The sequence below is a fragment of the Celerinatantimonas diazotrophica genome (assembly GCF_004339545.1).
In the GTDB taxonomy this organism is placed as follows: Bacteria; Pseudomonadota; Gammaproteobacteria; order Enterobacterales; family Celerinatantimonadaceae; genus Celerinatantimonas; species Celerinatantimonas diazotrophica.
The window spans coordinates 1-57,671 of record NZ_SMGD01000001.1 but is presented as its reverse complement, the minus strand read 5'-3'; the positions used below and the strand labels follow the sequence as shown (position 1 = coordinate 57,671).

General features: G+C 41.8%; 47 protein-coding genes, 1 other RNA gene and 3 pseudogenes (1 of these 51 running past the window's edge). 27 read left to right on the top strand and 24 right to left on the bottom strand.

Features of this window, described 5'->3' with window-relative positions:
* A protein-coding gene (locus tag EV690_RS00255) for a pseudouridine synthase (protein ID WP_131910941.1) crosses the window boundary here: on the bottom strand, positions 1-45 show its 5' portion. Its footprint begins 681 nt before the window's first position; only the first 45 of its 726 coding nucleotides appear in the window; it begins with the start codon at positions 43-45; the stop codon falls past the left edge of the window.
* A 495-nt stretch (positions 46-540) separates the two neighbouring features.
* On the opposite strand from EV690_RS00255, the gene EV690_RS00250 reads away from it, so the two are divergent.
* The 3 genes from EV690_RS00250 to EV690_RS00240 all read left to right on the top strand — a co-directional run bounded on the left by EV690_RS00250 (position 541) and on the right by EV690_RS00240 (position 3,489).
* Positions 541-1,593 (top strand): aldose epimerase family protein, encoded by a 1,053-nt coding sequence (locus EV690_RS00250; RefSeq protein ID WP_131910940.1) that lies wholly within the window; start codon positions 541-543, stop codon positions 1,591-1,593.
* Positions 1,594-1,678: 85 nt separating this feature from the next.
* Positions 1,679-2,119: a hypothetical protein gene (locus tag EV690_RS00245; protein ID WP_131910939.1), complete on the top strand. Its 441-nt coding sequence runs from the start codon at positions 1,679-1,681 to the stop codon at positions 2,117-2,119.
* Between the two features lie 191 nt (positions 2,120-2,310).
* A complete protein-coding gene (locus EV690_RS00240) occupies positions 2,311-3,489 on the top strand; it encodes a cystathionine beta-lyase (RefSeq protein WP_131910938.1) in 1,179 nt (392 codons plus the stop codon).
* A 294-nt stretch (positions 3,490-3,783) separates the two neighbouring features.
* On the opposite strand, the gene leuD is transcribed toward EV690_RS00240, so the two are convergent.
* Entirely contained in the window at positions 3,784-4,401 is a 618-nt protein-coding gene (gene leuD / locus EV690_RS00235; RefSeq protein WP_131910937.1) for a 3-isopropylmalate dehydratase small subunit, read from the bottom strand.
* 28 nt (positions 4,402-4,429) lie between these two features.
* Positions 4,430-5,827 (bottom strand): 3-isopropylmalate dehydratase large subunit, encoded by a 1,398-nt coding sequence (leuC, locus tag EV690_RS00230; protein ID WP_131910936.1) that lies wholly within the window; start codon positions 5,825-5,827, stop codon positions 4,430-4,432.
* A 624-nt stretch (positions 5,828-6,451) separates the two neighbouring features.
* Between leuC and tig the strand changes: the two genes are divergently transcribed.
* The 7 genes from tig (at position 6,452) to EV690_RS00195 (ending at position 15,177) form a co-directional block, all read left to right on the top strand.
* Complete coding sequence (gene tig / locus EV690_RS00225; RefSeq protein WP_131910935.1) at positions 6,452-7,750, top strand: trigger factor; 1,299 nt, start codon at positions 6,452-6,454, stop codon at positions 7,748-7,750.
* A gap of 105 nt (positions 7,751-7,855) precedes the next feature.
* A complete protein-coding gene (clpP, locus tag EV690_RS00220) occupies positions 7,856-8,476 on the top strand; it encodes an ATP-dependent Clp endopeptidase proteolytic subunit ClpP (protein ID WP_131910934.1) in 621 nt (206 codons plus the stop codon).
* 76 nt (positions 8,477-8,552) lie between these two features.
* The gene (clpX, locus tag EV690_RS00215) at positions 8,553-9,836 is read left to right on the top strand and encodes an ATP-dependent protease ATP-binding subunit ClpX (RefSeq protein WP_131910933.1); all 1,284 of its coding nucleotides are present in this window, start codon (positions 8,553-8,555) and stop codon (positions 9,834-9,836) included.
* Between the two features lie 204 nt (positions 9,837-10,040).
* A complete protein-coding gene (gene lon / locus EV690_RS00210; RefSeq protein WP_131910932.1) occupies positions 10,041-12,407 on the top strand; it encodes an endopeptidase La in 2,367 nt (788 codons plus the stop codon).
* A 129-nt stretch (positions 12,408-12,536) separates the two neighbouring features.
* Entirely contained in the window at positions 12,537-12,812 is a 276-nt protein-coding gene (locus tag EV690_RS00205; protein ID WP_165872609.1) for an HU family DNA-binding protein, read from the top strand.
* A gap of 78 nt (positions 12,813-12,890) precedes the next feature.
* Positions 12,891-14,777, top strand: a complete 1,887-nt coding sequence (locus tag EV690_RS00200; RefSeq protein ID WP_131910931.1) for a SurA N-terminal domain-containing protein — start codon at positions 12,891-12,893, stop codon at positions 14,775-14,777.
* A complete protein-coding gene (locus EV690_RS00195; RefSeq protein ID WP_131910930.1) occupies positions 14,770-15,177 on the top strand; it encodes a DUF2850 domain-containing protein in 408 nt (135 codons plus the stop codon). Before EV690_RS00200 ends, EV690_RS00195 begins: the two co-directional genes overlap by 8 nt.
* Positions 15,178-15,231: 54 nt before the next feature.
* Here EV690_RS00195 and fabV read toward each other — a convergent pair whose 3' ends face one another.
* From fabV to EV690_RS00170, 5 genes and pseudogenes are all read right to left on the bottom strand, one after another.
* Positions 15,232-16,431 (bottom strand): enoyl-ACP reductase FabV, encoded by a 1,200-nt coding sequence (gene fabV, locus EV690_RS00190; protein WP_131910929.1) that lies wholly within the window; start codon positions 16,429-16,431, stop codon positions 15,232-15,234.
* A 106-nt stretch (positions 16,432-16,537) separates the two neighbouring features.
* A pseudogene (locus EV690_RS00185) lies at positions 16,538-17,203 on the bottom strand (ATP-binding cassette domain-containing protein); the annotation flags it as partial.
* Positions 17,204-17,313: 110 nt separating this feature from the next.
* Complete coding sequence (locus EV690_RS00180) at positions 17,314-18,312, bottom strand: peptide ABC transporter ATP-binding protein (RefSeq protein WP_131910927.1); 999 nt, start codon at positions 18,310-18,312, stop codon at positions 17,314-17,316.
* Positions 18,312-19,202, bottom strand: coding sequence for an ABC transporter permease subunit (locus EV690_RS00175; RefSeq protein ID WP_131910926.1), 891 nt, complete (start codon positions 19,200-19,202; stop codon positions 18,312-18,314). Before EV690_RS00175 ends, EV690_RS00180 begins: the two co-directional genes overlap by 1 nt.
* Positions 19,186-20,157, bottom strand: a complete 972-nt coding sequence (locus tag EV690_RS00170) for an ABC transporter permease (protein ID WP_131910925.1) — start codon at positions 20,155-20,157, stop codon at positions 19,186-19,188. The genes EV690_RS00175 and EV690_RS00170 overlap by 17 nt, the downstream gene beginning before the upstream one ends.
* A 351-nt stretch (positions 20,158-20,508) precedes the next feature.
* Between EV690_RS00170 and EV690_RS00165 the strand changes: the two genes are divergently transcribed.
* The 5 genes from EV690_RS00165 to leuB all read left to right on the top strand — a co-directional run bounded on the left by EV690_RS00165 (position 20,509) and on the right by leuB (position 25,946).
* Positions 20,509-21,873, top strand: coding sequence for a YcjX family GTP-binding protein (locus EV690_RS00165; RefSeq protein ID WP_131910924.1), 1,365 nt, complete (start codon positions 20,509-20,511; stop codon positions 21,871-21,873).
* A gap of 32 nt (positions 21,874-21,905) precedes the next feature.
* Positions 21,906-22,916 carry a TIGR01620 family protein gene (locus EV690_RS00160; RefSeq protein ID WP_131910923.1) on the top strand — a complete coding sequence of 337 codons (1,011 nt, stop codon included), beginning with the start codon at positions 21,906-21,908 and terminating at the stop codon, positions 22,914-22,916.
* Between the two features lie 56 nt (positions 22,917-22,972).
* On the top strand, positions 22,973-23,302 hold the full coding sequence (locus EV690_RS00155) for a 4a-hydroxytetrahydrobiopterin dehydratase (protein WP_131910922.1): 330 nt from the start codon (positions 22,973-22,975) through the stop codon (positions 23,300-23,302).
* A gap of 2 nt (positions 23,303-23,304) precedes the next feature.
* Entirely contained in the window at positions 23,305-24,747 is a 1,443-nt protein-coding gene (locus tag EV690_RS00150; protein WP_131910921.1) for a TyrR/PhhR family helix-turn-helix DNA-binding protein, read from the top strand.
* A 95-nt stretch (positions 24,748-24,842) separates the two neighbouring features.
* Positions 24,843-25,946, top strand: coding sequence for a 3-isopropylmalate dehydrogenase (gene leuB, locus EV690_RS00145; protein WP_131910920.1), 1,104 nt, complete (start codon positions 24,843-24,845; stop codon positions 25,944-25,946).
* A gap of 87 nt (positions 25,947-26,033) precedes the next feature.
* Here the strand turns inward: leuB and EV690_RS00140 are convergent, their stop codons facing one another.
* The 3 genes from EV690_RS00140 to EV690_RS00130 all read right to left on the bottom strand — a co-directional run bounded on the left by EV690_RS00140 (position 26,034) and on the right by EV690_RS00130 (position 28,100).
* On the bottom strand, positions 26,034-26,243 hold the full coding sequence (locus EV690_RS00140) for a cold-shock protein (protein ID WP_131910919.1): 210 nt from the start codon (positions 26,241-26,243) through the stop codon (positions 26,034-26,036).
* A gap of 235 nt (positions 26,244-26,478) precedes the next feature.
* Positions 26,479-26,892 (bottom strand): SufE family protein, encoded by a 414-nt coding sequence (locus EV690_RS00135; RefSeq protein ID WP_131910918.1) that lies wholly within the window; start codon positions 26,890-26,892, stop codon positions 26,479-26,481.
* Positions 26,889-28,100 carry an aminotransferase class V-fold PLP-dependent enzyme gene (locus tag EV690_RS00130; RefSeq protein ID WP_131910917.1) on the bottom strand — a complete coding sequence of 404 codons (1,212 nt, stop codon included), beginning with the start codon at positions 28,098-28,100 and terminating at the stop codon, positions 26,889-26,891. The genes EV690_RS00135 and EV690_RS00130 overlap by 4 nt, the downstream gene beginning before the upstream one ends.
* A 436-nt stretch (positions 28,101-28,536) precedes the next feature.
* On the opposite strand from EV690_RS00130, the gene nhaD reads away from it, so the two are divergent.
* Positions 28,537-29,970: a sodium:proton antiporter NhaD gene (gene nhaD / locus EV690_RS00125; RefSeq protein ID WP_165872608.1), complete on the top strand. Its 1,434-nt coding sequence runs from the start codon at positions 28,537-28,539 to the stop codon at positions 29,968-29,970.
* 128 nt (positions 29,971-30,098) lie between these two features.
* Here nhaD and EV690_RS00120 read toward each other — a convergent pair whose 3' ends face one another.
* The 6 genes from EV690_RS00120 to EV690_RS00095 form a co-directional block, all read right to left on the bottom strand.
* A complete protein-coding gene (locus tag EV690_RS00120; RefSeq protein ID WP_131910916.1) occupies positions 30,099-30,434 on the bottom strand; it encodes an SUI1 family translation initiation factor in 336 nt (111 codons plus the stop codon).
* A 57-nt stretch (positions 30,435-30,491) separates the two neighbouring features.
* Entirely contained in the window at positions 30,492-30,737 is a 246-nt protein-coding gene (locus EV690_RS00115) for a FeoC-like transcriptional regulator (RefSeq protein WP_131910915.1), read from the bottom strand.
* Entirely contained in the window at positions 30,737-33,076 is a 2,340-nt protein-coding gene (feoB, locus tag EV690_RS00110; RefSeq protein ID WP_131910914.1) for a Fe(2+) transporter permease subunit FeoB, read from the bottom strand. The genes EV690_RS00115 and feoB (EV690_RS00110) overlap by 1 nt, the downstream gene beginning before the upstream one ends.
* Positions 33,073-33,351, bottom strand: a complete 279-nt coding sequence (locus EV690_RS00105; protein ID WP_224054881.1) for a FeoA family protein — start codon at positions 33,349-33,351, stop codon at positions 33,073-33,075. The genes feoB (EV690_RS00110) and EV690_RS00105 overlap by 4 nt, the downstream gene beginning before the upstream one ends.
* 240 nt (positions 33,352-33,591) lie before the next feature.
* Positions 33,592-34,482 (bottom strand): LysR family transcriptional regulator, encoded by an 891-nt coding sequence (locus EV690_RS00100; RefSeq protein ID WP_131910913.1) that lies wholly within the window; start codon positions 34,480-34,482, stop codon positions 33,592-33,594.
* Positions 34,479-35,243, bottom strand: a complete 765-nt coding sequence (locus EV690_RS00095) for a YciK family oxidoreductase (protein ID WP_131910912.1) — start codon at positions 35,241-35,243, stop codon at positions 34,479-34,481. Before EV690_RS00095 ends, EV690_RS00100 begins: the two co-directional genes overlap by 4 nt.
* 137 nt (positions 35,244-35,380) lie before the next feature.
* Between EV690_RS00095 and sohB the strand changes: the two genes are divergently transcribed.
* On the top strand, positions 35,381-36,403 hold the full coding sequence (sohB, locus tag EV690_RS00090) for a protease SohB (RefSeq protein ID WP_131910911.1): 1,023 nt from the start codon (positions 35,381-35,383) through the stop codon (positions 36,401-36,403).
* 67 nt (positions 36,404-36,470) lie between these two features.
* Here sohB and astB read toward each other — a convergent pair whose 3' ends face one another.
* The gene (astB, locus tag EV690_RS00085; RefSeq protein WP_131910910.1) at positions 36,471-37,811 is read right to left on the bottom strand and encodes an N-succinylarginine dihydrolase; all 1,341 of its coding nucleotides are present in this window, start codon (positions 37,809-37,811) and stop codon (positions 36,471-36,473) included.
* 330 nt (positions 37,812-38,141) lie between these two features.
* Between astB and topA the strand changes: the two genes are divergently transcribed.
* The 4 genes from topA (at position 38,142) to ffs (ending at position 44,669) form a co-directional block, all read left to right on the top strand.
* On the top strand, positions 38,142-40,772 hold the full coding sequence (topA, locus tag EV690_RS00080; protein WP_131910909.1) for a type I DNA topoisomerase: 2,631 nt from the start codon (positions 38,142-38,144) through the stop codon (positions 40,770-40,772).
* A gap of 211 nt (positions 40,773-40,983) precedes the next feature.
* Positions 40,984-43,020, top strand: coding sequence for a hypothetical protein (locus tag EV690_RS00075; protein WP_131910908.1), 2,037 nt, complete (start codon positions 40,984-40,986; stop codon positions 43,018-43,020).
* Positions 43,021-43,426: 406 nt separating this feature from the next.
* The gene (pfkA, locus tag EV690_RS00070; protein ID WP_131910907.1) at positions 43,427-44,389 is read left to right on the top strand and encodes a 6-phosphofructokinase; all 963 of its coding nucleotides are present in this window, start codon (positions 43,427-43,429) and stop codon (positions 44,387-44,389) included.
* A 183-nt stretch (positions 44,390-44,572) separates the two neighbouring features.
* Positions 44,573-44,669, top strand: an RNA gene (ffs, locus tag EV690_RS00065) — signal recognition particle sRNA small type.
* 138 nt (positions 44,670-44,807) lie between these two features.
* On the opposite strand, the pseudogene EV690_RS00060 reads toward ffs, so the two are convergent.
* A pseudogene (locus tag EV690_RS00060) lies at positions 44,808-45,755 on the bottom strand (alcohol dehydrogenase catalytic domain-containing protein).
* A gap of 224 nt (positions 45,756-45,979) precedes the next feature.
* Here EV690_RS00060 and EV690_RS00055 point away from each other — a divergent pair.
* Genes EV690_RS00055 through EV690_RS18660 form a run of 4 tightly spaced genes read left to right on the top strand, consistent with a single transcriptional unit; the run spans position 45,980 to position 49,901 of the window.
* The gene (locus EV690_RS00055) at positions 45,980-46,450 is read left to right on the top strand and encodes a hypothetical protein (RefSeq protein ID WP_131910906.1); all 471 of its coding nucleotides are present in this window, start codon (positions 45,980-45,982) and stop codon (positions 46,448-46,450) included.
* The gene (locus tag EV690_RS00050) at positions 46,450-47,601 is read left to right on the top strand and encodes a ComEC/Rec2 family competence protein (RefSeq protein WP_131910905.1); all 1,152 of its coding nucleotides are present in this window, start codon (positions 46,450-46,452) and stop codon (positions 47,599-47,601) included. Before EV690_RS00055 ends, EV690_RS00050 begins: the two co-directional genes overlap by 1 nt.
* A complete protein-coding gene (locus EV690_RS00045) occupies positions 47,594-49,438 on the top strand; it encodes a ThiF family adenylyltransferase (protein WP_165872607.1) in 1,845 nt (614 codons plus the stop codon). The genes EV690_RS00050 and EV690_RS00045 overlap by 8 nt, the downstream gene beginning before the upstream one ends.
* Positions 49,431-49,901, top strand: coding sequence for a Mov34/MPN/PAD-1 family protein (locus tag EV690_RS18660; RefSeq protein WP_131910903.1), 471 nt, complete (start codon positions 49,431-49,433; stop codon positions 49,899-49,901). The genes EV690_RS00045 and EV690_RS18660 overlap by 8 nt, the downstream gene beginning before the upstream one ends.
* 6 nt (positions 49,902-49,907) lie before the next feature.
* Here EV690_RS18660 and EV690_RS00035 read toward each other — a convergent pair.
* From EV690_RS00035 to EV690_RS00015, 5 genes and pseudogenes are all read right to left on the bottom strand, one after another.
* Positions 49,908-50,174: pseudogene (locus EV690_RS00035) on the bottom strand (transposase); the annotation flags it as partial.
* A 310-nt stretch (positions 50,175-50,484) separates the two neighbouring features.
* A complete protein-coding gene (locus tag EV690_RS00030) occupies positions 50,485-50,709 on the bottom strand; it encodes a FeoC-like transcriptional regulator (protein WP_131910902.1) in 225 nt (74 codons plus the stop codon).
* Positions 50,710-50,784: 75 nt separating this feature from the next.
* Positions 50,785-53,109 (bottom strand): Fe(2+) transporter permease subunit FeoB, encoded by a 2,325-nt coding sequence (feoB, locus tag EV690_RS00025; RefSeq protein WP_131910901.1) that lies wholly within the window; start codon positions 53,107-53,109, stop codon positions 50,785-50,787.
* Between the two features lie 17 nt (positions 53,110-53,126).
* Entirely contained in the window at positions 53,127-53,360 is a 234-nt protein-coding gene (locus tag EV690_RS00020) for a FeoA family protein (protein ID WP_131910900.1), read from the bottom strand.
* A gap of 15 nt (positions 53,361-53,375) precedes the next feature.
* A complete protein-coding gene (locus EV690_RS00015; protein WP_131910899.1) occupies positions 53,376-53,615 on the bottom strand; it encodes a FeoA family protein in 240 nt (79 codons plus the stop codon).
* Positions 53,616-54,458: 843 nt separating this feature from the next.
* Here EV690_RS00015 and EV690_RS00010 point away from each other — a divergent pair.
* Both EV690_RS00010 and EV690_RS00005 read left to right on the top strand, forming a co-directional pair.
* The gene (locus EV690_RS00010) at positions 54,459-55,088 is read left to right on the top strand and encodes a LysE family translocator (protein ID WP_131910898.1); all 630 of its coding nucleotides are present in this window, start codon (positions 54,459-54,461) and stop codon (positions 55,086-55,088) included.
* A 750-nt stretch (positions 55,089-55,838) separates the two neighbouring features.
* Positions 55,839-57,161 carry a methyl-accepting chemotaxis protein gene (locus EV690_RS00005; protein ID WP_165872605.1) on the top strand — a complete coding sequence of 441 codons (1,323 nt, stop codon included), beginning with the start codon at positions 55,839-55,841 and terminating at the stop codon, positions 57,159-57,161.
* The last annotated feature ends 510 nt before the right edge of the window (positions 57,162-57,671 follow it).

Here is a 57,671-nt window from a genome sequence, read left to right as displayed (position 1 = left end):
TAAACCTGTTGCATGGCTGACGAATTTGTCCAGTCGTTGACTCATTAGAATGCATCTTTAGAGTAAATTCATAGTTTAATCGATACGTTTGGACCTTGATAGTTTTCTTTGCGTACAAACCGGTGTGATGTCTATGAAGTTTGCGTTGCCTCAAGCGCTGTATTGTTACAGCCGTTAAATATAAATGGGGTAATATTGTAACGAAGTTATGTATATTATGGCCATTTGCTGTGGGAAAGTTCATGCGAGCTAAAAAATACGCTTTATGACTAGGAATTGTCCTTGTGTTTATTGATGATAGAGGCAAAATATTCGTAATTGAAATTTGGTATGGCCCTAAAGCAAAATTGTTAGAGCACAAGATTTGAGCATGCTTAAGACGTATATATTTTAAGCAATTAGGATCTGGTTACTGTCATTTTGAGATTTAGATCTGGGTTTGTCCGCTGTGGTTTGATTTAATAACGGTGTTTCACCGCACAGTGTGACTTGTGCCGCAATATGATAGTGCCTTAGTTGAAAAGTTTACAGGAGAATAACATGGCTCAGCGAGCTGATATTTCGGTCACTTGGGAAAGATGGCAAGCAACCCCAGACGGCCAGACCGCTCGTCTTTTCCACCTGACCAATAGACGTGGAACTCGATTGACTGTTTCTGACTGGGGGGCGACTTTAACGTCATTTAAATTGGCCATGCCAAACGATAACTTACGTCAGTTAGTTTTGGGCTGTGATACGCTTGAAGATTATCTGCAAAGTCCTTATTTGGGTGCAACGGTTGGTCGGTATGCGAACCGTATTCGTGGTGCCAAATTTAGCGTCGATGGGCAACAATACAAGCTAATTGCTAATGAAGGTGAGAATTGTTTACATGGGGGAGAGATTGGATTTGCCCACCAATTATGGGATGCTGAAATTATTGAGTCTATTCCTGCGGTACGTTTTACATTGCACTCACCTGATGGTGATGAAGGATTTCCTGGCAATGCGATTGTGACCGTCACGTACACGTTGAGTGAAGATAATAATATCCGTATCGATTATGAAGCAACAGTCGATAAAGCGTGCCCATTTAATTTGACTAACCATAGCTACTTTAACTTAGACGGTGTGGCTGGGGATGTGGGGAATCACGTTGCACAGATAAATGCCAATCAATACTTGCCAGTAGATAGTGAGAGCTTGCCAGATGGAAGTCCTGTATCGGTTGAGCAGACTGCGTTTGATTTTAGAACAGCAAAAGCATTTAATCAGGATTGGCGAAAAATTGTCTCTGACCAGCGCTATCGGGGTTTTGACCACTGCTTTATTTTAGACCAGAACGATGGTAGTCAACCTGTCGCTCAAGTGCGCTCAGGTGATGAACAAGTCGTATTATCCCTTTACACGACATCCCCTGCCGTGCAGTTGTATACAGGCCAATATTTAGAAGGGACCCGCGGACATAATGAACTGGTCTACCAGAATCGTGATGGTTTTTGTTTAGAAACTCAATATATGCCCGATCAACCTAATAGTGACTGTGCCGAAGAATGTATTGTTCGTCCCGAAAGGCCATTTAAGCATTCGACGACTTTTGCCTTTCATTGCTAGATGCTAGGATAATTACTTAAAAATGAAGGGAGCCTCATTTTATATGAGGCTTTTTTTATGCTAAGCAATCATAGAGGGGGCTGAGATGAAGCGTTTTTTTGCCGGATTGATGGTATTGATTTTGTGTGCGTGTGCGCTCATGCAATTAGCTTCCCCAGATCCGTTACTTTGGTTTAGTGCGACACTATTTGTTGGATTAATCTGTATGTTATGTGCCTGGGGGATTTGGTATCGTAAATTAGCATTTATTGCTTTATTGGCGAGTGCCGTTGGTTTAGGTTGGGTTTGGCAGGGCAGTATTTGGCTGTTTACCCAGTTCTCTCTTTGGGATTCAGTGACTTTTTTCTCTAGTCATTCACCATTTTTGCAAATGCGTCATGCCTTAATTTTATGGATTATGCTCATTGCTTTGGTGGGGATTTTGATTAATTTGAAAGATAATAGTGATGCTACAACTGAGCCAGCTAAAGTGAAGAAACCTCAGCCTTCTGCAAAAGAGAATGAGCGGCTAGAACCCAAAATATAGTGTGTTACTGACTTAATCTTAGCTGGACATATAGCCAAAGCTTATCCTTTATGAGTTTAACATATTGGATTTATGTTATTTTTAGCAATATAAATAACATACGCAGATAAGTTTTGAGGATTCATGGTCGGTATCCCAATAGACTATGGTGAACTGCAAATACGCGGATTATTGGACAGATTGTAGGTTTTATGAAAAAAGATACGAAGTATGTGGCTTCTGGTCGCAAAAAAGAATGGACTCGCGGGGCAGTGAATCCAGCTGTGGCTAGAGCATCCACAGTTATTTTCGATAGTGTCGAACAGATGAAACAGGCAACACAGCATCGTGAAGGGAAGACATTATTTTATGGGCGCCGAGGTACATCCACGGCATTTGCTTTTCAGGATGCAATGAACGAGCTTGAAGGCGGGGTGGGTTGCGCACTCTATCCTTCAGGAACTGCGGCTATTAGTGGAGCCTTGTTGTCATTTTTGAAGGCGGGCGATCATTTGTTGATGGTTGACAGTGTCTATGAGCCGACTCGAGATCTGTGCGACAAGCTGTTGTCTCGCTATGGTATTGAAACAACCTATTATGACCCAATGGTGGGCGCTGATATCGAAACAATGATTCAGCCCAATACCAAAGTAATCTACCTTGAATCACCAGGATCCATCACCTTAGAAGTTCAGGATGTGCCTGCGATTACCAAAGTTGCTAAATCGCATGGCATTATGACTATGTTGGATAATACGTGGGCATCTCCGGTAAATTTTCAGCCATTTGAATTGGGCATTGATGTTTCTATTCAGGCGGCCACTAAATATATTGTTGGCCATTCAGATGTGATGTTAGGAACGGCAACGACGACAGCAGAGTACTGGGACCAATTGCGTGAACATAGTTATTTGATGGGGCAGTGTACATCCCCAGATGACCTCTATTTGGCGCTGCGTGGCGTTAGAACGTTAGGGGTAAGAATGCGTCAACATCAGCAAAATGCGCTTGCTGTTGCGCATTGGTTAGCGAAACGCAATGATGTTGATCATGTTCGCCATCCTGCGTTGGCAACCTGTCCGGGACATGAATTCTTTACGCGTGATTTTCAAGGTTCGAATGGTTTATTCTCGTTTGTTCTCAAGCAGGGAACTCAGGCAGGCATTGATGCGATGCTCAACGAAATGGAGCATTTCAAAATTGGTTTTTCATGGGGCGGATTTGAAAGCTTAATTTTAGGCCATATGCCGGATCATGTTGCGCATCTGCGCTCAGTGACTCAATGGCAAGCAAAAGGACCATTAATTCGTTTGCACATTGGTTTGGAAGATGTCGATGATCTTATTGGCGACCTCGATGCTGGATTAGCTCGATTAAATGCACATTTGTGAACATGATTAAAAGTAAAAAGCCAAGCAAATGCTTGGCTTTAAGTTTTTCTCTGATTCAAGATGGGTAACAGTGACTGTGTTGACAGAGTGACTCATCCGCTTGCTAGATGAGCAAAAATGAGCTTTTTGGTCATGTATCTAAAAGCAAATGCCACCTAATGGTCATCGCAACAGAGTGTACAACTCTATATTTACAACTCTTTTTGAACAATTCAAACTCAAAAGGCGCTCACGTTGAGCTACGTTAGCGCCTAATCCTAGTGGGTTACTTTGGTGTAAGCTAAGCCGGAGATATTATGGTTGTGGCCACAGCCATGGAAGTTGCTGTTTTTGTTTTTCTTCGAATGCCGTAATTTTTTGTTCGTGTTGCAATGTCCAACCGATATCATCCAATCCTTCAAGTAAGCTATGTTTACGGAATGAATCAACCTCAAAGGCGATTTCGAGCCCTTTGGGAGTACTGATGGTCTGTTCAGCTAGATTGATAGTGAACTGACTCCCTGGATGTGCTTCAAGTTCGGCAAACAGAGCTGCTAGTTCCTCTTTGGTCACGCGGATGGGCAAAATACCATTTTTAAAACAGTTGTTAAAAAAGATATCAGCAAAGCTGGTTGATATGACGGTATTAAAACCGTAATCAGCAATGGCCCAAGGTGCGTGTTCGCGTGAGCTACCACAGCCAAAATTATCGCCAGCAACTAGAATTTTAGCACCTTTCACCTCTGGTTGATTCAGTTCGAAGTCTGGATTATCGCTACCATCTTCCTGATAACGCCAGTCATTAAACAAATGAACACCAAAACCTGTGCGTTCTACTTTTTTCAAAAATTGTTTTGGGATAATTTGGTCGGTGTCAACATTTGAACGATTCATCGCCACCGCAATTGAAGTATGAGTTTTATAAGCCTGCATTATTTTTCTCCTATGACCCGTGACGGTGTTATTTCCAGTGGCGCAAATCAACAAATTTTCCGGCAACAGAGGCCGCAGCTGCCATAGCTGGTGAGACTAAGTGTGTTCGCCCCCCTTTGCCTTGTCGCCCCTCAAAGTTACGGTTTGAGGTTGAAGCACTACGTTGTCCGGGTTTCAGATTATCACCGTTCATCGCCAAGCACATTGAACATCCAGGTTCTCGCCACTGCCAGCCAGCTTCAATAAAAATTTTATCAAGGCCTTCTTTTTCTGCTTGTATTTTAACTGGATAAGAACCTGGGACAGCGATAGCTTCGACGCCAGGAGCGACTTTTTTACCTTTGAGTAACGCGGCTGCTTGACGAAAATCTTCAATGCGTCCGTTAGTGCAAGAGCCGATGAATACCACGTCTATACTGACATCGGTAAGCTTAATCCCTGGTTGCAAGCCCATATACTTAAGTGCATTGATCGCAGCCTGAGATTTGATTAAATCACTCATCTGCGCAGGGTCAGGCAATGGTTGATCGACAGGTAATACTTGCTCAGGCGAAGTCCCCCAAGTGACCAGTGGTGAAATATCCGCGCCATTAAGTGTAACAACTTTATCAAATTGGGCGCCTTCGTCGGTTCGCAGTGACTTCCAATATTCCACCGCCTGTTCCCAGTATTCGTCTGCGGGGGCAAACTCTTTGCCTTTTAAGAATGTGAATGTTTTTTCATCTGGAGCAATCAAACCTGCCCGAGCACCAGCTTCAATTGCCATGTTACACAATGTCATACGGCCTTCCATTGATAACTCTTCAATGGCTTGACCGGCAAACTCAATCACATGACCCGTTCCGCCAGCGGTACCAATTTTACCGATAATCGCTAAGGCAATATCTTTGGCTGTTGCAAATTCTGGCAGTTGGCCATTGACGACAACTTGCATCGTTTTGGATTTTTTCTGTTGAATCGTCTGAGTGGCCATAATATGCTCAACTTCAGAGGTCCCAATGCCAAATGCTAAAGCGCCAAACGCGCCGTGGGTTGCTGTATGGCTATCACCACAGCAGACGACCATACCTGGATGAACAAAGCCGTGTTCAGGAACAACAATATGAATAATCCCGTTATTTTGATTACTCATATCGTACAGATTTAAACCATTTTCAGCGCAGTTATGAGCTAAGGTTTCGACCTGTTTACGACCAATAGGGTCGCTGATAGAGTCACGATTGATAGTCGGAATACAGTGGTCCATTGTTGCTAGAATACTGTGGGGATTACGGATTTTTCGTCCCGCAACTTTTAGTCCTTCAAATGCTTGGGGGCTTGTAACCTCATGCATTAAATGACGATCAACATAAAGTAATGGGGTGCCGTTCTCTGGTGAATGAACCAAGTGTGCATCCCAAATTTTTTCATACATTGTCTTTTTCATTGGACTTTTCCCACGTTGCTCTAACCAGTGTTAGTGCTGGCCATTTTTAATTTATATTTAGTTTTTATACCTGAATGTTGATTATTCTAGCGAGGCCAAAACCTCAGACTTTGTATAGTGCGATAAAATCATGTGAAAGTGAAGTGTTTAATGCTAAAAAAAATAGATAGGTTAAAATTATACGTCCTATATTTAGCTTTTGTTGCTAAATATATTGCTATTAAATCCTAAAAATTAGTGATTTGTGGTTTTTATTCATCTTATCCGTTATAAGTGCGCAATTTTTCACTATAACTGACTATTTAACACTCAGAAAAGTGATTTAAACCGGTGTTTTTAGCTTCAAAGGCGCTAATTTAGTGTCACGATCTCGACTCATGAACAAAGCATCGCTATAATGCGGCGTCTTTATTAAAGGTTGTAAACTCAAATTAACCGGTTTTAATACGGCGAGGTCCTGTTTAGGTTTACTGGATTAGGGGACTTTTAGTAAGCTACAGTCCAATTGAGGCTAAGGCCGAAGATAGTCGTTAAATCTAAACAGGACCTCGCTTGATAAGCGTTGTTCTAAAAGTTTACTCTGGGGAAAAAGTCAGTAAGAACTGACCGATACGAGGTAAGAAAATGCAGGTTTCAGTAGAAACGACTGAAGGTTTGGAACGTCGTCTGTCCATTGCGGTTGACGCACAAACTATTGATGAGGAAATCAAACAAGCGGTTCGTGATATTGCTAAGCGTGAACGGATGCCAGGGTTCCGTCCTGGTAAAGTGCCCGCATCAGTGGTTCAAAAACGCTATGGCGCAGCAATTGAAGCGGATGTCAAAGACAAAGCAATGCAACGTCATTTCTATGAAGCAGTGATCCAGGAAAAACTTACTCCTGCTGGTGCTCCGACTTTGGAAGTTGGTGAAATTAAAGATGGTCAATTTCACTTTAGTGCAACGTTTGAAGTTTTCCCTGAAATTGAATTGAACGATTTCGCTGCGTTGGAAATTGAAAAAGTGTCATCTGAAGTGGTTGACAGTGATGTTGACGACATGGTTGAAACTCTGCGCAAGCAGCGCGTCAACTGGTCTGAAACAACTGAAGATGCTCTGGAAGAAGGGGATCGTGCTACATTTGACTTCGTTGGTAAAATTGATGGCGAAGAATTTGAAGGTGGCAAATCAGAAGGGTTCTCGTTAGAAATCGGCTCTGGTCGTATGATCCCTGGTTTTGAGGATGGTCTGAAAACTCATAAAGCTGGCGAACAGTTTACGATTAAAGTGACTTTCCCTGAAGACTATCATGCAGAAAACTTAAAAGGTAAAGAAGCTGAGTTTGATATTACTTTAACTAAAGTTGAAAAACCTGAGCTGCCTGAAGTTGATGCAGAGTTTATCAAACAGTTCGGTATTGAATCTGGTGAATTGGCGGATCTTCGCGCTGAATTACGTAAAAATATGGAACGTGAACTTAAACAAAAACTGCGTAGTGACAGTAAAGAGCAGGTTTTGGATAAATTGCTCGAAGCGAATGAGATCATTGTTCCAAGTGCGCTGGTTAAAAACGAAGTTGAGCAGCTGCGTAAGCAAGCCATGGAACGCTTTGGTGGTCAGGTTGATCAGAAAAACCTACCTAATTTGCCAGATGAATTATTTAGCGAACAAGCAGAACGCCGTGTGAAAGTTGGCCTATTATTAGGTGAAGTGATCAAGGTAAATGAACTGCAAGCGGATGATGAAAAAGTTCAAGAGCACTTAAAAGAGATCGCTTCAGCATATGAACAACCAGAACAAGTGATCGAATACTATAATAATAATAAAGAAATGAAAGAGAACCTTTCAAATGTTGTTCTTGAAGAACAAGCCGTTGATTTGATTTTAGATAAAGCTAAAGTAACAGATGTGACTAAAGCTTTTGATGAAATCATGAACAAATAAGTCAATAGCCGATCGGTTAGATTTGACTTTAGCCGATAAGGCTTGCATATAATGGCTCGGTAGGTTCAATTCTCCCGAGCCATTTATTTAAGGAAGCGTGTATCGATGTCAAAAGATTATCCTGATTTAAGTAACCCTCTAGCTGCGCTTGTTCCGATGGTCGTCGAACAAACATCAAAAGGTGAGCGTTCCTACGATATCTATTCGAGATTGCTCAAAGAGCGGGTTATCTTTCTAACTGGCCAGGTTGAAGACAACATGGCTAACTTAATTGTGGCACAGTTGCTCTTTCTCGAATCAGAAAGCCCTGATAAAGATATTTTCCTGTATATTAATTCCCCTGGTGGTGTTATTACCGCGGGGATGGCAATTTATGATACGATGCAGTTTATAAAGCCTGATGTTAGTACTGTTTGTATGGGAATGGCTGCGAGTATGGGGTCATTTCTGTTAGCGGGTGGTGCGAAAGGTAAACGTTATTGTCTACCGAATTCTAAAGTGATGATTCACCAGCCTTTGGGCGGTTTTCAGGGACAAGCATCAGACATTGAAATCCACGCCAATGAAATTATCAAAACCAAGCGGCGTATGAATGAGTTATTGGCATATCATACTGGGCAAAGCTATGAACAGATTTCCAAAGACACTGACCGCGATAATTATCTGACGGCAGAAGAGTCTAAAGAATATGGCTTGGTAGACGATATATTAACTAATCGTGGATAAGTAAATTTGAAAAGCATGTAGAGCGTCATCATATATAATAAGGTTGATAATGGCTCTGCAGTTGTGAGGTTAGCTAATGGCAGATAAACACAAAGGTGATGGGGACAGTAGCAAACTGTTATACTGCTCATTTTGTGGGAAAAGTCAGCATGAAGTACGTAAATTAATTGCTGGTCCATCGGTCTATATCTGTGATGAATGCGTGGAATTATGTAATGATATTATCCGCGAAGAGATCAAAGATATTTCACCTAAGCATGAAAATGGGGCTTTACCTGTACCGAAAGAGATCCGATCTCATTTAGATGAGTATGTTATCGGTCAAGATCAGGCAAAAAAAGTCCTCTCTGTCGCAGTTTATAATCACTATAAACGGTTGCGTAACTCCAGCAGTACCGATCAAGTTGAATTAGGTAAAAGTAATATCTTGCTGATTGGGCCAACGGGTAGTGGTAAAACATTGTTAGCAGAGACCATGGCTCGGTTACTTGATGTGCCATTCACAATGGCTGATGCGACAACGTTGACCGAAGCAGGTTATGTGGGTGAAGATGTTGAAAACATCATCCAGAAATTGCTGCAAAAATGTGACTATGACGTTGAAAAAGCGGAACGGGGAATTGTCTATATCGATGAAATCGATAAAATTTCTCGGAAGTCTGATAACCCATCTATTACCCGTGATGTTTCAGGAGAAGGTGTTCAACAAGCACTGCTGAAATTGATTGAAGGTACTGTTGCCTCAGTTCCACCACAAGGTGGGCGTAAGCATCCTCAGCAGGAATTTTTACAGGTTGATACTTCTAAGATCCTGTTTATTTGCGGTGGTGCTTTCGCTGGGTTAGATAAAGTGATTTCGCAACGCACTGAAGCACATGCGGGGATTGGTTTCGGCGCTGAAGTAAAAACCAAGGAACAGCAAAACTCGGTTTCTAAAATTTTTGCACAGGTTGAGCCTGAAGATTTGGTGAAATATGGTTTGATTCCTGAGTTTATCGGTCGTTTACCAGTTGTCGCATCACTGACTGAATTAGATGAGTCGGCATTAGTGCAGATCTTGAGCGAACCGAAGAATGCGCTAACTAAACAGTATGGTGAGTTATTTAAACTTGAAGGTGTTGAGCTAGAGTTTCGTGAAGATGCTCTTAAGGCGATTGCTCACAAAGCGTTAGCTCGTAAAACGGGTGCGCGAGGGCTACGTTCAATTGTAGAAGACGTCCTGCTTGATACTATGTATGATTTACCTTCAATGGATAATGTTAGCAAAGTAGTGATTGATGCAACTGTTATCAAAGGTGAGAGTGATCCATTGATTATCTATTCGAATAAAGAGCAGGCTAAAGCATCCTCTGGTGAATAGAGACCTATAATTCTTTAATCGCAAACAAAGGTGACTTCGTGTCACCTTTTCAATTTACGCACGACTATATTCACAATTGGCGTAATTATATTCAGTTAACCGCTTTTTATCACTTTTTCTGCCATCCCTAATTGAATCTATGAGAGTTACCCCAATATACTGAACATAGCGAATTTATATTTCAGCTAAGGCAGAGAGGATCAAATGACCTTAGAGCGTTCAGAAAGTATGATAATTCCGGTGCTGCCACTAAGAGATGTGGTGGTTTACCCCCATATGGTCATCCCTCTATTTGTGGGGCGTCAGAAGTCTATCCAATGTCTGGAAACAGCCATGGAAAATGATAAGCAAGTTTTGCTTATTGCTCAGAAAGATGCCTCTACAGATGAACCGAGTGTTGATGATTTATATGATGTAGGCACAGTTGCCAATATTCTTCAGCTGCTAAAACTTCCTGACGGTACCGTTAAGGTCCTGGTGGAAGGTAGCCAGCGTGCGAAATTGAATGAGTTTACTGACAATGAAGATTTCTTCGAAGCTCAGATCGACTTTATTCAATCGCAGCCGATTGATGAGCGCGAGCAAGAAGTGCTGGTTCGGTCCGCTATTTCGCAGTTTGAAGGATATATCAAGCTCAATAAAAAAATTCCGCCGGAGGTTTTAACTTCTGTTTCTGGAATTGATGATGCTGCTCGACTAGCAGATACCATGGCTGCGCATATGCCACTCAAACTAGCCGATAAACAACAGGTTCTAGAGATTGAGAGTGTTAATGAGCGTCTTGAATATCTGATGGCGATGATGGAGTCTGAAATCGACTTGTTACAAGTTGAAAAGAAAATCCGTTCTCGCGTGAAAAAACAGATGGAAAAAAGCCAGCGTGAATACTATCTCAACGAGCAGATGAAGGCGATTCAGAAAGAGCTGGGTGAGATGGAAGAGGGGCAGGATGAATTTGAAGTTTTGGCGCAAAAGATTGCTGAAGCTAAAATGCCTCAAGAAGCCCGTGAGAAAACCGAGGCCGAGCTTAATAAACTGAAAATGATGTCACCGATGTCGGCTGAGGCTACCGTCGTTCGTGGCTATGTGGATTGGATGCTGAGTGTCCCATGGACGAAACGCTCCAAAGTGAAAAAAGATTTAGCAAAAGCTGAAGAGATTTTAAATAGCGATCATTACGGCCTTGAAAAAGTCAAAGAACGAATTTTAGAGTACCTAGCGGTTCAGAATCGAACGAATAAACTCAAAGGTCCGATTCTGTGTTTGGTTGGCCCTCCTGGGGTTGGTAAAACCTCTCTGGGGCAGTCGGTTGCTCGTTCTACTGGGCGTAAGTATGTCCGGATGGCGTTGGGCGGCGTGCGTGATGAAGCTGAAATCCGTGGGCACCGTCGGACTTATATTGGTTCTATGCCGGGTAAACTTATCCAGAAAATGGCAAAAGTAGGGGTTAAAAACCCGTTATTCTTATTGGATGAGATCGACAAAATGTCATCTGATATGCGCGGTGATCCAGCCTCAGCTTTGTTAGAAGTACTTGATCCTGAGCAAAATAATAGTTTTAACGACCACTATCTTGAAGTGGATTATGACTTGTCGGATGTGATGTTCGTTGCGACGTCAAACTCGATGAATATTCCAGGGCCACTCTTAGATCGTATGGAAGTGATTCGGTTGTCTGGTTATACCGAAGATGAAAAACTGAACATTGCTAAGCGTCATTTAATCGAAAAACAGATTAAACGGAATGGCCTCAAAGTCGCTGAATTGACGATTGAAGATAGTGCAGTGATCGGCATTATTCGCTATTACACCCGTGAAGCGGGCGTGCGTGGGTTGGAGCGGGAGATTTCTAAGATCTGCCGTAAGGCAGTTAAACAGATCCTTCTTTCGCCAGAGGTGAAGCATATTGATGTTGATATTAAAAACTTGCACGATTATCTAGGTGTACAGCGTTTTGATTATGGCAAAGCAGATGAGCACAACCGAATAGGGATGGTTACCGGTTTAGCTTGGACCGAAGTGGGCGGGGATTTGCTGACCATTGAGACTGCATCGGTTCCGGGTAAAGGTAAAATGACTCAAACCGGTTCGTTAGGCGATGTGATGCAAGAGTCCATTCAGGCGGCTATGACAGTGGTTCGTTCACGTGCTGATAAATTGGGGATTAACTCTGATTTTTATGAAAAACGAGATATCCATGTGCATGTCCCAGAAGGTGCTACGCCCAAAGATGGTCCAAGTGCTGGGATTGCAATGTCAACAGCGCTGGTTTCGGCTCTGACTGGCAATCCGGTTCGTGCTGATGTCGCCATGACCGGGGAAATTACCTTACGTGGGGAAGTGCTCCCGATTGGGGGGCTCAAAGAAAAATTATTGGCAGCTCATCGCGGTGGAATTAAACGCGTACTGATTCCCAAAGAAAATGAGCGTGACCTTGAAGAAATTCCTGAGAATGTCAAAAAAGAACTTGATATACGTCCTGTCCATTGGATTGAAGAAGTATTAGAACTGGCACTTGAAAGAAACCCCTTTGGTGTAGAGTTCGTCACTAAAAAAACTGAAACTGCTTGAGCTTGAGCGGTTGATACATAATAATTGTCAGCTCAGTCTTCCTGATGGGCTGACAAAGTTGTGTCATAGTGGCCTTGTAATGGATGAAAGGTTTTTGGCCGAATTAGATGATTATCAAAGGGGATTCTTGTGAACAAAGCTCAGTTAGTTGATCAAATTGCAAGCGGTGCTGATATGTCAAAAGCAGCAGCAGGGCGCGTACTAGACTCTATGTTGGAAGTCATTACGGAGTCACTTAAAGATGGTGACCATATCAGTATTATAGGTTTTGGATCGTTTCAGACTCGGGAACGAGCCGCTCGCAGTGGTCGCAACCCTCAAACTGGGCAAAAGATTGAAATCCCGGGTGCACGAGTGCCTGCATTTAAGGCAGGGAAGCTCCTTAAAGATTCAGTAAATGAATAATATTTTTCTGATTTAAATTATCGAGCGCATCATAGATGCGCTTTTTCGTTATCTATAGCAGTGAAGAGTGAAACCAGAATGTTGGAGAAGATTCAGGAAGGTGGTCATGGGTTAATGATTAAAATTATCCTATGTCTTATTATCGTCTCATTTGCCTTGGCCGGGATTGGGACCTATCTTGGTTCATCTGGTGTTAATTATGCCGCCAAGGTCAACGGGCAAGTAATATCGGAAGCTGAATTTCAGCAGGCTTATCAACGCCAACGAAGCGAGATGCAGCAACGTTATCGTAATTTTTCCCAGCTTGCTAATAATCCTCAATATATCGCTCAATTGAAGCATAGTGTTTTGGCAAGTTTGGTTAATCAGAAACTGATTGATCAAGAATCGACCAAGCTAGGTATTTCGGTTAGTGATAAACAGGTAGAAAACACCATTGAGAATATGGATGCATTTAAACAAAACGGTAAGTTTAAAAATGCATTGTTTCTTCAGCAACTGCAAAGTAATGGATTGACGGCAGTCCGTTTTAGTCAACTCGTTCGTAATGACTTGCGGAATACTCAGCTACAACAAGCATTATTTGGTTCTCAATTTGTTCTAAACAACGAAGTGAAACAACTAGGTAACTTGCAAGCACAAACTCGCAGTTTTCATTATGTACATATTCCAGAAGCAAATTTTGCAAAAGATATAAAAGTTTCGGATAAAGAGGTCAAAGCCTATTATCAGCAACATCAGGAACAATTCCGCTCACCTGAAACAGTTGATATTAATTATATCTTGCTGAATGCTAAATCTATTGCCAATTCAATCAAAGTATCTGATGCTGAAGCAGAAAAATATTTTCATGAGAACGCAGATCAGTACCAATTACCCGTGCAGCGCCATGTTGCCCACATTTTGATTAAGCCGGGAAAAGATCCTCAAAAAGCGAAAGCAGAAGCTGAGAAGCTCGAAAAAGAGCTGAAAAATGGCGCTAATTTTGCAGCTTTGGCAAAGAAATATTCTCAAGATCAATTTACTGCTAAAAAAGGTGGTGTGCTTGATTGGTTCCAGAAAGGGGCTATGCCTAAAGCTTTTGATAAAGCCGCATTTGGTTTAGCTAAAGTAGGGGATATTAGTGGTGTCGTTAAAACGAAGTATGGTTACCACATCATCAAATTACTAGGGATACAGAACTCGAAGTTACCTCCTTTTGCGCGTTTCAAAGCCAAAATTGTCAAAAAAATTCAGCAAGATCAGGCGATGAACAAGTTTTATGATCTTTCACAGAAGCTGAGTAACCTTACTTATGAGTCACCTGACTCACTGGATCAAACAGCCAAAAAGTTACACTTAAAATTAGAAACAGCTAAAGGGGTTGATAGAAATAATCTACCTAGTGATATTGATTCTCAGAAGACTGTTCAGCAAATCTTCGCCAAAGATGCCATCGAGAAACAGCAGAATAGTCCGATTATTAATTTGAGCCCTGAAGAGGCTTTAGTCGTTCGTGTGACTGGACATAAAAAGGCATCGGTTAAACCTTTTGCCCAGGTTAAAAATGATGCTCAGCAAGCTTTAGTGACCGAAAGAGCGATTCAAAAAGCACAAGACTATGCAAGTAAACTCGCTAATGCTGCAGATAAGCCGCAAGAGTTTGACAAGCTGCTTAGAGCGCAAAACTTGAAGTTAGAGCAAGCATCTGATGTAGCTCGAAATGATCAGAAACTCAATCAGCAGATCGTGAGTGAAGTCTTTACGATGGCTCATCCAAAAGATGGCAAACATCCAACTAAAGCCGTCAATACAGTGACTGGGGATGCATTTGTCATTCAGCTGGATCAAGTCAATCAACCTAAAGTGGATGAGCAACTGACAAAACAAATCCGTCAACAGTGGCCGTCACAATTAGCCAACGAAGATTACCGTTTATTGCTAGACTATTTAAAAAGCAAAGCGGATATTTCATATAATGGTTAAATATAGTCAGTATGGACGAGTACTGTTCACTCGGCAGCGAGTCTTTTGGGGCGCTGCGCTGCTGAGTGTAGCGATTGCGATTAGTTTGTGTGTCTACTTTATATTGTTTTATAATTCGCAGACCGTTAATCCAATTGTTGGTAAATGGCGAAGTGCCGAGCCTTACTTTGGCAAGACTGAGTATTTGAATTTTTCCAAGCGAGGCGTTATTCAGGATGGAAGCCTGATCCATACCACCTATAAAATTCATCGTAACACTATTTATGTAGAGACGAATTTAGGTGAGCAAAAGTATGTGATTTCCAATGACCGAATGCGGTTATTTATTCGTAAGCCGCGGGTCGGTAAGCTCACTTTTAATCGGGTAGGACCACTGCCTAAAGAGCTGCAGCGAGATTAAAAAAAGCCATCTCTATGAGATGGCTTTTTGTTATCAGAACGACTAAAAAGCAGATTACACTTCAATGGGACTAAATGGAACGATTGGATTAACATCTGCGTCATAATCGACACCATCTAAGCCAAATCCAAATAATCGCATGAATTCTTTTTTATAGAATTGATAGGCTGTTTTTTCCTGAAAATTCTCACTCGTCAGTTGTGGCCATAATTCATGACAGGCCGACTGGACATCTTCACGGAGTTCCCAATCATCTAAGCGAATCCGGTTTTCGTCATCCAGAGGGATTTGATCAGCTTGGCCATAAAGACGCTGTTCAAATAAACGCTGGATCTGTTCGATACAGCCTTCGTGAAGTCCTCGTTCTTGCATGACTTTAAAGACCATTGCTAGATATAATGGCATGACGGGAATGGCTGCACTTGCTTGGGTGACAACACTTTTCAGTACGGCAACATTGGCGCCACCTTCAATATCTTCTAGGCTGGCATTGATTTGAGCTGCTGCACGGTCAAGGTCTTTTTTCGCCTGGCCGATTGTGCCATGCCAATAGATAGGCCATGTTAAGTCAGCTCCAATATAACTATAGGCAACACTGCGAGCGCCTTTGGCTAATACACCGGCATCTTTTAAAGCGCCCATCCACAGCTGCCAATCTTCACCGCCCATCACTTTAACTGTGTTGTCAATTTCTTCTTGGGTTGCAGTTTCGACGGTTGCTTCAAATAGCTCGTCTTTATTTGTATCTACTGCTGTAGCTTTATAGGATTGACCAATTGGTTTTAAGGCTGAACGAATGACTTCGCCTGTATCTGGCATTTTTCGAACAGGTGAGGCTAAAGAATAAACAACTAAGTCGATTTGCCCCAGATCGGCTTTAATTTGCTCAATTGTGGTTTGACGAATTTCATTCGAGAATGCATCACCATTAATGCTTTTGGCATATAAGCCTTCGGCATGAGCTGCTTTTTCAAACGCTGCACTGTTATACCAGCCTGCTGAGCCAGGTTTTTTTTCTTTAGGTGCTTTTTCTAAAAAGACCCCTAGTGTAGAGGCCCCACCACTAAAGGCAGCGGTAATTCGCGAGGCTAGGCCATACCCAGTTGATGCACCGATCACCAAAACCCGTTTAGGGGCATTGGCAATTGCGCCTTTGCTCTTCACATAGCTAATCTGCTCATTCACATTAGCTTCACAGCCTGTAGGATGGGTGGTCGTGCAAATAAATCCACGAATTTTAGGTTTAATAATCATCTATATGGTTCCTTTGGCTTATTCAATTGTTAACTGAATAAGGCGAATGTAAAACGCGTATATCATAACATAACCAAGGGCTAACTTAGTTAGCCTCATATGAACATTACTTTTTGAAGTCGGTATAGTAAGCATTAAGCAATCGTTGCGTCACACTGTGTTGCGGGCTTTCAAATAGAGTTTTTGTCTGAGTCCATTCGACAATCTCTCCTTGGTGCATCACTGCTACTTGGTCACTCATATGACTTACCATCCCCAAATCGTTGGAGACTAAAATATAACTCAAGCCGAATCGTTCTTGCAGCTCCAATAATAGGTTAATGATTTGTGAACGTACAGAGACATCCAGTGATGAGATACTTTCATCTGCAATAATGATTTTGGGGTTGAGAATGAGTGCGCGAGCGAGGGCAACTCGCTGCTTTTGGCCGTTACTGAGCATCTGCGGATAATATTGCGCATGCTCAGGGAGTAATCCGACTAGTTTCAAGGTTGATGCGATACGCTCAGAACGTTGACGATCCGTCATATACGTATTCAGTGCCAGTGGTACTTCCAAGATTCGACCAATACGGTTTCGTGGGTTTAATGAAGTATTGGGGTCTTGAAAAATCATTCGAACCAATTTGCAACGCTTGGCATTTTCACCATAGTGTAAAACTTCCCCATTGATACTAATTTCTCCTTCAGTGGGGCGATTTAATCCTGCAATGAGTCTTGCTAAAGTTGATTTTCCTGAACCCGATTCGCCCACTAATGATAGCGTATGCCCTTGTTTTAAAGTGAGATTGACGGATTTTAAAATAGGTATCGAATGGCGTTTAAACCAATTATCATGCACACGAATATGCTGTGATAAATTCGTTACTTCTAATAATGCGCTCATCCACGATCCTCTTCAAAGTTCAGTGGATAATGACAGGCAAAATAGTGATTCTTAAATTGCACAAGTGCTGGTTGTTGCACACATTCACGTTGCGCTCTAGGGCAGCGAGGTCCGAGTCGACAGCCAATGGGCAGGTGTTGTAAAGATGGCGTTGCACCGGGAAGAGAGGGCAAACGGCTTTTGGGCTCCAGACCATCAAGATAATTAGGGACGGCATTGATTAATGCCGATGTATATGGATGATGTGGATTATCCAGTACCTGCTTGGATTGTCCTGACTCAACTGTTTGGCCACAATATAAGACAGTCACTTGATCGGCTAGATCAGCTAATGTTCGAAAATCGTGATTGATTAATAATACCGCTGTGTTATTGAGTTTGCTGAGCTTATCGAGCAAACGCAAAATCTGCATAGCAGTGGTTGTTTCCATCGACGTGGTTGGCTCATCAGCAACCAATAACCGTGGTTGACCCGCAATCGCCATCGCGATCATGATTTTTTGGCAGATCCCATCGGAAAGTTCATAAGGATAACTACGCATAATACGTCGTGGATTTTTTATTCCAACCCGATGCAATAAATTCCGAGCCTCTTTATGGCGCCAGCCAATCCGCTGCCAGATTTTACCTTTAAATAAACTCCAAGGTATGGCTTCAATCAGCTGTTCACCAATTTTCTCTGCTGGATCCAAGCAACTCGCAGGTTCTTGAAAGATCATGGCTATTTCACGCCCCATCATCTGCCTGCGTTGTTTCGGGGTTAAACTGAGCAGATCAAGTTTCCCCAGACGCATACGATCAGCGCGGATTCGCCAGGTTGGTTTGGTCACTCCAAGTAGTGCTTTTGCAATGAGACTTTTACCTGAACCTGATTCTCCAACTAATGCGCGAATTTCGCCTTCAGCCATAGTTAAGCTGACTCTTTCGACCGCTTTGACTAATCCAGCAGGGGTTTCAATTTCGATTGTTAAATTGCGGATATCGAGCAATGCCATTATTCGATCCCCTCATTAAGCGCCTGTCGCAAACCTTCACCGACTACATTGACTGACAGAATACAGATCACCATGGCGATTCCCGGTAGCGTTACCGTCCAAGGTGCGACGAGTAATAAGTCTCGACTTGCTGACATCATCGCTCCCCATTCGGGTAATGGCGGTTGTGCTCCAATCCCAATAAACCCTAAAGCAGCGATATCCAAAATCGCCGACGAGAGAGCACGAGTTGTTTGACTGACAATGGTTTCAAGAATATTAGGCAAGATGCCATATTTAAGAATATGAAAATGAGAAGCCCCATCCAGCTTGATAGCCATCAAATATTCTTTTTGCATCTGTTCAACGACAGCTGAAAATGTCGAACGGATAAATTTAGGAATTTGCGCTAACGTTACCGCTAATAGCGTTGTTTCTAACCCCATGCCCATCAGTGAGACGAATAATAACGCCAGCAACAATGAAGGAATAGAAAGCGTGGTATCCATTAAATGGTGTAGCACGCTTGATTTGAACCCTCGAGTTACCCCCGCTAAAATTCCGACCGGGACCCCAATAAACAGTGCAATTAAAATGACAAGCAGCGCGCCACCAAAGGTTAATTGCGTGCCGTAGATCAGCCTAGATAGAACGTCACGGCCTAAATCATCGGTTCCCAGGAAATGCTCCATTGAGCCAAGATCATCCCATGATGGCGGGATCAACAGATGAGAACTCATCTGATTAATTGGATGTATCACCAAATACGGGCCCGCGATAGCTAAAACGATAAATACGAGCAAAATCCAAAATGCGATCATCGCCAGTCGATTATTATGAAAATTACGCCAAATCCGAACCGGTGTTGACGGAATATATTCTTCAGCAAAGATATTATTTGAGTTGCTCATAAATCTCCTTGCGACGAATAGGATACGTCATCGCAGTGAACAGGTCGGTCAATACCGTCGCACAGATCACAAAGCTGGCAACAACTAACATGCCACCTCGGATGGCTACATAATCATGCTGATAGACAGCATTAATGAGCCATTGACCAATTCCTGGCCATGAAAATACGGTTTCAGTGACCATTGCCATGGTAAGAACACTGCCAAATTGTAAGCCTAATGTAGGGAATATATTGGGTAATGTGTTGCGAAGTGCATGGCGAAAGACAATTTCTGATTTTGATAACCCTTTCAGGGCTGCCGCTTTAATATAGTTCTCTTGCATCACTTTTGTCATTGCACTCGAGAGCTGTCGAATCACTTCTGTGGTTGGCAAAATAGCCAATACCAGTGCTGGGAGCGCTAAGTGATGTAAGACCGACATAACTGCAACATGACGGATTTGTGCCGGCATTAAAAAAGCATCAATTAAACTAAAACCAGTCACATGGGGGATATACAGTAACGGATTAAATCGTCCCGCAACAGGAAACCATCCCAGGTCAAGAGAAAAGTTCATCACGAATAATATGGCTAACCAAAAAACTGGAATGCTGTATCCGACCATCGTTAAGCTAATGATCACTCGACGGATCCAATGGCGACGGAATAATCCACAGACTGCTCCTAACGGGATCCCGATGATGAGCGAAATAATGAACGATGCAAAACACAGTTCCAATGTCGCAGGGAACACGCGAAGAATATCATGCATGACTTCATGTCCGCTAACTGGAGAAACACCTAATTGACCATGTAAATTATCCCAGACAAATTGACCAAATAAGAAGATTACATTCCCATGTTCTGGGACGACTCCGCCATTTTGATAGCGATCTAATCCAAACGCAATCAGGTTGAGAATAAGCAGCGTTATCAGCAATAGCATGATACGCCTGATGAAGTAACGTAGCATCGTTTACTTCCTGTCGTTAATCGTTAAGGCAATCCCTTTCAGCATTACCCTCATAATATTTAAGATGATTGACTAAGGTTCAATCGCATTAAACCATCAAAAAACATGATACATAAAATAAGAATACATGATGATTTTGGGAACGAATTATAAAAGCCTCTGGTCATCAGTATCTACCGTTTTGATATATTTTTTTGTTTTAACACCAATAATCAGGACAATTTTTACACATTTGACCTCTATTTGTGTTTTTTTCATGCATACTTCAATCAGTTAAACTAAAAACTTAAATTGACATAGTGTCAAATTCATTATGTGATAAATGTTTAGAGCGAGGTTAAAGGGGGCTATTTGCATTCAAATTGGCAAACTGTTGGGCGGGAGTGGCTTAAAAGAGGGACAGACCAACATCTACGTATCGCGGTGACAGGTCTTCGCCAAAGTGGTAAGACAACCTTTGTCACGGCTTTGATAGATGCCTTACTCAATTGGAATAAAGCTAATTTATCGATGTGGAAAGTCGCATCGAGTGGACGATTACTGGGATGTACGCAATCTCGTTATGATTTGTTGCATATTCCGACATTCCCATACGATCCATTACGTGAGCAGCTTGCCAATGGGCAATGGCCACAAGCGACGGAAACGTTGAATGAAATTCGGTTGACGATTCGCTACCAGCCTCAAGGGAGTCTGCGTCAAAAGCTGACTCCTCGCCGCGACTTGTTGGTGGATTTGTTTGATTATCCAGGTGAGTGGTTGTTAGATTTGCCTCTGTTAGAGCAGTCCTACCAGCAATGGAGTGATAATGTTCGGAAAACGCTTGAATCTAATCCATTGGCGGAGCCGTTTTTACGTAAAGCCAGCGAGTTAGATCCATCTGCTGAGGCCGCTGATGTCCCATTAAAAGAGATGGCTCAGGATTATCGACAATGTTTAGTCGCTTCGCGCCAGCAGGGCGGATATTGGTTGACACCGGGCCGGCTGTTATTACCCGGTGAACTTAACGATGCTCCTGTGCTGGAGTTTTTCCCTTGGGTAGGCAAAATGGCTTCCAATAGTAGCCAATATTCAAAACAGAGTTGTTTTAAAGTACTACAACAGCGTTATGACTATTATCGACGTCACATTGTCGAGCCTTTTTATAAAGAACATTTTAGCCGTTTTGATCGCCAAGTTGTCTTAGTCGATGTCCTCGATGCTCTTAATTATGGGCCAAGTGCCGTCTCTGAACTGCAAAAGGCACTGAGTGAAGTGTTAAAAAGCTTCAACTATGGGCGACGGAGTTTATTGAATCGGCTATTTTCTCCCCGTGTTGATAAAGTTTTGTTTGCCGCTACTCAAGCGGACCGAATTACGATGGATCAATATCCCGCTTTGTCGTTATTGATCGATGATTTGTTGGCCAGTGCAATGGGGCGATTACGGTTTAACGGTATCGAGTATCAGACGATGGTCACTAGTGCTGTGGTAGCAACAGAGCAGGGAAAAATCCAGAATAAGCCGGCCCTGAGAGGCAAAGAATTAAAGACGGGGCAATGGTTGAATGTTTTTCCTGGTGGCGTTCCGAAAGAGGTTCCTGAGGCACATTTTTGGGATACCCATCATTTTGATTATCCTTCGTTTTTGCCTATTGCAACGCCAGTCGGTCAGCCAATGAAACATATGCGTCTTGATGCGTTATTAGAATATTTAATAGGCGATAAACTTGTATAACATCGTTCGCTGCTGTGAGCCGGGAGGTTGGTATGAATAAACTCGCACAACGAGAAAATTTTTCATCTCAATTAGAAAATGATTCACCTGTCGAAGACTCATTATCAGAGCGTATCGATTTTACCAGTGATCCAAACTGGCAACGAGTTGACGAAGATGAATATAACCATGATTTATCATTTGATGTTGATAAACCATCTCAAAGCTTAAAACTTCAATGGTATTGGAAAGCCTTAGCGCTAGGATTGGCGGTGATTATTATCTGGCCGTTGTTCCGGGCTGTTGACCAACTAATTTTTCAGCCGTGGGGCGCGAATTCGTTATATTCGGTTGCAGTGGTTGTAGTCAGTTTGATCATTTTTATTGCTATTCTACGCGAGCTTTGGGCTGTGTACCGTTTTAAAAAACGCTCTAATCTTGATTTATCTGCACAGTTTTCTGCCTCGGGTGCACCTAAAGAGAAGCTGATCAGACAACTTAATCAAATGGCTCTGAACATGGGGGAAAACAGCGACCATTGGCAAGCTGGATTGGAACCTTATCATGAAACCCGAGAAATTCTGGGATTTTTTGAAAATAAAGTCCTAAGTGTTCAAGATAAAAAAGCCAAAAAATTAGTGTTGCGTTACAGTTCCCAGTCGGCTGTCATGTTGGCACTGAGTCCATCTGCGAGTTTAGACATGGCATTAATGATGTGGCGGAATTTATGCATGATGCGACAGATGGCCCGCTTATATGGATTACCATCGGGCATGATGATGCAAACTTTATTGGTTAAAACGGTATTGGCGAATATTGCTTTTGCTGGCGTTTCACAGGTGATCAGTGATATGGGGGTCGAGATGATGGGGACTGGATTGACTCGCAAATTATCGGCTAGTGCTGCTGATGGTTTGAGTGCCGGATTATTGACGGCCCGTTTAGGATATCAGTGTCTGCAAGTTTGCCGACCATTTAAACTCTCAGCCGAACAGATGCCCAAATTGGCGTCAGTACAACGCCAATTGTTAAAAGATATTATGCAAATGTCTAGCAAAGGGTGATTTTTGCCGGTTGAATCGGCTATATTGGATTTATGAGGAGTTAAGGAGTGCCACAGATGGCTAAGAATGAACAAATTAAGGCTAACGCGTTAGATCAGTCGCAAATTTCCCAATTGCTCTCTCATCTGGACCATTGGCAATTGCAACAAGTGGATAATGCTTCTCGTCTGGTCAAAAAATACCGCTGCACTCAATTTGCTGATGCGATGTTGTTAGCGAATCAGATTGCGAATATGGCTCAGCTTGAGAATCACCATCCACGTCTGACGATTCAGTCGCAATGGGTCCAAGTCGTTTGGTGGAGCGAGTCCTGTCAGGGCTTGACTGAAATGGATTTTATTATGGCAGCACGCTGTGATGAACTGGCAGAACGAAATGTGGGATAATTATGACGTGTTTGGAAATAGTATGCCCTTGTGGTATTGACGTCGTTTCCTCAGTTTTTGATGTATTGAATCAGTATCAAGTCAGTCTTGAAGCAATTGAATCGAATCAAGCGGGCTATCTGTATGTCACTATTTCAAAAGTTGAGTTTAGTGATTTAAAACAGATGCTCGGAGCACTACGTTGCAATGAGCAGATCTATGACGCGAGGACGGTTGATGTTGTTCCATCAGAGCTGGGGCGTCGGGAACTGCAATTGTTACTTAACCAAATCTCTTATCCTGTTATTTTAATTGATCGCAATGGTTTAATTTTACAAACCAACCAGGCTGTGAGTTATGTTTGCCGATGTTTAATGGGGGACCTGATCGGGCAACCATTGGGGAACTGGGTCAAAGGTTTTTCTATTACGCGCTGGTTGGGTCGTGATAATGGTCGCCCTGAAATTATTGAAGTTTATTTAGGGGGGAGAGCCTACCGAGCTTATGTTGAACCACTGGTCGATAATTTGTCGCTGTCTCACCTTCCAAGCGCTTTAATGAGTTTTCGCTCTGATAGTCAGTTCATTCCGGATTTAGATTTAGCGAGCATTCGCGATAGTTTTGCGCCATTTGGCTTAATCGCTCACGACCCGGAATATATCCGCATTATTGAACAGATCAAAGAGATTGCCAGTTTACCGCGATCCGTGTTGATTTATGGTGAAGTGGGAACGGGAAAACGCTTTTGTGCTCAGCTGTTGAATCATTTCCGTGGTAATTCAGCGGGTGATATGACCGTTATTTCTGGTCCGATTCATGATGAGGCATTAGATGAGCAACTTTTAGATCTGGCTGCCAGCCGTCCAGAGATGGTGCTCGTTTATCAGATCGAAAGTTTTACCTCGGAACAAATACTTAGAATTATTGCGCAAATGCATTTTGTCGCTCAAGCGGTTTATACTTCATTACTCTCTCCTGAAGAACTTATTGCCCGATATGGCGAAGTTTCTTTTTATAGTGCATTTGGGCAGATCATTCGTTTACCACCTTTGCGAGAGCGTCCGGAGGACAGTGTTCAGTTAGCGCAAGCATGGTTGAATGAATATTTCATAAGCAAAGGGGCACAATCACCTATTTTGAACCGTTCGGTGCAACAATTCCTTAAAAAATGTCAATGGCCAGGCAATATTAGCCAACTATTGCAGGTTTTACGTGATACCATAGCACATACTGGTCTTCGCGCCTGGTCAACGAAAGATATTCGTTACGCTAATCAGCATGCTAATGCTGACACTGCGATTTGTGGTTTACTTGATAAAGACTATCACCAGGCGATGGCAGATTTTGAGAAATTACTTTTAAGCTATTATTACCCGCAGTTCCCAAGTACTCGAGCATTAGCAAAAAAACTCGGATTGTCACATACGGCTGTAGCAAAGAAGCTTAAAGAACATAAAATAACTTAATTTTAAATGAATCAATCAGATAATCTCTGACCTATCTGCTGTCTTGAGATGTTACTTGGTATGAGAATTTAAAGATTATCCTTCAGGAGTTACGAATGAAACAGTATAAAATTGCGTTGCTGGCTGGTGATGGCATTGGTCCAGAAATCATGAATGAAGCGATTAAAGTGCTTAAAGCTGTCGAGAAACGTCATGCAGATGTAAGCTTTGATTTGCAAGAAGCACTATTTGGTGCAGCAGCCTATTTTGAGACTGGTAAAGCATTTCCTGAAAAGACGATAAAAATTTGTGATGAAGCCGATGCTATCCTCAAAGGAACGATTGGCCTAAGTCATGAGCAGTCTCAAAAGATTCCGGTCGATGAGCAGCCTGAACGAGGTGCTTTGCTGCCAATGCGGCGCCGATACAATACATTTGCTAATTTTCGGCCCGTCTACTTACCGAAAGAACTATCGTTTTTTTCACCACTGAAAGAAGAAGTCATTGGAGATGGCGTCGATTTTATGATTATCCGCGAACTGGTCGGAGGATTGTATTTCGGTGAGAAAAAAACTGGCGTTGATGCAAATGGCAAACGCTATGTGAAAGAATTGCTTGAGTATGATGAAGAGCAGATTCGGGCGATTGTTCAAGTTGCTTTTAATACGGCTCGCTCACGTAAAAAAGTATTACATAATATCCATAAAAGTAATGTACTTAAATCAAGTGTTCTCTGGAATGAAATTGTCGGTGAAGTTGGTCAAGACTACCCAGATGTTGAAGTGAAACATATTCTGGTGGATGCGGCAGCAACTTATTTATGTCTGGATCCTAAGCAATTTGATGTGATGGTTATGGAAAATATGTTTGGCGATATCTTAAGTGATCTTGGGGGAGGAATACTGGGATCTTTGGGGTTAATGCCTTCAGCATGTGTTGGTCCAGAAAAGTCTTATTATGAACCATCTCATGGTAGTGCCCCGGATATTGCTGGGCAGAATATCGCTAACCCATATTCGATGATTGGTTCAGTTGCTCTGATGTTGGATATGAGCTTTGGTATGAAGCAAGAAGCCAATAATCTCTGGCAGGCGATGCAATCTGTTTTTGCAAAAGGCTACTGCACACCTGATCTTGCTAAAGGGCGGGATGTTAAATTAATTAAGACAGATGAATTTGGTGATATGGTGGTATTAGAATTAGAAAAAATGCCCGTATAAAGAATAGTGATAAAGGCCATAACTTTTTGGTCTTTAAATAAAATAGCCGCACTGAGCGGCTATTTTTGTTTATTCTATGCCGTTTACTTACAGAGGAACAACGTTCTCTGCCTGAGGGCCTTTCGGGCTCTGGCCTAATGTGAATTCGACTTGCTGACCGTCTTTTAAGGTCTTGAACCCATCAGACTGGATTGCACTAAAGTGTACAAATACATCAGAGCCTTCAGCCTGAGAAATAAAACCAAACCCTTTAGTTTCATTAAAGAATTTAACGGTGCCAGTTAATCGTGTAGACATATCATGATCCTGCATTTAATAAATTTCGTGTTACTTTGAAAGAACAGACGTACTTATGAGTTACAGGAGCATATACATGATCATTGAAAAACATAAATATTGCCAATTATTCCAAACTAATCCAGTATTACACTTACTCTAAGCAGCTGCAAGAGCTTTCTAATAGGAATAAAAAATCGAATTAATTAGCCAATATAATTAGAAAAAATTGAACTTAAACGAGATTAATATCACATTATATTGTTTGTAAAGCAGAGAGTTGTTGCCATATTGCTTGAATACCATTGATTCGTGATTCACTAATATAATGACGGAGTCCTAATTGTTCGAGCTTAGCGATTAAATCAATCGATTTTATTGATTGATAATCTGAATGATTCACTAAACTTAATAATATAGTCATTAATCCTCGAATGATACGGGCTTCACTATCGCACCATAATTGATTTTTTTCTGTATAAACCCAGCTGCGACTTTCACATCCGGATACTTCATTTTGTTCCTGACGATAATCCTCTGGCATTGCTGGAAATTTTTTGCCTAATAATAATAATTGACGGTAGCGTTCCTCATAACTGGTCGCTGAAGTGAATAAAACTTGTAAGCTTTGCCAATCAGGCAAGCTCGATGTTTGTGGGTAAATCATCATAAATTAATATCAATCGCCTGTTTGAGTGACTCAATAAATTGATCAATTTCATAGAAGGTATTATAGGCTGCTAGCGATATCCGAAGACTCCCCTGATGGGCCCATTGTTCGGTGATAGGCATTGCACAATGGAAACCACAGCGCACCGAAATCTGTTGGTTATTTAACCAATCTGCGATATCAAATGGGTGAACGTGATTAACGACAAAGGATATAACACCACAGCGGTGCTTCGGATGGGCAAGGATGGTGAGCTCTTTAATTTGGTGTAATTGCGATTCGCAATACGCTAAAAGTTGTTGCTCGTATGCTTGTTTGCCTTCTTGATGAGCACTTAAAAAGCGAATTGCGGCACTAAGCGCAAGAACGCCATCAATATTCGGTGTGCCAGGTTCAAGACGATAGGGCAGTTCGCGAAAAGTGGCATCTTGATATGTGACCTTTTTCACCATCTCGCCACCAAAGCGACAGGGTTGTAGCTGCTCTAAAAAGTGAGTTTGTCCCACTATTGCGCCAATACCGGTCGGCGCATAAACTTTATGGCCAGAAAATAGATATGCATCGCAATCGATTAATTGAAGATCAATATCTAAATGAGCGACGGCTTGGGCGCCATCAATAATGGCTAAAGCACCATGTTGATGAGCGAGTCGAGTGATCTCCTGGACATCATTACATACGCCTAAACTATTGGAAACGTGACAACAACAGACAACAGCAACATTATGAATTTGCAGTAGTTGTTGGTAGGCCGCGTAATCAATATCACCCGTTTCAGTCGTAGGGATAATCCTTAGTGTTAGATTATCCTTTACACATAGTTGTTGCCAAGGAACCAAATTGGCATGATGCTCTAAAGCGGATACGAGGATGGTTTGTTCTGATTTAAAATGGCCTCTTAAGCCATCAGCCAAGCGATTTAATCCATCGGTCGTTCCTGATGTCCATATCACTCCTCTGGCTGATCCATTGAGCCATTGAGCGACAATGGTTCGGGCTTGTTCAAATTGCTGTGTGAGCTTATTGGCTAATGGATACGAAGAGCGGTGCACATTTGATCTACCGGAACTATAATAACTGGCTAGAGCTTGCAGGACTTCATCAGGAATTTGCGTTGTCGCAGCATTATCAAGATAAATCCCAAGTGTCTCAGAAGTTGAAAAACAACGAAAATGATTTCTAAATTCATCGGGATTGAACGATTTCATGAAAACTATTCCTTAAAAACAGGCGACTATTGTAACTTGATTTCAGTGAATATTTAACACCATCGATAGGTGAACGGAGATTCATTTATTGGTTTGTTAAGTCGCCTTGAAATCGGGACATAGCTGCGGAATTGTGAAAATTTGAGTCATGATTGGTTATATAATAACACGTATATGAAATTATATTTCAATATAATTGCGATAGCTGATCTTCATCAACTTGGCCTATAGTGATTCGTATCACAATTTATACCCAGTATTTTTTCGTTGCAGCAGGTTATCTCTTGATCTGAAAGTAATAGTTATTATTAATCATTGAGTTATCAATGATGTTATCTATACACACAAATGGATTTGTGGTTATCTGGTAAATAGCAGCAGAGGTCATCTATTGCGCTTTGCTGTCTAGAACGCGAATTCACTAACAGGAATGATTATGTCTAAATATCTTCGTTGGAGCGTTTGGCTAATGTTAGGCTTTAGTTTCCCCGCTTTAGCTGAGAGCTCTACTCCCCACCTTCAACTCGTTGGAACATCAACAGCATGGCTCTGTTTGATCGTTTTTATTGTTGCTTATCTCTTGGTCGCAACCGAAGAGTTGACTCTGTTACATAAGTCCAAACCAGTATTAATTGCAGCAGGGATTATCTGGTTTGCAATTGGTTTAGCTGAGAGAGGCTCACCCCATGCGGCGTGGGTTGAACAGGCATTCAGCTCAAACTTGGAAGAGTATGGAGAGTTGTTATTGTTCCTGTTAGTCGCTATGACATATATTAATGCAATGGAAGATCGCCAAGTATTCGATAAGTTGCGTTGCTGGCTGGTGAGTAAGCAATTATCGTATCGAGCCTTATTCTGGTTCACCGGCGTGTTATCTTTTGTGATTTCGCCAGTTGCGGACAATATGACCACTGCATTATTGATGTGTGCGGTAGTTGTAAAAGTAGCTAAAGGTGAAAAGCGATTCATTAATATGGCGTGTATCAACATTGTGGTTGGTGCCAATGCCGGGGGAGCTTTTAGCCCATTTGGGGATATCACGACCCTGATGGTCTGGCAAAAAGGGGTGGTTGACTTTAATCAGTTCTTTGATTTGTTCATCCCTGCGGTGGTCAATTTTGTCATTCCAGCCGTAATTATGACTTTCTTTATTCCACGAGGACCCGTTAAATCAACCAGTGAAAATATTGCGATGCAACGGGGCGGCAAACGAATTATTGCGTTGTTTATACTGACGATTGCGACGGCTGTATATGTGCATAACTCATTAGACCTACCTCCGGTGATGGGGATGATGTTTGGTTTGGGTTATTTACAATTAATGGGGTTCTATTTACGTCGTACTTTCCCGAAAAAATTGGCTGCTTTGAAATCTGATGCTCATGCTCGGGGGGATCAAGAAGCTCTGAGTTACTTGGGAAGTGTCGTGCCATTTAATGTCTTTAATCGTATTGCCAAGGCCGAATGGGATACGCTGTTATTCTTTTATGGCGTAGTCATGTGTGTCGGTGGGCTAGGATTTGTTGGCTATCTACAGTTGGTCTCTAACGCTATGTACGCGAACTGGAATCCGACTTATGCCAATATTGTCGTTGGGGTGTTAAGTTCTGTTGTTGATAATATTCCGGTGATGTTTGCGGTATTAACCATGCATCCAACTATGAGTTTAGGTCAATGGTTGTTGGTAACAATGACGGCAGGGATTGGTGGTAGCTTGTTATCTATTGGTTCTGCCGCAGGGGTTGCTTTGATGGGGCAAGCTCGTGGAATGTATACCTTCTTTGGTCATTTGCGCTGGTTCCCGGTTATTGCTCTTGGGTATATCGGGGCGATTATGACCCATTTATGGATCAATGCTGCATTGTTCTAATCCAATCTGCGGTGTACTTAGAGGTACACCGCGTTGGTTGCTTTTAAAGAAAAATCTTACAGGTGAGCCATATCATTGAATGAAATAGTTACGCAGGTAAGGCGCGCTATAGCGCATATATCAGTGAATTATCCACCCGTTCGCTTAAAACGGTAGCCGTGAGCACTGAGCCATTTTTCCAGAGGCTCTCGCTGATCCCCTTGAATCTCAATCGTGTATTCTTTTACACTGCCACCCACACCACAATGTTTCTTCAGCGTCTTAGCTATATCTTTAAGTTGGCTACTGGATACACCAAAACCACTTAATACTGTCACACCTTTACCCTTACGTCCTTTTGTCTCTCGGCGCAGGCGAATAACACCATCACCTTGAGGGATCTTTTCGGGTTCTGGTTCGGGTGTGACTCGCCCTTGGTCAGTTGAGTAAACTATCTGACTTAACTGATCTTGTAAACTACCCATAGGTCAGCCCTGTTTAAATATACACATCGCGTAGTGTAGCGCTTTGTATAGATCGACTCAATGAGGCATATTCCAACGATATAGATTGCCACTAGATGAGTGACACCCACCTAGTGCACAATTGCGGCAGCTTTGACCCGAACTGCACGTGGCTGGTTCGGCACAGATAATCCCCCGACGAGACCAATGCTCTAATGCCTGTTGAACCACAGGCTTAGGGAGCTCAAGAGATGCGACAATTTGAACATCACTGGCAACCTGATTTGTTTTAATAAAATCACGAATAGCAAATAAAGGGTTCATTAAATAGATCTCTCCATTGTCACGCTGCTTTGAGTATCTTGATATTTCCCAAACCAGCGTAATCCGACAACCAATACAACAAAACCAACCACAATACTAATACACCATGTTAAAGAGCTATCAGGGTGGTAAATATAGCTACCAAGCTGATAGATTAATGTGCCTCCAGCCCAGCCGATAGCAATACCATAGATACTTGAGAATATCATCCAACCCCAACCGACTTCACGGCGCAAAGCACCCATGGTACTGGCACATGGCATATACAATAGGATGAAAACCATATAGGCAAAGGCTGATAACGGGGTAAATCCGATGGCCAGAGCTTTTAAAGTGGCACTACTAGCACCAGAGGCCTGACGGGCATCCGTATCGTTGTGCAGGCTTGATATCCCAAGTGGGTCATCTAATGTTGAGAAGAATACTTTGGCATTTGCAGGAATAGTAGCCAAGGCATCTTTAAGTTTGCTCAAGATATCGGGATGACGATAGCTGGCCATTAGATCCTCTGTGTTTTGCCGCTGATAGATCCCATTCATGGTCCCAATCACAATTTCTTTGGCGGCAGCTCCGGCAATTAACCCAGATACAGCGGGCCAGTTATCGGGTTTAATTCCCATCGGTGTAAAAATAGGAGTTAGTGCACGGCTGCCCTGTGCGAGTAGGGAATGATCTATATCGGTGGTGGTTAATTTCCCATTTTGCCAACCAATACCTGGCAAAATAAATAGCACTAAACCTATGACGGCAATGACTCGGCCAACTCGAAACATAAATATTTTCAAGCGATGCCAACTTTGCAGTAATACACTGTTTAAACTAGGCAGACGGTAGGGGGGTAATTCCATTGCAAATGGCTGGGGATTACCGCGAAGGGCTGTTTTCCCAAGAAGCCACGCGGTTAGAAATGCAACAATAATTCCAATTACATAGAGTAAGAAAACAACCTGACCCCCGTTTTCTCTAAAAAATACGACTGCAAATGCCATGTAAATTGTCAGGCGAGCTGAACAAGACATAAAGGGTTGCATTAAAACAGTCAATACCCGGCCACGTGGATCCTCAATGATACGTGAGCCCATAATGGCGGGTACATTACAACCGAAGCCAATCACCATTGGCACCAATGTATTGCCAGGTAATCCCATGCGGCGCATCAACCGGTCCATAGCGTAAGCGGCTCGAGCCATGTAGCCTGAATCATCAAGCAGAGCCAAGAATAAAAAGGTGAGTCCAATCGGTGGAACAAAGGTGATCACCAGATTCAAGCCACCACCAATCCCTCCAGCAATAATCGAAACAAGCCAATCGGGCAGACCGACTAAATATAAGACGTGACCGACACCACTAATAAGTAGAGCCGATGAGGCTTGGTCGAAGAAGTCGAGGAAGATGTTTCCGCCACTGTAACTAATAACAAAGACCAGATATAAAACGACTAGAAAAATCGGAACCCCGAACCAGTCGCTTAATACCAAATTATCTAACCAAGTTGTAATTTTTTGTCGTCGCGGATTAGCTGCTATTTTGCTAAAAGCTAACTGAGCGTTCTTATAGGTCCAGCTAAACCGAGCACTGGCGATCATATCAACTGGCTCTTCGCCTTGAGACTGGCGGATTTTGGCTCGCTGCTCGTTTAATAGCGCATTGACATGCTCGTTGTCCGTGCTTGAGAGTTCTTCTAACAGGCGTAATGCAGCGAAGTGACGTCTTGCAGGATTAACTGAACTGTCAATAGCGGCTTCAAGCTCAGATAGAGCGTTCTGGGTATCATTATCATATTCAACTGTAATGCCGTGTTGCGGATTTTTAAAGCACGCTTCAATGGTCTGTTCTAGCTCTTTCCGACCATGACCTTTACGGGCGATCATCGGTACAACAGGAATCCCCAAGCTGGCACTTAATCGCTCAACTTCAGGCTTTAGGCCTAGCGATTGTGCTTCATCAACCATGTTCAGCACTAACAGCATTGGCTTGCCCATTTCTAATAACTCGGCTGTCATCGTCAGGTGTCGCTCAAGATTGGATGCATCGACAATGTTGATGACTAGATCTACCTTTTCATCGAGTAAAAAATCCCGAGCGACGGCTTGATCGGCACTCCCGCCTCCAAGCAAACTATAAACGCCGGGTAGGTCGACCAATTCCATTTTCTGACGTTTAATATTTAATAATCCGGTTCGTCTTTCGACTGTAACACCAGGCCAATTCCCAATATGCTGGTGGGAACCCGTTAACAGATTAAATAAAGTTGTTTTTCCACAGTTTGGATTGCCTGCTAGTGCGATGACAGGGGCATTATTAACATGGACTTCAGCAGTGTTGCAGCAATCACTCATCGTGTCTGATCCTCTTGGACGTTAATAGGGGTGACTTCAATTTGTTCAATAATCTCTTTTCCAAGCGCAATACGAGCGCCTCCAGATTGAACAACCGCCCCTCGTCGTCCGGGTCCATGAACCACTTTGATATGTCCGCCTTTGCGAAGGCCGAGCATTTGAATTCTTTGAATTTGTTGGAATGTACCATTGATCTTGATAATTACTGCTTGATTGCCGAGCTGCATCTGTTTGATGGTTTGTGGTGCACCGGTTTGTGTTGCTTGGTTTGTCATAGCATCTCTATTGGTGATTGAGCTGTTAAATCAATATAAAGTCTTATTGTCTTCATCAGGTGACTTAGAAACTGGAATGATAATAATTCTTCTTTGTAAATAGAATTTTGATCTAAATCGCTATTTGTGCAAGCTTTTTTTGAAGATTTAAATTAAATACATTTAAATTTACAGTAAATCAGCTGGTTAATGGGGAAAATAGATAGAAGAGTCTAGCGTAAATTTCACTGTGCGAATGAACTAATTTAGATATTGATTTAGAATAAGTTGCTCAAGCAGTGCTCCAGCAGGGCCTTGATGTTGAGGGCGTGAGACTACCAGATAGCTAGCAAATTGACGGACTGCACCCCGGCGCATCCTCAATTGAACTAATTGGCCTGACTTGAGATAGTCGGTGACTAGGTGTTCAGGAAGCCAAGCAAAACCGAGTCCTTGGAGTAGAAGTTCTAATGCTTCGCTAAAGCTTGAGAGTGTCCAGCGCTGTTCTGCTTTAAGCCAACCATGGCTATCATTCGGATGTTTACCGTTGTCGCGGATCACTAATTGTAGATGTTGAGTTAAATCATCGTAAGCAATCTGAGATAGGTGTGCCAGTGGATGTTGACGATAGGCTACCAAGATCAACTTGCTGTAGCAAAGGCATGTTCCTAAAACACCTCGAGGTAATTCAGGCGTAATCACTAGATTAGCTTCAGCTTCGGTAATCGCTTCTTCAGTTGCTGATAAAACCGTGTCATAAATGGTGACTCGAGTTCCTCGGCTATGTGGTAGGAACTGTTTTAGCGCCTGATATATTTTTGCTTTTGGATGAAAATGCTCAACTGCGATGGTTAATGTTGGCTCCCATCCCTCTTCTAGCGAATGCGCCAGCTGCTCTAAATCTTCCACCTGTTGCATTAATAGTTGACTACGCCGATGCATGACTTGCCCAATTGAAGTCAGATGTGTTTTACGGCCTCTGACTTCTAGCAGTTGCACACCGAGCTGCGCTTGCAATTTTGTGACTGCATGGTTGAGTGATGACTGGCTTTTATTGAGCTCTTTAGCCGCCTGAGCATAGCTGCCGCAATGTACGACAGCCTGGAAAATGCGCCACTGCTCAATGGTGGTACGAGCGCGGTATCGACTCATTTGGGTTGAGCATCCAGACAATAACCATTGATATGAGCACTGCTATCGTCCATTAAATAAAAGTAAGTCGGCATAATGTCTTGAGGTGTTTTTAAAATAAGCGGGTCTTCGTCTGGTTTGGCTTGGGCTCGCATCGAGGTTCGAGTTGCCCCGGGGTTAATGCAATTCACTCGTAAGGATGTTTCTTTATATTCATCAGCCAGTGTTTGTGTTAACCCTTCCACTGCAAATTTAGACATGGCATAGCTTCCCCATTGTGCTTTGCCAATATGACCAACTGTTGAAGTTGTTAACACCAAAGAGCTCATTGGGGCATTATTTAACAGCGGTAGCAGTGCCTGAGTTAAAAGTAACTGCGAACGAAGATTAATATTGATGACTTCATCAAAATCGGCTAGACGAATATCTTTAATGCCACATAGCTCACCTAAAATACCGGCGCTGAGCAGGGCGCCATCTAAACGGTGCCACTGAGCGTTAATATTTGCAGCCAGAGATTGATAGTCCTCAGCGCTTGCTATGGCTAAATCTAAATCAATTGCGAGCGTCTGAATAGGATATTGATTAACCCTTTCAATGGTTTGGGCTAGTTTATGGCGATTTCTTCCTAAAAGTACTAAATCGGCACCTAATTTGGCGTATTCAATGGCGGCACATTGCCCTAAACCATCACTGGCACCACTAACCAGGATCACTTTATTTTCTAAGCTATTGGCCTGTGGTTGAAAATTTAGATAGTCATGATTTTGCCAAACTGCCATGATTGCCTCGCTGCGTCTTCGGAGTGAGAAAACTTTTATACAGTAAATTATACCTAATGGCGAGCCTGTAATGATAGACCATAGACACTCGATGCCAAGACATCCTAAAATATAACAAACACTTTCGGAGGATTACCGTGGATTTTTTATACCATATTGGCACTTTTTTAATTGAAGCTATCATTATCGTTGCAGCCATCGGCGCAATTGTATTGATTGTTATGGCTGCTGGCATGAAAAATCGCCATAAGTCAGGTGGCTTAAATATTGAAGACTTATCTGAACAGTATCGTCAGATGAGCGATCAACTCAGTGAAACAATGATGGGTAAAAGCGAGCGTAAAATCCATCATAAAGCGGTTAAAGCGGAACGTAAAAAGAATAAAAAACAACCTAAACCAGGGCAGAACAAATTATTTGTCATCGATTTTAAAGGGAGTATTGATGCCAAAGAAGTCCGTTCGTTAAGGGAAGAGGTGAGTGCAATTCTTGCGGTTGCCAAAACTGAAGATGAAGTGCTGATCCGCTTAGAAAGTGGTGGAGGAATGGTGCATGGATATGGATTGGCAGCTTCACAATTGGCGCGGATTCGCAGTGCTGACATTCCATTAACGGTAGCTGTGGATAAAGTTGCGGCCAGTGGTGGGTATATGATGGCCTGTATCGGCAATAAAATTCTGGCGGCTCCGTTTGCTATTGTTGGATCCATCGGTGTGGTTGCACAGCTTCCTAACTTTAATAAATTGCTGAAGAAAAACGATATTGATTACGAGCAAATTACTGCGGGTAAATATAAACGGACATTAACGATGTTTGGTGAAAATACCGAAGATGGTCGAGAAAAATTTCGTGAAGAGCTAGAAGAAACACATCAGCTTTTCAAGGGGTTTGTAAGTCAATATCGACCTGAATTAGATGTAGAAACAGTTGCTACCGGTGAGCACTGGTTTGGTAAACAGGCGTTAGAGAATGGCCTGATTGATGAAGTCACAACCAGTGATGACTATTTGATGCGTCACTATAAAGAGCGCCAAGTGGTTAAAGTTCACTATCAGATTAAGAAAAAAATCACAGATCGATTAGGTAAATCGGTTGCAATGGGCGTTGAAAATGCTGTGGGACGCTTCATTAATCAAGGTAAATGGGACTGGATGCGTTAAATCCAGTAACCGCATCCACATTATAAAAAGCTCGCTTGATAAGCGAGCTTTTTAATTAATGGCTAATTTATAGCTGCTGGAAGGGATAAACGGAGCCGAGTTTTAAAATGTGCGTGAGTTCGTCCAGTGCAGTGTATGACTCAGTAATTAACGAAGGATCGCGCAGATCATCAAAACTTAACCGGTCACGGTAATGTTTTTCAACCCAACGGTTCAGTGTATCGAACAGTTGATCATTTAAAATAGTGTATTGATTGATTGCGTTAACTTCCTGTTCACTCAATGCTACACGTAAACGCAAGCAGGCTGGACCACCACCATTTCGCATTGATTGCTTCACGTCAAAATAATGAATTTTCTGGATCGGTGTATTCTTCGTTAGAAGTTCATCTAAATAAGCTTTAACGCTGGGGGTTTCTTGACAATCGGTTGGCGCAATGATTGCCATTGAACCATCATTCAAAGTAACTAATTGAGTGTTAAAGAGATAGCTTTTGACGGCATCATTTAAATTGACTTGCCGTTCGGCTATTTCAATAAAGTGCAGTTGTGTTTCGGGCATGCGATGGCAGATATCATCTTGAAGCTGTTGTGCATCCACAAATGCTTGTTCATGATAAAAAAGAACATTTTGGTTACCCACCGCGATGACGTCATTGTGGAAGACACCTTGATCGATGACATCTGGATTTTGCTGAACAAATAGAGCCGTATCTTCATCCAGTTGGTGTAAGCGGGCGATTGCTTGACTGGCTTCTAATGTTTGTCGAGCGGGAAATTTTTTGGGATGTGCGCGAGTGGTATCGTAGCAACTACGCCCATAGACAAACAACTCTAGCCCGGCGCGGCCATAGTTAGAACAAAGCCGCGTATGGTTCGCCGCGCCTTCATCACCAAAGTCTGGATGAGATGGTAAATGGTGATGGTGAATAAAATATTTGCTGTCACGGAAAGTTGCTTTTAGAATGGCGCCTGTCACATCAGGCTCAATTGAGCGATGGAACTTATCAACTAGATTTGCCGGTGTAATGTGTACACGGCCATCTTGAGTGTCGGCACTGGGTGAAATTGTTGCCGCATTGGCTGTCCACATGCTTGAGGCTGAATAGCATGCCAGTAATGCCTGTGGACTTTGTGATGCAGCTTTTTCTAGAACTTTGGCATTAGCACCTGTAAAGCCAAGTCGTCTGAGAGTCGTTAAGTCAGGACGTTCTTGCGGTGCTAAAACGCCTTGAATTAATCCCAGGTCATGAAGAGATTTCATTTTTGCCAACCCTTGTTTAGCAGCTTCTTTAGGGTTGGATATTGCTTTTGCATTAGATAGCGAGGCAACATTACCAAAGGATAAGCCAGCATAGTTGTGGGTGGGGCCAACTAAACCATCAAAGTTTACTTCGTAGTGTTTCATAGCCATCCTCAGCGTTAAAGCTTGAATTTATTGATTTAATTATTTTTGTACCCTGCTCAAGAGTAAAAGTATGGCAAAAGCTGGCTTGTTTATCTATGGTTTTTTTGACAGTTCAATAGAGCGAATGTGCCGTCTTGATAAGATTGCTACCGTTAGAAAGGTAATGAATTTGTCATTATGAAATAAGTTGATAAGTGGTTATTTTCACCTCATTTGAGACAAACAGAGTTGCAAATTGGGGTTGGGCTTGCGAGGATGTGCCGCAAGACTGGATATAATTTTTATTTATAAGCCCGAAAGTTTTCAGTGGGCCAACGGTATTTTAAAAGAATGAGTAAATCACTGGTTATTGTGGAATCGCCAGCCAAAGCGAAGACCATCAATAAGTATCTTGGCAATCAGTACGTTGTTAAATCAAGCGTAGGGCATGTCCGCGACTTACCTAAAAGTGGAGGCTCGTCAGCAGGTAAAAAAAAGGCTGATCCGATTTCGACAAAAGGTTTAAGTGCTGAAGAAAAAGCCCAGATCAAAAAACAACGTGAAAAAAATGCGTTGGTGTCTCGGATGGGGATCGATCCTGAGCATGAATGGCAGGCAAACTACCAGATTGTGCCGGGCAAAGAAAAAGTTGTGAATGAGCTGAAACAACTAGCCGCTAAAGCCGATACTATTTATCTAGCAACCGACTTGGACCGCGAAGGGGAAGCGATTGCTTGGCATTTGCGAGAAATTATTGGCGGTGATGAATCTCGTTTTAAACGGGTAGTGTTTAACGAGATCACAAAAACAGCAATTCAACAAGCCTTCTCCAAACCGGGTGAATTAAATATCGCTCGTGTGAATGCCCAACAAGCCCGACGATTCCTCGACCGAGTCGTAGGGTATATGGTTTCGCCGCTATTATGGAAAAAAATTGCCCGCGGGTTATCTGCCGGACGAGTCCAATCGGTGGCAGTGCGACTAGTCGTTGAGCGGGAACGTGAAATTAAAGCATTTGTTCCTCAAGAGTATTGGAATATTTTCACCGATCTGCTGACTGAGAAAAAAGATGCGCTGCGTATGCAGGTAGCTAAGTTTCAGGGCAAAACATTTGAAGCGCATAGCAAAGCTGAAGCTGATGTGGCTCTTGAGGCGCTTAAAAGCGCTAAATATGAGCTGACCAAGCGCGAAGACAAACCGACTCAAACGAAACCCCGAGCACCTTTTATCACCTCTACATTGCAGCAGGGGGCGAGTGTTCGCTTAGGTTATGGGGTGAAACGAACCATGATGTTGGCTCAGCGGCTATATGAAGCCGGCTACATCACTTATATGCGTACTGACTCAACCAATTTGAGCCAAGATGCACTACATGCTGTTCGTGAATTTATCGACTCTGAGTATGGTCAACAGTATTTGCCGGGGAAACCGAATATTTATTCTAGCCAAGCCGGTGCCCAGGAAGCGCATGAAGCGATTCGTCCTAGTAACGTTGCTATTAAATCAGGCGATTTAAAAGATGTTGATAATGATGCTAAAAAACTTTATGAATTAATTTGGCGTCAGTTTGTGGCATGTCAGATGACACCTGCGCAATATGATTCAACGACATTGACCGTCCAGGCCGGAGACTACGAGCTTAAAGCACGAGGTCGTATCTTACGTTTTGCGGGTTGGACTAAAGTGATGCCAGCTGTCAGCGCTAAAAAAGACGAAGAGCAAGCACTGCCAGCCGTACAACAAGGTGACAAGCTTAATCTCAAAGCGATTGACCCACAGCAATTGTTTACCAAACCGCCGGCACGTTATAACGAAGCTTCTTTGGTAAAAGAACTCGAAAAACGTGGCATTGGTCGTCCTTCAACATATGCTTCGATTATTTCGACGATCCAAGATCGCGGCTATGTTCATGTCGAGAAGCGGCGTTTTTACGCTGAGAAAATGGGAGAAATTGTTACTGATCGACTTTGTGAGAATTTTCCGAATCTACTCAGCTATGACTTTACTGCCAATATGGAAGCAGAGCTAGATGAAGTGGCTGATGGTCATCGCGACTGGCGACAGACGCTCGATCAATTTTACGATGATTTTACCCATAAACTTCATCATGCTGAAGATGAAGCCGATGGGATGCGGGCTAATGTTCCAGTCTTAACCGATATCGATTGCCCCCAATGTGGTCGTAAGATGGGAATTCGTACCGCCAGTACAGGGGTGTTCTTAGGTTGTAGTGGTTATGCTTTACCACCGAAAGAGCGGTGTAAATGTACCATTAACTTAATCCCTGGCGAGGAAGTTGAGTCTGCAGACGAAGAGCAGATGGAAACTGAGGCCTTAATGGCCAAAAAACGGTGTCCGAAATGTGGCACTGCTATGGATAGTTATCTGATTGATGAGCATCGCCAGTTACATGTTTGTGGGAATAACCCCGACTGTGATGGCTATGTGATTGAAGAGGGGAATTTTAAACTCAAAGGGTATGATGGTCCGGTTGTCGAATGTGACAAATGTGGCCATGATATGCAGCTTAAAACCGGACGTTTCGGTAAATATATGGCTTGCACTAATCCTGAGTGTAAAAATACGCGCAAGATCTTAAAAAACGGTGAAGTGGCTCCTCCTCGCGAAGATCCGGTTCATTTGCCTGAACTGAAGTGTTCACAAAGTGATGCATATTTTGTGTTACGTGATGGTGCTTCAGGAATTTTCTTGGCAGCCAATACATTCCCTAAATCACGAGAAACGAGAGCGCCTCAAGTGGCAGAGTTGGTGCAGTTTAAAGACCGTATTTCACCGAAGTTCCACTATTTAACTCAAGCGCCGACTCATGACCCAGATGGTAATCCAACTGTTGTTCGTTATAGCCGTAAGAATAAAGAACAATACGTAATGACTGAAGTTGAAAAGAAAGCAACCGGATGGGCCGCTTATTATCGTGATGGTCGTTGGGAAGTGAGTGATAAACGTAAAAAGAAAAAATAACGTGAGTTGACATTTTTCTTGTCTGAGCTAAAAACCGCAAACTCATGTTTGCGGTTTTTTTATATCTTTAAAAGACATCTTTTGATTCTGAGATTAATAAGAAAAAATGACGTAAGATTAACATGTTAGTGCAATAAAACTTGCACTATTAGTAATTATCGATCTTAATTACAGTACATGCTGATTTAGTGCTCAACAAAAGGACATGGTAATGAGCCAAGATAATCTACCTATTGAACATCTCTATTTTACGGAGAATGACTTAGAGCAGATCTTAGAAAATCTTGATGTGGTTCGCCAGCAAATTTCACCTAAGATTTCTGAAGATGCGGTAATCAATGAGCAAAGCTTTCCATCAGTCTGCCTGATTGGGTTAGGCCGTTGTGGTTCTAACATTGCCTTGGATGTTGCTACCCTCGTTTTTAATGCTAGAACAAGCTACCTTAGCGAATTGGAATATCAACAACAAAAAGCACATGAACGAGAAATGGAGCCAATGCGCTGGATCCGTCGCCATCTGCCCCTTGATGATAAGAGTCGTACTCAACCTGTTTTTCTCATTGAACCTATTGTGATGCTGGGGGACTTAGATAAGGATATTGAAGGTCGCATTCGGTTTTCTAACCAAAAAGGTCGAGCACGTTTTTTAAACGAATATCGCAAATTGCAGATTATGGATCTCTCCGAGGTTCACGCCGGTGGGGCAGGGAATGCACCGATTCTTGGCCAATATTTGGCTAAAATTATTCTCAACAAAGATACCGCTAGTTTTCGTAATGACAGTTGGCGGCATATGCATTCTTATCTGGTTGATTCGTGTGGTATTAAAGCGAATCAGTCGCGGTTGTATTTTTATATTTTCAGTGCTGGTGGCGGAACTGGTTCGGGGATGGCTTCAGAGTTTGGCCTGGCGCAGCAATTTTCATACTTAAGTAAGACCTTCGATTACAAAGTAGTGCAAAATCAGCAGGTTGATAAACGACATAGTTTTGTGTTTGAACCTATTTTCACCTCTGGTATCTGTATTTTACCCAATATCTCTGGACATAATTTGGATATTTCTGAAGCCTTACATATCAATGCTGGGCGACTGTTGACCAAATATATATCCGAGGAGTGGAATTTTTCTTATAACGAAGAACGTGAAGAAGATGAAGTGCCCGCAGATGTGATGAAGCGGATCCGGCCTTGGAATGCCATGATGTTAATTTCGAATGACATTATGCGTTATGCTGAGCAAGAGAATGGCAAGAATTCTCAAGACATCGATGTGAATACCATGGAGAAATATGCGAATCAGTATATTTCTCAACAAATCTTCAATATCCTCACTGCTCAGGCGGTGACCACTGATTATGACGAGGATTATTTTCGTCGTGCTGGGATAGATATTGCTGAAACTATTCGTCTTGATGCTAACGATCTATTTATGAGTTTGGCAGGCCCCGTCGCTGTTGCGTATGCCGAAAGTGTGGTTTCTGATAATGTTCATCAAGAGTCGGTGAATATTGATGATCTGTTCTGTCGCTCAATTGATTTACCACATTTCAATGATGATACCTCTGCAATTGAAGGGATCAGTATTTTACCGATCGAGTCAGAACATTATCGCGAAAGCATTCAGCGTTACCGTGCGAGTGGGTTTGACCCAAGTGAGTTGAATCAGCTGCATTTTTATAAAAACTGCTCTTCTATTGTGTCAATTATCTCGCTGCCCCGAGATTACAAACTGTCGTTTACCTCATTGAATCAGCTCAAAGTTCATTTGAATCGCTTGTGTCCCAATACGACACTGAAGCGTTATGCACTCGTTATTGGTGCGTCAGCAAACCTGTCATTAACAACCTTAGTTGCCAAGAGTCCTTGCTTGAGTGATGATTTCTTAACCTTGATGGTTGCTTATATGAAACGTTGCTTTGCCAAAGATGAGTATCGTTTTAGTGATGATATCGACAAAACAATTATTGATTTGATCCGCTCTGATGAGTTTGATGACTCATTGATTGAGCAGTATTTTAGTCAATATGAAAATCCGGCTAAAATTTTGGATACAAACTGGTACGCGATTAAGCCAATGTATGAGAAAAAATATCGCGAGTTGATTGAAGATCAGCAACGGTTTGTCTCAATTAATGATATTCGATTAGATATCGATAATGTGAAGAACGCAATACGTTATCTTCGAGAAATTTATCGCCACCGTATTAGTAAAACTAACATTCTTACTCTTAACGACAACGTCAAATAGCCGTTAAGCTGATGGCACAATCTGTGCCATCAGATTCCATGCTTTTCTTGAGTCTTCATCTCTGAATCGGACTATTCTCTGTGGTTAATAACTTATGGTGGTTTGTTATTTTGTGAAATTTACTATCATTTCAATGGTGAGATTTTGCTCTGTATGGCGAAGCAATGCACTATTTTGATCACAGTAATGTAAGATTCTTACTTTGAGATTAAAGTGTTGATGTGAAGCATTAAATTTTAGATGGATTTGTGGCAGAATAACGCCCATAAAGTTTGGGGTAACCCGGCATCTGATGTTAAAAGAGCTTTATGTTATCAATGATGCAGAATGAGTCATCTTGGCTTGAGAGCCATCAGATGTAGTTTTTTTTCAAAATTTCCAACAGGATTGAATTGAGAGGAATCCAATGGTTAAAAAAATTGGGGTACTAACCAGCGGTGGCGATGCACCCGGTATGAATGCCGCCATTCGCGCAGTGGTCCGCACTGGTCTTTCTCATGACCTAGAGATTTATGGCGTATATGATGGTTATATGGGGTTGCACGAGGACCGAATTGAAAAAATGAAACGCTATAGCGTTTCTGATGTTGTTAATCGCGGTGGAACCTTTTTAGGATCGGCCCGTTTCCCTGAGTTTAAAGAAGAGAAAGTTCGGGAAGAAGCGGTCGAGAATATGAAAAAACATGGTATCGATGCCTTGGTTGTGGTCGGCGGCGATGGCTCATATATGGGAGCTAAAAAGCTCACTGAAATGGGATTTCCATGTATTGGTATTCCCGGCACTATCGATAACGATATCGCTGGAACGGATTATACTATCGGCTTTGATACAGCTTTAAATACAGCAATTGAAGCAATTGACCGGATCCGTGATACCTCATCATCTCATAACCGTATTTCTATCGTTGAAATCATGGGCCGTTATTGCGGTGATTTAGCCCTTCAAGCCGCAATTGCGGGTGGCGCGGAGTACGTAATTATCCCTGAAGTTGGCTTTAATCGAGCTGATTTACTTAAAAGTTTGAACGAAGGGAAATTAAAAGGTAAAAAACACGCTATTATCGTGATTACTGAACATATCACGAATGTCAACGAGCTGGCTGCTGGGATTGAAATGGCAACGGAGCGCGAAACTCGTGCAACCGTCCTGGGCCATATTCAGCGTGGTGGTGCACCAACTGCGCGTGACCGTGTTCTAGCTAGTTGGATGGGAGGCTATGCCGTTGAATTGTTGCTAGAAGGCAAGGGTGGGCGTTGTATTGGTATCCAGAATAACCAACTGGTTCACCACGATATTATCGAATGTATTGAAACTATGCGTCGTCCATTTGCTCAAGATCTTTATACTCTCCAGCAAAGATTGTTTTAGTTCATTATCGTTCAATTGCTCATTGGGTTGTCTAGTGAGCAAATGTTCCACAACAGGTTGCCTATTCGTTTGAAAAGTATGCAACCTGTCATGGCTAAGCCAATATCAGCTTGCAATCTATGGAGTGACTGATATTATCTTGCCTCGTTTAGCATCAATGTTAAACATCTTCTATGGTGGTTCTGCGGGTTCTCCCGCATCGATACTCTGTGGACTCGGTCAGGCCTGGAAGGGAGCAGCCGCAGCAGACGACTCGAGTGCCGGGGTGTTGCTCGTAGGACCGCCACCTCTTTTGTTGCTGAATCCAAAATCTGAACTATTGAATCATTACCCTATAGTGTTTTAACGTAAATACTTAGTTATGGGGTACGCCTCAGAATTTAAGATATATAACTAGCCGTAAATGGTCATATCTCTACTACATTGGTAGCAAAATGATTTTTCCATGTAAGTTCGTAGGCTTAGACTCGATTAGTTTGATAGCATCCTGAATTTGTTCCAATGGAATGGTCTAGCATCATCGAAAATTTTTCACGCCGAATCTCTTTACCAACAGCATTTTCCCAGTAACGTAAGAAAAATGTATTGAAGTTAATGTTTAGGTTCTTCGAATATTCAAAGAAGCGAGGCTCATAGAACTCTAGAGAAAGAGTTCCATATTTGATATACCGTCCATTATCGCCGATGGTATGAATCAGCTCAGTTCCTTCTTTGCCTCCAATAGCGTCGAATGCAATATTGGGGCTAGGCAAATCAAGTTGCTGTATTTGAGTGAGTAGGTCTACTTTTGCATCTATTACATGGTTTGTATCATATGGATAATTTTCAGGCTTCGATGTTACGACAATAAGAGTGAACCCTAGCGATGAAGATAGCTACGCAAAAATTTTACCTATTGCAGAACTTCCAGCGTTGATAATCAGTACATCTTCTTTCTTCAACTGAGCAATTTAGGTGGTTAAAACCCACGCTGTTAGCGCATTTATATACAACTGGCACGCATAGCCGTTGTCCAGATGAGGCGGAATGACGAAGAGGTTATCTGGTGAGACGTCTATATATTTCTGCCAAGTCTGCTAGTAGCCACGACAACACTTTGCCTTACGATAAATTCTGCATAGTTGGAGTTGATGATTTGCCCAACAGCTTCAAATCCGGGTACTCTGGGCATTGATGACAATGCCTGTATTGACCTACACTATGAATAGACAACAAGTCGCTTGGATTAATATTCGTTGCTTCGATTTTTACTCTGATTTTATCTTCATTCAAGCGAATCCAGATATACATGTTCAATCGTCAATGAATCTTTCGGTTGACCGAAACAGAGCTGGTGAATTCTTGTGTTTGCAGTGGTGTTAGACATTTTGTAGTTTTTGGTCGATAAATTCTTCAAGTATCATACGATGAGCTGGCATTTTTATCATAAATGTCCAGCTTTATGCTGACCCTTCTTTGCCCCAAAGTTTGCCATAACTGACGTATTTAACAACTATACAGTCTAGTCTTTGATAATACATTCAATATGAATCAAAATGTCTATCAAGATGGTGTATATTCGTATAAGTAAGTATTAGAAGGCCACAATGAATGAAAACAGTAATTGCATATTTACTAGTAACTTTAATCCTTTTAGCTACTGGGTTCATGGGGCTACAAACGTTTGGGTTACCAAATGAAATCAGTGGGATAGAACTTGCTTTAAAATGTGCGATGGTTTCAGCTCTAGGTGGAATACTATACTGCCTTCGAGCGGTATACTTAAACAAGTGCGTTCGCAATCAGTGGAGCTCAGAATGGGAAGTTTGGTACTACATTAGACCCATTACGAGCACCATATGTGGCTTAGTTGCTTTTCTTTTTTTGAAAGCTGGATTAGTTGTGCTTGACGCCACGCAAAATGGAAGCTCTGGAGACTTTGGCTACTTAGCATTTTCCTTTTTCGCTGGATTAAATGTTGATAAATTTATGGAGAAAGTTGAGAATATTGGTAAGTCATTGTTTGGTATAGAGAAATCTAGAAGTTCCAAAAAAAACACAACAGAAAACAAGGATGAATAATGGTTGCTAAAATTACATTTTTTCCAGTAGGAAATGGAGATATGACGCTAATCGAGACCGAATCCAATAAAAAGATTCTGATTGATTGTCGCATTAGAAAAGGAAATGATCTTCCTGACGTACTAACTATGCTTAGAGACAAACTTGATAGAGATTCTAACAAAAGATTATATATTGACCTCTTTGTTTGGAGTCATCCAGATGAAGATCACTGTCAAGGTATACAAGATCATTTTCATTTAGAAACTCCAGAAAATTGGAATGCTGAAAAAGACCTCATTTTCATTAACGAAATATGGTCAAGCCCACTAGTCTATCGAAGGGCCAGCAAGACACATAAGTTATGTGAAGCTGCTAAAGCTTTAAATAAAGAAGTTAAAAGACGAGTAAATAAATTTAAAGAAGATAAAGAAATGTCCTCTGGCAACTATGTTTACATTCTAGGGCAAGATGAAGGGGACAAAACAAAGGATATTTCTGAAATTGTTTTAGAACTCGATGCAACAATTACAAAAATAAACGGAAAACAAGTGAACGACTTCTCAGCTAAATTACTTAGTCCTACCCCCAAATCAGATTTAGATGAAAGTGAAGAAAAGCTTGGAAAAAATCATTCAAGTGTGATTTTTAATTATGAGATAAAGGGGGAAGAAGTAGTTGCCAATTTTCTAAGTGCTGGAGATGCTGAAGTCGTTTGTTGGGAAGCTCTGCTCGATAGACTAGATGCACAGAGCAATAGAAAAGCTTTGGAATATGACATACTACAAACGCCTCATCACTGTTCTTGGCATTCGCTCTCACATGATAGTCTATCAGAGAAAGGGGATAATGCTGAAGTATCAGATAAGGCAGTCGAAGCAATAGGGAATGCAAAGGATAAAGCTTTTATTATTTCTAGCAGCAATACGATTAAAGATGATCAGAATGATCCGCCTGCCTATAGAGCTAAAAATGAATACGAAAATATCCTTGATAATGTTTCAGGTAGCTTCAAATGTGTAGATGACCATAAGAAATCCGGTAAAAATATACCATTAGTAATTGAAATAAATGGAAATGGCTTGAAGCTTATCCCTGCTACATCATTCACTCAAAACAACAACGCCCCAGATAATGCGGTAAACAGAAATGGTGGAAAAGGATATGCCTAAGGCTACAAATGCCTTGTTTGATAGTGTCGAGAGTTTTCTAGCTCCTTTTGGAGCTAGAAAACTCTCGACACTCGAACTAAATTCTTACAAAGTTCGAAAGTATATTGCCGGCTGGGAAATCGATACTCAGTTAGAATACTACGGGCAATCTGTTTTAATAAGGTTTCTTTTTGAAAACCTACCTAACCAATCCCCACCCTCAGTAGTATTATCAGAACCAAAGCTCAAGCCTCTAAGTTTCCCTCATCTCGAGTCAGATGGAGAACTATGTGTGCTACCTTCTCGTTATATTCTTGACCTTAATAATTTTGAATATATAACTTGGCTTTTATACACTGTAGTTGAACTTTTAGATAATGCATTAAAGGGTAAAATCAACAAACATTTTGAAGATGAATTTCTAAGTTATTGGTACTATCATAGTCAATTAAACTCAAATGATATCTCACTGTTAAGCCCTAATAATGTACTTTCAAGATTAATATATAGTTATCGTTTTTCTAATGATGAATATGTTTTTGGTGATACAAGAGAGCAAATTGTTAAATGGCTAGATAATCAAAATAAATTGCCAAAAAGTGAAAATAATAAGGATATAAAATTAAGAAAAAGAGTAATTTCCAGAATAGGTAATTCAGCAATTATATTCTGTAAAAATGCTATTCACCCAAAAGACTATCCCAAAACAGTCAAAGATCTAAATGATATCATGATCAAAGAATTTGAAGACGAGTCAAATAAAGTCATGGCATTAATCGCAGAAACACTATCAAATAAATCAATATCAAGCCCTGAAATATTACTATCATTTACAACCGATGAAGGACAAGCTCTAGTTGGCCTTAGATTTGATAAAAACCTATTTAGCCGTAATGGGAGAAAGTCTCCAATTGATGGGTTTAGAGATCGAATACCATTAAAAGTTATCTTAGAACGAACTCGAAACATGACTGTTCGTGGTAGGCTAATTAAACGTACAGATCCATCTTGGGTTGTAGGTAGAGACAGAAATGCAGATAGAGACTCAATTGCCTCACATACTGTTGCGATTATTGGATGTGGTTCTATTGGCTCCAGTGTGGCTCGTCTATTAGTAAAATCTGGCGTGTGTAATTTAATATTGATTGACGGAGAATCTCTTCAATCAGAGAACTTTAGTCGCCATGAATTAGGTTTTAATTATCACAATATAAATAAAGCGTTAGCTCTAAAAGACAAACTATGTAAAGAATTTCCATACGTAAATATTAAAGCAATTAATGAAAAGTTTAGCTATTGTGATAAATTTCGAAACCATCTGGATAACGCAGATTTAATATTTAGCGCAACTGGAAATTGGTACTCAGATCAGCAACTTTTAAAACTTCAATCTGAAGAGTTTTATCCAATAGTATTCTCATTTGTAGAAGCTCACGCGATGGCTGGTCATGTAATAGTAAACCCACCTCGATCAGACGCATTCAATCGGCTACATCATTGCTGTGGTCACCAAGTAGGCATAATGAAAAATACAGCTACTTGTTGGCCAAGCGGAACTATCATTAAAATTCCCGCTTGTGCCGGTGAATTCCAACCGTACGGTGCTATAGAGATTGGCCATGTTCACTCTATCGCAGCAAAAAAAATCATATCTATTCTCATGAGTAATGACGAAGATATCTTAAATCTAAAAGCTAGCCACTCAATTTGGTTTGGTGACACTGATGACTTATTGAAGCTAGGTGGTAAATGGAACAATTGTTGGGAGCAGTATGGCTTTCACATCGATTTAGGTTCAAAGATTCTGGATCTCTGTTATCTGGGTAACAGTTGGCAGATTAGGGGGAAAAATGTGTAATTTTGAAGACAAGGAAACTGGGATAATAATCCGGATAGAAGAGCAAGCACTAGATATATTATTAGCCAATCGACAAATAAAAAACGGTTTCGAATCTGGCGGCTTACTATTCTCACCACTCACGTCAGAAAATATTGTATATATCACTCATGTTTCTGCACCAAGTAAATTAGATTTAAGACGTCAGTTATTTTTTAAGCATGATAAGTCTTCTGCGCAAAAGACAATATCTCATTGTTTTAAAAAAGGATTGCATTACATTGGTGACTGGCATTCTCATCCTCAAGATAAACCACAGCCGTCCCCACAAGATGTTCAAAGTATAAAAGATATTTTCTTAAAATCTAAACACAATTTGAACTTCATGCTTCACATCATAGTGGGAATAGATGAAGACTCTAATAAATTCTATGTTTGCCTTACGAATGGAACTAAAATCCATCAATGTATTCCACGAAACTAAAGTGATTAACTCATTTTTTGCGAAGAGCTCCTTCATGGCCTTATTTTCCAAACTTACTTCAGCAAATAATTGTTTGAGTTTGGTATTTTCATCTTCTAACTCTTTCATTCGTCGCAGTTCTGATGCGTCCATTCCGCCGTATTTTGATTTCCATTTATAATAGGTGGCCGAACTCATGCCATGTTTGCGACAAATGTCTTCCACTTTCATCCCCGCATCCGCTTCTTTGAGGATATTGACGATCTGAGTTTCAGTAAATCGAGATTGTTTCATGGTTCTCTCCTACATCTATTAATGTAGAAAACTCCATTTAAATTTGTCTCAGTTTAGGGAAAGTGGACACTAGTAAATCCTCTAAGTAATGTAATCTTAGTAGTTAAACCAGAAAGCTCGCTTTATGGGGTGGGGGAGAATATAACCGACTAAATTTTAATGGGGGAGTTGGTTAATGCTATGAGTAAAGCAACATCTTTTCATGTTATTCGTAATAAATACCGAATTAGTAATTAGACTGAAATCACTTAATATGGAATCAGGCGCATCTATAAATAGTACTCGCACCTGATAAAATCATTCCATTTACTTATAGTAAATTCCAATAATATATAATGTCACGATTTTGGTGACAGGAAGTACAACTACAACCACAGCTGCTTTGTAACTCCTCACGCTTAATCTGATTTTTTTCCACAAAGATCTGCATCATGGCATCAATTTGCTCCCCATCCACTTTAAAATGAGTCTTTAAATCATTTAATGAAGTTTTTTGATGTTCTTTCACAAATTTTCTTAGCTCGAGTAGGCTCATAAAATTTACCCTCTACAACTCATTGCTACCAAGTTACAGCCATTGTTTAGGCTGTAACTCAGATTTGATATGCGCTTAAGCATGCTGTGCTTGATTCATTGATATTGTCTTATACGAGCGAGTAATCCAGGCTAGGAATGCGCCTAAAATAATAATGACTAACCCAATTGAACTGACTGAATATCCAGGATGTTGGGTAAACGTTCCAAGCTGGTAGACAACGACCGCTAATCCGTAACCTAGTCCGGTTGTCCAGCAGGCTGCAAATATTGTCCAGCGAGTACCAACTTCACGCCAAATTGCTGCAATAGCTGCCACACATGGAATATATAATAGAACCATCAATAGATAGGCATAAGCACCGAGTGTTCCGCTAAATAGCTGGCTGAGCATATCTATCGTGGACACATCGACCTCTTCATTTTGTGCAGCCGCTGATTTATCTGATAAATCGCCAACTTGGATCCCTAGCGGGTCGAGTAACGAAGCTCCTAGTTCCGATAGATTGGCAGGGATACTTGCAAAGGCATCTTTTACGCCATCCATTACCGCAGGTGCTTGTGCTGGCTCATCAGTCGTATTGGTAGCGGCATTTTGCTGATCCGCTAGTGAAGAGTAAAGCGAGTTTAATGTTCCAACGACGGCTTCTTTAGCGAATATTCCTGTAAACATCCCAACCGCAGCAGGCCAGTTATCTTGTTGCATACCCATTGGGTGGAACACCGGCGTAATAGTTTGGCCTATTTTCGATAATACTGAACTTTGTGAGTCTTCATGACCAAAACTACCATCGGTACCAATTGAGTTTAAAAAACTCAATACAGTGACAATGATGACAATCAATTTACCAGCTCTGAGCATGAAGTTTTTTAGACGTTCCCAAGTGCGGATCAACACACCTGTTAAGGTTGGAATGTGATAAGGCGGTAATTCCATAACAAAAGATGAAATAGCTCCTTTTAAGGCCGTTCTACGCAGTAAAAAGCCAGTCAATACGGCGGCGAAGATCCCAATAATATATAAGCTAAATACCAAGTTCTGACCATTATGGGGGAAAAAGGCTGTAGCAAAGAGGACATAGACGGGCAGGCGAGCACCACATGACATAAATGGCGCCATCATCACTGTGACAATGCGATCTAGTTTATTCTCCATCGTTCGGGTTGCCATTACCGCTGGAACATTACAGCCAAACCCGACAATCAACGGAACAAACGCTTTCCCGGGGAGACCAATAGCGCGCATAAAGCGGTCCATGACGAAAGCAGCCCGAGCCATATATCCTGAATCTTCCAAAAAGGATAAAAACAGATATAAACACCCAATGACTGGAATAAAAGTAGAAACGGTCTGGATCCCGCCGCCTATTCCATTAGCGACAATGACCACGAGCCACTGGGGGAATCCAATGACTGTTAATAAATGACCAAGCCCATCAACGAGTACAGAGCCAAACAGAATGTCGAAAAAATCGATAAAAGCACTGCCTATGTTAATCGTAAATAAGAACATGCAATACATAATGGCAAGGAAAATGGGGATTCCCCATAATCGATTTAATACGACTTTATCGATTTTATCTGTCGCTGTTTGTGAAACTTCGCCGCGGCGGTCAATAACACTTTGTACAACCTCTGAAATGGTCTGATATCGAGCATCGGCCATATAAATATCGAGCTCGTCGTCAAATTGTTTTGCAATTGCGCTGCGTTGTGTATTAAGCGAATCACTGGCTTGGTTCGATATCGTCTCTGATATGGCTGAGAATTCAAGATACTGGACCGCATGCCAGTGGGCATTAGTGATGTTTTCACCCTCTAAAATTTTCTCAATTTCTTTTAAGCTGTGAGTAACGGGTTCTGGGTAGGCAACCTCAGCGGTGGGAATTTGGGGGTGTTTTAGCATTTTAGAACAATCCCCAAGCAGCTCTTTGATTCCTTTATTACGTGTTGCACTGAGTCCTAGCACAGGACAGCCTAAATTTTTTGATAATTGGTCAAGATCTAAAATAAGTCGCCGTTTTTTAGCAATATCCATCATATTGACGATTACAATTAACGGTACTTTCATCTCGATTAACTGTAAGGTCAGATAGAGATTCCGTTCCATGTTTGCGGCATCGATAATATTTAAAACTAATTGCGGCTCACCAGACAAGATGTAATCTCTGGCAACGCGTTCATCTTCTGATGATGAGTCATTCGGTGATAATGAGTAAATGCCCGGCAAATCCACGAGTGTCGCTGGTTTACCGTCTATTTTGACTGTCCCTACTTTTTTGTCTACAGTGACGCCTGGCCAATTTCCTACTGTTTGACGCCCCCCAGTTAGGCGGTTAAATAATGTTGTTTTCCCACAGTTTGGGTTGCCTACAACACATAATGTTAACTCATTCGACATAATTCAGTTCCCTCTGATTAATCATGTACTTCTACAGAAATCACAGCTGCTTCGGCTTTACGAAGACTAATTGCACAACCTCTCACCTTAATTTCAATGGGATCCCCCAAAGGGGCTATCCGAGTGACTCTAAATAAGGTGCCGGGGGTTAAACCTAATGCTAAGAGATGCTTGCGATATTGAGCAGATCCCTGCGCATAGCCTTTGATAACACCTGTTAATCCTTTGGATATATCTCCTAAATTTGCCATTGCTATTCCTTTACTTTAACGAGTTGAGCGCAGGACCATAATTGAACCTGCTAACTCGTAATTTATTGCGACTCGTGCATCTCCAATGGCCACAAGAAGTGGCTCTAAATCATTTAATTGCATGATTTTTAAAGAACTTCCCAATCGAATATTCATCTGCTTTAAGCGGTTTGATAATTGGGTGTCGAGTGAGGTGATTCGAACGACCCTGACAGGCTCACCGACAGAAACTTGATTAAGAGGCTGAATGTTCATTTCTATAAAATACAAATACAATTGATAGTGATTATCATTAATGTTATTTTTTTTATAATTTTGGTGAATTGATATTAATCAAGCAAAACGAAGATAGTTTGACTATGCGGTTATAAAAATAATAATTATTATTACTAATTGATTAGTGCTGTGATGGTTTATTGACTCTATGACGGAATTTTGTCAAAGATGAAATATCCATGCTGTCTCCATCAATTCACCTCCACTGACATCGCGGTTTGTATACATGTAGGTTATTAATGACATGGCCGCTATCCGCGACAATGTATGAAGGCGGTGTAGCGCTTTTTATATTGCGGTGAATGGTACCGAGGTGATTGTTACTTCGATATTATTTAGAAAGATACAAGTGAGCGAAATTCGATAAAAAGCATTGTAAAGAGGGAGTCCTTTGTTCGCCAGACGGGTAACTTGCTTGCTAGAGCTTATTCACTGAATTTGTCCCAGAGGTTCCCTAAATCTATACAAACAATGCAGTAGCGAAAGCATGGCCGATAAAATATCTCTTCTGGTTTAATTGCCCTATATAGTGCTCTTTTTAAAGATGGACTGTGTAGATGATGGCGGCAAATTTTGCCGAATATCTTTTAAAGAAGAGATAATGAGTCATATAAGTAGCTCCAACCCCCAAAATCCTGTGCAAATACACAGTATTTTCTTCGTAGATAGAAAATAGAGTACATTTTGTAGCCATTTATGCACATTTTGTTGTTTAATGGACCCTAAAATCACGATACATCAGCAGTCCCTAGGTAAAGTGCGCTGGTAGTTTTTTGAGCGTGTACAATATACTAATGCCAACTTCAAGAAGGATAACATCGGATGGTCATTGAGTCTTGGTTTGCTTTCGTTGCCGCGTCGGCGGTTTTACTAGTGATTCCTGGTCCGACAATTTTAACTGTCATAAGCTATTCAGCTACTCACGGTCGTCGTGCCAGTATTCCTTTGGTATCCGCTGTTGCGCTGGGTGATTCCACCGCATTGTTTGCTTCGCTTGTTGGCTTGGGGACGTTACTCGCAGTATCTGCTTTTTGGTTTACTGTGGTAAAAGTAGTGGGCGGCTTATACCTGCTCTATCTTGGCATTAAGTTGTTTCGGGCCGGCTTATCTCCTACCGACATGGTGGTGCCAGTGTCCGATTCGTCGCGTTTGAAGTTGTTTGCCAACACCTATTTGGTTACTGCGCTTAATCCTAAAGGCATCGTTTTCTTCGTGGCTTTTCTGCCTCAATTTATTACACCGAGTGCAAACGGGGTATTCCAAATGTGGTTATTTGCTGTCACTTTTGTTGTTTTAGCGATTATCAATGCGACGCTTTACACGGTTTTCGCATCCTTTGCGCGTCGGCTGCTCGCGTTGCCCAAGGCACAACGCAGGTTTCATTTTGCTGGTGGGTCTCTACTTTTAGTCGCAGGAATTTGGGCGTTGCTGGCCAAACGTCCAGCGGCTTAAAGCTAACTATTGCTTGACGCATGCTGGTGTTTTGAAGTGACGCGAAGCCTAGTTGTTAGGCCTCTGAATTGAAAGCTCTGATTACATGGGAAATTATACTGCATCTTTCTGGAGGGGGTTTTCTGCACATCGTTATCTCCCTTATGAGCTTTGCATTGGCTGTGTTTTATACTCGGTTTAGCTCATCAAATTGGGACATCCTAGGCAGTGAAAGTGATTGCAGTTCTTTTGTCGCTGCTACGTTCTCAGGTATTCGTCTATAAGCTTTCTCAGTGGTCTGCAGCCAAGTGCAATCCTTTGACGCTGAAGGATCTGTCGGCAAAGAGTGGTCAAAAGTCTCGCCAAGCAAGCCCCATTGTACACAACCTACCGCAGCATATAGTTCAACATGACATACTCACCAGATCATTTTTATCGAAGATCGCGACTACGTTTACTACCTAAATAAGTTAAAGAAGTAGGCGGTTCTGGATTTAGACGTCTATAGTTACTGATTGATGACAAACTCCATGCACTTGGTTGCTGATCCGGTTTAACACATTGGTGATAGGCTGTTGCGAGCAACAAGTTAACGTGAGGGGATAAGGCGGTGTGCTGGAATAGTGTTCGAGTTGAGATGTAGCAAAAGGGGAGGAATAAGCTTGTTGCGGTCTCTGGGGCAATTCAGCTAATTATTACCAGTTAACATAGTAAATGTATTCTAGTATTAAAGTTATCATGATTGTGGAATTATGCGATAGAGGGAAAGGCATGAAAAAGTATTACCGTCTGGCACTAATTATCAACACTGTATCTATAGTAGTTGCCTTACTATTCGCGATAGAAAATGCAAACCTACTGATTTTGGTTGTTACGACGGCAGTGGGGTTAGGTTGTCTGATAAAAATGGAACGCTTAGCAAGAGAACAATTCAACTTTTATGAACAGATCCTTGATGTTATCCCAAATCCACTCTCTGTTACTGACATGGATATGAAGTGGACGTTTGTCAATCGAGCTGCCACCGATCCACTGGGAGTCAAACGAGAGAGCGTACTTGGGCAGCACTGCTCCAATTGGGGAGCAAATATCTGTAACACCGAAGATTGTGGTGTGAACTGCTTAAGAAATGGCAAACAGGTCACCTCCTTTCATCAATGGGGGAAAGATTTTCGTGTAGACACTTTTTACATCAACGGATTAGATGGCAAAAAGATAGGACATGTTGAATATGTACAGGAAGTCTCAGAAAAAGTTGCGCTAAAAGCGGTTTACAAAGACGTAGATGATATCAGTGAAAGCCTCACCGCTGGAGCAAATGACCTTACGGTTGCCAGTCATGCGTTGACAGAAGGGTCAACTCAACAAGCGACCTCTATAAGCCAAATCGGGAACTCGATTAATGAAATTCTTTCCCAGGCCAATGACAATGCCGAACGTGCATCTGCGGCTAGTGCTGTCTCGTCTGAAGCTCAGCAAGCTGCAACCATGGCTGCCAATGAAATAAGAGAACTTGAGCAAGCGATGCAGGAAATTAATCTCTCAAGCGAAGCAATTAGTGACATTATTAATGTCATTGACGATATCGCCTCTCAGACTAATTTATTGGCTCTTAATGCTTCTATCGAGGCTGCTAGGGCAGGTGAGATGGGGCGCGGGTTTGCCGTAGTAGCAGATGAAGTCAGAAAACTTGCAGAGCGTAGTACCACGGCCGCTAGTGAGTCGGCGCAGTATATTCGTTCATCTGTAGAAAATGTTGAAAAGGGGAATGCAATATCGCAAAAATGTGTGAGTGCATTGAGTGAGATTGTTAAGCACGTGGCCGCTATCTCCAACACGATTGGAGAAATAGATAGTGCATCGAAAAGTCAGGCGATGGGATTGAGTCAGGTCAATCAGGGAATATCAGATATTGATGGGGTGGTTCACTCAACGGCTGCGTCGGCGGAAGAGACTTCTATTTCTGCCACTGAGTTGAGAGAGCTTTCAATAAAACTCCAAGCACAGCTCGAAAATATGAGAAAAATTGACGGACTAATCGATGACGCAACCAAGAAAGATGTGAACCTTATTGAGGTTAAGAATGTGTCATAACATAAAGCAAGAGGTCTAATATACTCAGAGAATATATTGGACTTTCAGAGCTTAGGCGATTGGATCATAACAAGTGGCCGTTTCTGACGCATGCTTCGGTATGCGTCGTAAAGTCGAGTTTGATCTGCCTATTTGAGTTAATATTTTTTTCTACCAGAATAAACCGAATTGGTTATGATTCATCAAGTTCCAACTGATATATCGATTTGTAAGTAGTACACTCCTATATACTCAGATCATCACATTCCAGATTCAATATTTAGAGAATTTATACATGCTCATTCAATTGGGCTTTTCATCGTTATATTGAATATAGATATCATTAACACACTGTATACGTTAATCTTATACAGCTTTTAAGTCACAAAACATTAGAACTCATTTCGGTATTTCCATAGGTTAAGATGGTGGATACTTCTAGGGACTGTTGACCTTTTGTGATTAGTTTTGCAGAAATCTGAGAGGGATTTAGGCAAGGCAAACGTTGTGCCGTGTAGTTATTCTCCACAA

What these genes read in the sequence shown, in the direction of transcription:
- EV690_RS00250 (WP_131910940.1), top strand. Translation starts at nt 541, where the DNA reads ATGGCTCAGCGAGCTGATATTTCGGTCACTTGGGAAAGATGGCAAGCA.
- EV690_RS00245 (WP_131910939.1), top strand. Translation starts at nt 1,679, where the DNA reads ATGAAGCGTTTTTTTGCCGGATTGATGGTATTGATTTTGTGTGCGTGT.
- EV690_RS00240 (WP_131910938.1), top strand. Translation starts at nt 2,311, where the DNA reads ATGAAAAAAGATACGAAGTATGTGGCTTCTGGTCGCAAAAAAGAATGG.
- leuD (WP_131910937.1), bottom strand. Translation starts at nt 4,401, where the DNA reads ATGCAGGCTTATAAAACTCATACTTCAATTGCGGTGGCGATGAATCGT.
- leuC (WP_131910936.1), bottom strand. Translation starts at nt 5,827, where the DNA reads ATGAAAAAGACAATGTATGAAAAAATTTGGGATGCACACTTGGTTCAT.
- tig (WP_131910935.1), top strand. Translation starts at nt 6,452, where the DNA reads ATGCAGGTTTCAGTAGAAACGACTGAAGGTTTGGAACGTCGTCTGTCC.
- clpP (WP_131910934.1), top strand. Translation starts at nt 7,856, where the DNA reads ATGTCAAAAGATTATCCTGATTTAAGTAACCCTCTAGCTGCGCTTGTT.
- clpX (WP_131910933.1), top strand. Translation starts at nt 8,553, where the DNA reads ATGGCAGATAAACACAAAGGTGATGGGGACAGTAGCAAACTGTTATAC.
- lon (WP_131910932.1), top strand. Translation starts at nt 10,041, where the DNA reads ATGACCTTAGAGCGTTCAGAAAGTATGATAATTCCGGTGCTGCCACTA.
- EV690_RS00200 (WP_131910931.1), top strand. Translation starts at nt 12,891, where the DNA reads ATGTTGGAGAAGATTCAGGAAGGTGGTCATGGGTTAATGATTAAAATT.
- EV690_RS00195 (WP_131910930.1), top strand. Translation starts at nt 14,770, where the DNA reads ATGGTTAAATATAGTCAGTATGGACGAGTACTGTTCACTCGGCAGCGA.
- fabV (WP_131910929.1), bottom strand. Translation starts at nt 16,431, where the DNA reads ATGATTATTAAACCTAAAATTCGTGGATTTATTTGCACGACCACCCAT.
- EV690_RS00180 (WP_131910927.1), bottom strand. Translation starts at nt 18,312, where the DNA reads ATGGCATTGCTCGATATCCGCAATTTAACAATCGAAATTGAAACCCCT.
- EV690_RS00175 (WP_131910926.1), bottom strand. Translation starts at nt 19,202, where the DNA reads ATGAGCAACTCAAATAATATCTTTGCTGAAGAATATATTCCGTCAACA.
- EV690_RS00170 (WP_131910925.1), bottom strand. Translation starts at nt 20,157, where the DNA reads ATGCTACGTTACTTCATCAGGCGTATCATGCTATTGCTGATAACGCTG.
- EV690_RS00160 (WP_131910923.1), top strand. Translation starts at nt 21,906, where the DNA reads ATGAATAAACTCGCACAACGAGAAAATTTTTCATCTCAATTAGAAAAT.
- EV690_RS00155 (WP_131910922.1), top strand. Translation starts at nt 22,973, where the DNA reads ATGGCTAAGAATGAACAAATTAAGGCTAACGCGTTAGATCAGTCGCAA.
- EV690_RS00150 (WP_131910921.1), top strand. Translation starts at nt 23,305, where the DNA reads ATGACGTGTTTGGAAATAGTATGCCCTTGTGGTATTGACGTCGTTTCC.
- leuB (WP_131910920.1), top strand. Translation starts at nt 24,843, where the DNA reads ATGAAACAGTATAAAATTGCGTTGCTGGCTGGTGATGGCATTGGTCCA.
- EV690_RS00140 (WP_131910919.1), bottom strand. Translation starts at nt 26,243, where the DNA reads ATGTCTACACGATTAACTGGCACCGTTAAATTCTTTAATGAAACTAAA.
- EV690_RS00135 (WP_131910918.1), bottom strand. Translation starts at nt 26,892, where the DNA reads ATGATGATTTACCCACAAACATCGAGCTTGCCTGATTGGCAAAGCTTA.
- EV690_RS00130 (WP_131910917.1), bottom strand. Translation starts at nt 28,100, where the DNA reads ATGAAATCGTTCAATCCCGATGAATTTAGAAATCATTTTCGTTGTTTT.
- nhaD (WP_165872608.1), top strand. Translation starts at nt 28,537, where the DNA reads ATGTCTAAATATCTTCGTTGGAGCGTTTGGCTAATGTTAGGCTTTAGT.
- EV690_RS00120 (WP_131910916.1), bottom strand. Translation starts at nt 30,434, where the DNA reads ATGGGTAGTTTACAAGATCAGTTAAGTCAGATAGTTTACTCAACTGAC.
- EV690_RS00115 (WP_131910915.1), bottom strand. Translation starts at nt 30,737, where the DNA reads ATGAACCCTTTATTTGCTATTCGTGATTTTATTAAAACAAATCAGGTT.
- feoB (WP_131910914.1), bottom strand. Translation starts at nt 33,076, where the DNA reads ATGAGTGATTGCTGCAACACTGCTGAAGTCCATGTTAATAATGCCCCT.
- EV690_RS00105 (WP_224054881.1), bottom strand. Translation starts at nt 33,351, where the DNA reads ATGACAAACCAAGCAACACAAACCGGTGCACCACAAACCATCAAACAG.
- EV690_RS00100 (WP_131910913.1), bottom strand. Translation starts at nt 34,482, where the DNA reads ATGAGTCGATACCGCGCTCGTACCACCATTGAGCAGTGGCGCATTTTC.
- EV690_RS00095 (WP_131910912.1), bottom strand. Translation starts at nt 35,243, where the DNA reads ATGGCAGTTTGGCAAAATCATGACTATCTAAATTTTCAACCACAGGCC.
- astB (WP_131910910.1), bottom strand. Translation starts at nt 37,811, where the DNA reads ATGAAACACTACGAAGTAAACTTTGATGGTTTAGTTGGCCCCACCCAC.
- topA (WP_131910909.1), top strand. Translation starts at nt 38,142, where the DNA reads ATGAGTAAATCACTGGTTATTGTGGAATCGCCAGCCAAAGCGAAGACC.
- EV690_RS00075 (WP_131910908.1), top strand. Translation starts at nt 40,984, where the DNA reads ATGAGCCAAGATAATCTACCTATTGAACATCTCTATTTTACGGAGAAT.
- pfkA (WP_131910907.1), top strand. Translation starts at nt 43,427, where the DNA reads ATGGTTAAAAAAATTGGGGTACTAACCAGCGGTGGCGATGCACCCGGT.
- EV690_RS00055 (WP_131910906.1), top strand. Translation starts at nt 45,980, where the DNA reads ATGAAAACAGTAATTGCATATTTACTAGTAACTTTAATCCTTTTAGCT.
- EV690_RS00050 (WP_131910905.1), top strand. Translation starts at nt 46,450, where the DNA reads ATGGTTGCTAAAATTACATTTTTTCCAGTAGGAAATGGAGATATGACG.
- EV690_RS00045 (WP_165872607.1), top strand. Translation starts at nt 47,594, where the DNA reads ATGCCTAAGGCTACAAATGCCTTGTTTGATAGTGTCGAGAGTTTTCTA.
- EV690_RS18660 (WP_131910903.1), top strand. Translation starts at nt 49,431, where the DNA reads ATGTGTAATTTTGAAGACAAGGAAACTGGGATAATAATCCGGATAGAA.
- EV690_RS00030 (WP_131910902.1), bottom strand. Translation starts at nt 50,709, where the DNA reads ATGAGCCTACTCGAGCTAAGAAAATTTGTGAAAGAACATCAAAAAACT.
- feoB (WP_131910901.1), bottom strand. Translation starts at nt 53,109, where the DNA reads ATGTCGAATGAGTTAACATTATGTGTTGTAGGCAACCCAAACTGTGGG.
- EV690_RS00020 (WP_131910900.1), bottom strand. Translation starts at nt 53,360, where the DNA reads ATGGCAAATTTAGGAGATATATCCAAAGGATTAACAGGTGTTATCAAA.
- EV690_RS00015 (WP_131910899.1), bottom strand. Translation starts at nt 53,615, where the DNA reads ATGAACATTCAGCCTCTTAATCAAGTTTCTGTCGGTGAGCCTGTCAGG.
- EV690_RS00010 (WP_131910898.1), top strand. Translation starts at nt 54,459, where the DNA reads ATGGTCATTGAGTCTTGGTTTGCTTTCGTTGCCGCGTCGGCGGTTTTA.
- EV690_RS00005 (WP_165872605.1), top strand. Translation starts at nt 55,839, where the DNA reads ATGAAAAAGTATTACCGTCTGGCACTAATTATCAACACTGTATCTATA.